The following is a 57,671-nucleotide window of genomic DNA, read 5'->3' as shown; positions in this document are numbered from 1 at the left end:
GCGCAGGAAGCGCTCCATGTAGCCCATCGTCTTGTTGAAATCCTCTTCGCTCGGCAGTTTCGATTCGAGGCGGGCGGAGAGCGAATTCTCGAGCTTGGTGACGCGCTCGTCCATCGCCTTCATCGAGGTCTGCAAGCGGTCGACCTCGTCCTGGAAAGCGGCGCGTTCGTCGGCCGCCATCTTGCAGACGAGCTGGCCGGAGCGTTCGTCGCAGATCGACATGGCGCCGGTCTGGGTGTCCATGCGGATATAGCCGGTGGCCGACTTTTCCAGCCGGTAGCGGTCGGTTTCTTCCGAATAAGCTGAAGCCGCGACCAGCGAAACGAGCGCGGCGGGGATCAAGATGTGCTGCAGACGCATGTTGTCCTCCATGGGAAAGGCCTCAGATATCGCATGTTTGCGCCGGAAATGGGGAAGACCCTTGGCGTGGCCTTTCCCGAATGGCTGGTTCGGAACCTTTTGAAGCAATTCCCAAGGGAAAGCGCTATGCGCTTTTCCCGGGAAAACCGTTTCACACTTTTCCTGGAACTGCTCTATAGCGCAACCATGTCTCAGATTATCTACAAGATAACCCCGCAGGCGCTTTGGCGCGAGGCCGAAACGCATGGCCGCTTCACCGGCGCGCCGATTGATGTCGCAGACGGCTTCATCCACTTCTCCACGGCGGCGCAGGTCAAGGAAACGGCGGCAAAGCACTTTGCCGGCCAGACCGACCTTCTGCTGGTCGCCATCGACGGCGCCAGCCTGGGTGCTGCGCTGAGATACGAGGTCTCGCGCGGTGGTGCGCTGTTTCCGCATCTTTATGGTCCGCTCGGCCTCAAGGCTGTGCTGTGGGTCCAGCCACTGCCGCTTGGCTCCGATGGTGTGCACCAGTTCCCGGCACTGGAGGGGCAATGAGCGTGCTCGACCGGCTCGGCCAGAAGCTGCTGTTCGCCTTCGATCCGGAAACCGCGCATGGCCTGTCGATCGCGGCCTTGCGATGCGGCGTTCCGGTTGGTGCGCCAGCGATCCGCGACCACAGGCTGACGGTCAGCATCTGCGGCCTCGATTTCCCTAATCCGCTCGGCATGGCGGCCGGCTATGACAAGAACGCCGAAGTGCCCGACGCGCTGCTTGGCCTGGGCTTCGGCTTTGCCGAGGTCGGCACGATCACGCCGCTGGCGCAGGCCGGCAATCCGAAGCCGCGCATTTTCCGGCTGACGGCCGACGATGCGGTGATCAACCGATTGGGCTTCAACAATGAAGGCCATGCAGCGGCCGAAAAGCGCCTTGCCGCGCGCAAGGGGCGTGGCGGCATCGTCGGCGTCAACATCGGCGCCAACAAGGACAGCAGCGACCGCATCGGCGACTATGAGCGCGGCGTCGCCCGGTTTGCGCAATACGCCAGCTATCTGACCGTCAACATCTCCTCGCCCAACACGCCGGGCCTGCGCAACATGCAGGCGCGTGAGCAGCTTGGCGAGCTCTTGTCGCGGGTCATGGCCGCGCGCGCCGCGGCAAGCGCCCAGCCGCCGGTGTTCCTGAAGATCGCGCCGGATCTGGTCGAGGCAGAGCTGGAGGACATCGCCGCCGAAGTCACGGAAAAGCGGGTGGACGGCGTCATCGTCTCCAACACCACCATCTCCCGACCGCCACTGCGCAGCGGCGACACCGCACGCGAGAGCGGGGGGCTCTCCGGCAAGCCGCTGTTCGAGCGTTCGACCATCGTGCTGGCGAAGATGCGCAAACTGCTCGGGCCGGAGCTTGCCATCGTCGGCGTCGGCGGCGTCGATTCCGCCGATACGGCGCTGGACAAGATCCGTGCGGGTGCCGATCTGGTGCAGCTCTACACCGGCATGATCTATGCCGGGCCTTCGCTGCCAGGCCGTATTCTTTCCGGAATGGCCCGTTTCGTCGAAAAAGAACGGCTGAAGTCGATTTGCGAGTTGCGCGACAGCCGCCTCGACTTCTGGGCGTCCAGGCAACTCTGAACTGCTCTCAGGAGCGCAGGTCGCGGCTGACGGCCCGCTCGCAGATGGTGCAACGAACTCGGGTCGACGGGCTCCTTCGGAGGTTTCGCCGAGCGTTGGCCAACGGCGCATCAAAAAAAAACCCGCCAGCGCGGCGGGTCATTGGCGCAAATCAGCACCATGGGCAAAAATCTACCATAGCTGAGGTCACCGAGTCAAGAAAAAATTCCTATCGCGAAGCTGCGCTCAGTGTCCTGGACGGCGCAGGGCCTTCCGGGGGACACCGTCTAAAACGCCGTCCGCACCTTGAGCCGCAGGATCGTCAGCAGGCTGAAGCCTCGCACCAGCAGGAAGACGTGCAGCGCCGCCCACAGTCCATTGTTGCCGAAGGCGGGCGCAAGGGTCAGCAGCGCGGCCGCGAAAACCAGGAACGACAGCAGCATCATGTTGCGCATGTCGCGGGACCAGGTCGCACCGATGAAGACGCCATCCATCTGGAACGCCAGCACACCGCTCAGCGCCGTGAATGCCGCCCATGGCAGGTAGATGTCGGCCACCGAACGGACGTCCTCCGATGTCGTCACGAGAGCGACCAGATTGGCGCCACCACACAGCATTACCAGCGTCGCGGCTCCCGCCAGCCCGAAACCCCAGAACAGCGTCAGCCGCACGGCCTGACGGAACGGTGCGGCGGCACGTGCGCCGACGGCACGGCCCGCCAGCTGTTCGGTGGCAAAGCCATCGAGGAAATAGCCGGCGACGAGGAAGAAATTCATCAGCACGGCGTTGGCGGCCAGCGTCACCGTGCCGAACTGCGCGCCCTGGCGGGTGAACAATGCAAAGGCGGCGAGCAGCGAGAACGAACGGATCATGATGTCGCGGTTGAGCGACAGCATGCGCAGGAAGGCGGTCATGTCGAGCAGGCGATGGCGCGGCAAGGGCGGGGCCGCGCGAAACCGGCGGATCACGACGGCCAGGCCGAGCAGCATGGCCAGGAACTCGCCGCTGACGGTCGCCCAGGCAACGCCGGCAACGCCCCAGCCAAGTTTCAGCCCAAGCAGGAAGCACAGCGCGATGTTGATGCCGTTCAGCACCAATTGCAGCACCAGTCCAAGCCCGCCCTCGCCGCGCCCCAGCACGTAGCCGAGGATGGCGTAGTTGATCAGCGAAAAAGGGGCTGCAAGCAGCCTGATCCTGATGTAGACGCCCATCGCCTCGCTGACGCGCGGTTCGGCGCCCATGAATTTTTGCCCGGCGATGGCGACCAGCGGCGCAAGGGCAGCGAGCACGATGCCGGCGATAACCGCGATCAGCACGGCGCGCCAGAACACCGCCTGTTCCTCCAGGGCATCGCCACGCCCGAACGCCTGTGCGACAAGGCCGGTGGTGCCCGAGCGCAGGAAATTGAAAGAGGTGAAGACGACGTCGAAGATCAGTGCGCCGGCAGCCAGGCCGCCGAGCAAGGCGGCATCGCCGAACTGGCCGACGACAGCCGTGTCGACCAGGCCGAGCATCGGCGTCGTCAGATAGGCTAGCGTCATCGGCACCGCGATGGCGAGCACGGAGCGGTTGGTGACGACAAATGATCCGGAGTGAAGCGGCGATCCCGAGAGGATCGGGGATCCGGCGTCGGCTGGGGTTGCACCTTTGTCCAAGGATTGCTGCCTTGCTGATTGCGGCTTGATGGAACCGTCGATGTGCCCCATTTTCCGGCCACCGCGCAATCACCTATCCCTTGACGGCCAACCGAAATCCCGGTCTGGCGTGAGCCAGCCGGATACGAGTTCATGCCTCTGCAGATCGTCCATCATCCCGACTACGACGCCGGCTTCGCCGTCAACCATCGCTTTCCGATGAGCAAATATCCCCTGCTGATGGAGGCGCTGCGGACACGCGGCCTCGCCGGCCCCGAGGCGCTCAGCACCGCCGAACCGGCGCCGGCTTCATGGCTGGAGCTTGCCCATGCGGCGGACTATGTCGACCAGGTCATCAACTGCCGCGTGCCCGAAAAGATCGAACGCGAGATCGGTTTTCCGATCGGACCCCGCGTCTCGCTGCGCGCGCAGCTTGCCACCGGCGGCACGGTGCTGGCGGCGCGGCTGGCCTTGCGCCACGGTATCGCCTGCAACACCGCCGGCGGCAGCCACCATGCGCGGCGCGCGCAAGGCGCGGGCTTCTGCACCTTCAACGATGTCGCCGTCGCCGCATTGGTGCTGCTCGCCGAAGGCGCGGCACGAAACATCCTGGTCGTCGATCTCGACGTGCACCAGGGCGACGGCACGGCGGATATTCTCGCCGATGACCCGCGCGTGTTCACCTTTTCCATGCATGGCGACCGCAACTACCCAGTGCGCAAGATCGCCTCCGACCTCGATGTCGCGCTGCCCGACGGCACGGGTGACGCTGCCTATCTCGAGAGGCTCGCCGCCATCCTGCCGGAGCTGTCCGCACAGGCGCATTGGGACATCGTGTTCTACAATGCCGGCGTCGACGTCCATGCAGATGACCGGCTTGGCAGGCTGTCGCTGTCGGATGACGGCCTGCGCGCCCGTGACGACATGGTCATCAGCCATTTTCGCGCGCAGGGCGTTCCGGTCTGCGGCGTCATCGGCGGTGGCTATTCCACCGATGTGCCCGCCCTTGCCGCGCGCCATGCCATCCTGTTCGAGGTCGCCGCAGGCTGCGCCCGATAGTACGATCTTGTCCAAAAACCGGTGCCAGGGTTCGCTGACGCGGACCTGCGGTTCGGGATCATGCTCTACTTCCGGTAGTTGGCGAGCCTCAACAGGATGAACGCCGGCACGACGATAGCCGCGCCCAGCAGGATATAACCGAGGAAACGGTCGATGGCATGAAAGCCGAGATTCCACAGGTCCATGAAGAACTTCCGGATGCCGTAGAGCACATCCATCGGCGACCAGCCGAAGGCATTCATGACCAGGCCGACGAGGAAAGACACCACCAGCAGTTTCAGGATCACCTTGAGCGGCGAGTCGCCAAGAAAGCGCGTCAGTGCGGACAAGGCTCGTCTCCCGATTGAGGCACCCAGGCTCGAGGGCGTCGGCCAGACATACGCACTTGGCTTGTCCGCTTCAAGCCGGGAGTTTTGCGGGATGCCAACGGCCTGCACCGCGCGATTGCATGGCAGGCTTGTGCTGCCAAACGGACTAAACCCGCGCCAGACTGTTAAATTTGCGTAAACAACATCGCTTTACTTTATTGAAAACAAAGCGAAAAACCTTCATTTTTCGATTTCCCGCAATGTGCGTGCAATTTTCGCCTGCGAGACGGTCGGCGTCTTTCAGGCGATTGGCCGCGCGGGCGATCTGACCCCCTACCACAACTGGCGAAAGCCAGTCCCAGGACCGCGCAACCATCCCTGAAAGACACCAAATCGGAGCCCGACCGCCTCAACGGTCGAGTTCTTCGGGAAACCTGCGCATCGATTGCCGGATGCGCGCGCGTGTTGGAGTGATGCAGTGTTCTCTCAAGCAAAGATCATCCTGACGGCAAGTGCCCTTGCCATGTGCCTCCTGGGGCCGGCGATGGCCGCCGACCTTTCGCCCGCCTACAATGATCCCCCCGCGTTCCAGTGGAGCGGCGCCTATGTCGGCGTGCATGGCGGCACGGCGTTCACCGGGATGCCGAACCCGTTTGCCGGCAGGAATGGTCTCAGCGGCGGCTTTCAGGCCGGCTACAACCAGCAGATGGGTCCAGCGGTTCTCGGTGCCGAGATCGAGGGCTCCTATCTGGGTGGCGCCGAGCACGACGTCCGGGGCGGCAAGATCAAGGAAAAATGGCGCGGTGCCGCCAAGGCCAAGGCCGGCTTGAGCTTCGACCAGACGCTGCTGTTTGGAACCGGCGGCGTCGCCATGACCAAATTCGACAAGGGCGACAAGGTGAACGATATCGACGGATGGAAACTCGGCTATCTGGTCGGCGGCGGCATCGAGCAGGGTTTTGCCGGCGGCCTCTCGGCCAAGGTCGAATATGACTATGTGCGCACCCCAGGCGTCGAAACGACGTCCGCCCTGGGCAAATCCAAGGCGACGATCGGCAGCCATGAACTGAAGGCCGGCATCAACTACCGGTTCTAAGCAGGCCATGGGTTCCGCCGAACCTGTTCTGTATTTTGCTTGAACGACCTTGCGCGGCGCCCGGATGCAACGGGACCGCGCAATTGCTTTGCCTCCATCCGCACCGTCATCGACGCGTGTCGGCAGACCGCATTTGTGTGCCAGGTCCTGCGTAATGCCGATGCAATCTTCACGTCCTAAAGCGCGTCGCATCGAAACGGATCATGCGGCCCGCTTCAGGTTTTGTTTTGTGCATGTCGTTGTCCCAAACCGGGACCGCTTTTGGGCGACATGCATTCGGTGCCGCGGATGACCTTGATGACGGGAATCGGATATGTCCAAACGCAGCGCAAACCATCTGGTGTGGATCACAAAGGCGTTCTTCATCGCGATCGTGCTGGCGCTGACGGGATGCGCCTCCGACATCATGAAGAACTACATCGGGCAACCGGTCGAATCGGTCATTCTGGACTACGGGCCGCCGACCGCCGTCGTTGATCTCGGCCGGGGCGAGCGGGCGTATCAGTGGCGGAAAATATCCACCAATGCGGTTTCCGGAAGCTCCAGCGGCGAAGTTCGCCACACAAAACACGGAACCGTCTACGAAGAAACCGAAACGCCTGGCTATATCGAGCGCCAGGAATGCTTCTATACGTTCTATGCCCGCGCCTCGGGCGGCAGATGGTTCATCACCAATTTTCGTCAACCGAAGCTGGAATGCGAATGATTTGCCACAGCGTGCCGGCTGCCTGTGACGGAGAGTGCGCATGCGCATCCTGCTGATCGAGGACGAGCCGGAAATGGCCTCGGTGCTGAAGACCGCGCTCGAGCGCCAGGACATCATCGTCGACCATGCCGCGACACTGGCGGATGCCGAAGCCGTGGCGCGGCTCGGCCACCATGACGCGGTGGTGCTGGACCGCCGGCTGCCGGATGGCGATGGCCTCAGCCTGATCCCGCGCCTGCGGGCCTTGCATCTGGACGTGCCGGTGATCGCGTTGACGGCGCTCAGCGGGCTCGACGATCGCGTGGCGGGGCTCGACGCCGGCGCCGACGACTACATGGTCAAACCGTTCGCCACGGTGGAACTGGTCGCCAGGCTCAATGCCTTGCACCGGCGTTCGTTCACCACGCGTGCCAATCAGGTGATGGTCGGCCGCCTCACCTATGATTTCCGCCATCGCGAGGCGCTTGTCGAGGACCAGGCGCTGGAACTGCCGCGGCGCGAACGGCTGGTGCTCGAAACGCTCATCCGCAGGCCGGGGCGGACGATCATGCGCGGGGCGCTGGAAGAAGCCGTCTATGCTCTCGACGACGAGATCGGCTCCAACGCATTGGATGCGCACATTTCGCGGCTGCGTCGCAAGCTCGACGACGTCGCTGCCGGCATCGAGATCAGGGCGATCCGCAACCTCGGTTATCTCTTGCGGGCCGCCTCGTGAAGAAGCCGCGCACGCGATCGCTGCAATGGGTGCTGGTGCGGCGGATGATCCTGTTGCAGGCGGCGACGCTTCTTGTCTTCATCGTGCTGTGCGCGGCCGCGCTGTGGATCGCCGATCCACGGCTTCTTGTCGACAACGAGGCTGCCGTCGCCACCCTCAAGGATGCCGTCGATCGTGACGGCAACGGCAGATTGATCGTCCATGAGACCGATGGGTTGCGTTCGTTTCGTGAGGGTTTCCCAAATGTCTGGTACATCATCCGCGACAACAACGGCCAGAGCATCCGCTTCGGCAACATACCCGACGTCTACACCAGGAATTTTGGCGATCTGCTGGGCCAGGTCGATCACGCCACCGTCGGTTTTTCCGAAGATGATTTGAGGCCGGAGGCCTATCTCGAAAGGGTTTCGACCAAGGCTGGCACGGTTCAGATCATTGCCGCGACGCGATCGTCACGGGAAGAGACCGACGGCCTCGAAGTCACCATTTCGGCCACCATCGACGTCGCCAAGAACCCGGACGGCAGCAGGAACTGGGAGAAGGCGCTTCCCGCTCTCGCGGCCATCATCGTCATCCTGCTGCTGCCGATCGTCCTCGTCATGGGAGCCACGACCCTGGTGACGACGCCAGCCGTCGTGCGCCGGTCGTTTGCCGGCCTCGTCGACACCGTCCAGCAGGCCGCGCGCATCGACATCGGCACCCGTGCGATGCAGCTGCCGGTCAAGAATGTGCCGCAGGAGATCGCCCCGCTGGTGCATGCCTTCAACCAGACGCTGGCGCGCCTCGCCCAGGGCTATGACCGGCACAACCGCTTCCTCACCGACGCCGCGCACGAACTGCGCACGCCGATCGCCATCCTGCGCACGCGCGCCGAATTGCTGAAGCAGGAACCGCAAAGCGCGCGCCTGCTGCATGACATCGAGCGCCTGTCGCATCTTGCGCAACAGCTGCTCGACCACCAGCTGCTCGACCGCCCGGCGGACCAGCGCCAGATCATAGACCTCTGCGATCTTGTCGGCCGGGTCGCCGCCGACTTCGCCCCGCTCGCCATCGAAGCAGGCTACGATCTTGCCTTCGAGCCGCCAGCCAACAAGGTCCATGTCGAGATCAACGTGCTGCAGATCGAGCGGGCGCTGGCAAATCTCGTGCGCAATGCCATCGATCATGGCGGCGGTTCCGGCACGATCACCATAGCGATCGATGAAACCGGCGGCGTCGAAATCCGCGACGAAGGCCCAGGCATTCCAGCCGATGAGCACGAGAACGTTTTCGAGCCCTTCTACCGACTGCGGCCGCAATCGCGCGGCGCGGGCCTGGGATTGAACCTTGCCCGGCAGATCGCACTGCTGCACGATGGCTCCATCCGGATATTGGCCGGCTCCTGGCAAGGCGCCCGCATCCGCATGGAGTTGCCGGTTCGGGCGGTGGCCGCGTGCGGCAGAAATGATGGCCGGCCCACGGTTGCGGCCGATCCCGCTGGCTTATCTGTTTTCTAACCAATTGCCGCTATTCCCAATCGGATAGCGGGAGCAAGGCTTTGGTGGAGACGGAGAGAAACACCGCGCGACGCGGCGTCATGCTGTCGGTGGTCATCCCATGCTACAATGAGCTGGATGGCGTGGCCGAACTGCATCGGCGGGTAACGGCCGCATGCCTTGGGCAAGGCCCTTCCTACGAGATCGTCCTTGTCGTCGATGGCGCGACCGACGGTACGCGCGAGGCCATTCTGCAGCTGGCCGAAAAGGACGACCATATCGTCGCCATCGACCTTGCCCGCAATTACGGCCACCAGATCGCGTTGAGCGCCGGGCTCGAATTCTGTCGCGGCCAGCGCATTCTCATTCTCGATGCCGACCTGCAGGATCCGCCTGAACTGCTCGGCGCGATGATGACGAAGATGAACGAAGGCTTCGATGTGGTCTACGGCCAGAGGCTGACGCGCGATGGCGAAAGCTGGTTCAAGCTCGCCTCCGCATCCATGTTCTATCGCTTGCTGCGCCGGATGGTCGACGTCGACATAGCCCCGAATACCGGTGATTTCCGACTGATGAACCGGCGCGCGCTCGACCATCTGAACGCGATGCCAGAACGTTACAGGTTCATTCGCGGCATGGTGAGCTGGATCGGGCTGAGACAGGTGGCTTTCCCCTATGAGCGGCACCGCCGCTTTGCCGGCACCACCCACTATCCGCTGAAGAAAATGCTTCTTCTGGCGGTCGACGCCATGACCAGCTTCTCCATCGTGCCCTTGCGGTTCGCCTCGCTGCTCGGAATGATGTTCGGGCTTCTGGGGCTGGTCGTGCTCGGCTACACGCTGCTCGAATGGTCGGTCGGAAACGTGTTGCCCGGCTGGACCAGCCTCGCCGCGATCGTGCTGATCCTCGGCAGCGTCCAGCTTATGGTGCTTGGAATCTTCGGCGAGTATCTCGGGCGCATGTACATGGAGACAAAGCGGCGGCCGCTCTACTTCGTCAACGAGATCGTTTCGCGCAGCCAGGCGGTGGAGGACGGCGAATTGCCGGTCCATCGCCTGCAGGAGATGGCAAAGAGGGCCGCACGTGCTTGAGGCGGAATTCGACCAGTTTGCGCGGGAATATCAGGAGCAGCATGCCGCAAGCATAAGGCTGAGCGGCGAAAACCCGGATTTCTTCGCCAGGTACAAGATCGACGACGTCGCCGCGACGCTGCGGCGGGCCGGTGTCAAACCGCGACGAATACTGGATTTCGGCGCCGGCGTCGGCAATTCGCTCGGCCATATGCGCGACGCGTTTCCCGACGCGGAGATCACCTTGCTCGATCCTTCGCGGGAATCGCTCGACATCGCCAGCAAGCGCTTTCCCGGCCAGGCCGCCTTCACGCATTTCGACGGCAAGACAATTCCCTTTGCCGACGGCAGCTTCGACCTGGCCTTCGCGGCCTGCGTCTTCCACCATATCCCCGAGAACCTGCAGATCGGACTGTTCGCCGAGATCGGCAGGGTGCTGGCCTATGGCGGCAGCTTCTTCGTCTTCGAACACAATCCTTGGAACCCGCTGACCACGCACGCGGTGAGGAACTGTGCCTTCGACGAAAACGCGGTTTTGATAAATTCGCGCGAGATGCGCGGGCGCATGGCCGAGGCGGGCCTTGCCAATACGAGGATCGTCTACCGGATTTTCTTTCCTCGGATGCTTGCGAGACTGAGGCCGTTCGAGCGCTTCCTCACCAAGGTACCTGTCGGAGCCCAATATTTTGCGCATGTGGTCAAGCCTGCCGTTTGACTTCCCGAGGATGCTGCGATTTGGCGCCGTCGGTCTGTTGAACACGGCGCTGGGATACGCGGTCATTCTGGCCGGGCTTGCGCTGGGTCTGGGCGACATCCTTGCCAACGCCACGGGCTATGCCGCCGGCCTTGTCCTCGGCTTCTTCCTCAACCGCCAATGGACCTTCAGCAGAGCCGATGGCTTCAAGCCCGGGACCGCGCTGCGCTATGGGGGTGTCTTTCTGGTCGCCTACAGCATCAATCTGGCCGTCGTAATCGCCGCCCGTTCAGCAGGCATCGTCGAAAACCCGCTGGTCCACCTCGCGGGAATCTGCGTCTATTCGGTTGTTTTCTATCTTGGCTCGGCTCGCTTCGTGTTTGTGGGGCGTGGGGACGACAGCACCGACCGCACAGTTCGGGTGGCCGACAAGCCTCGGCGGCAGCCCGCCAATCCAACACCTTGAACACCCAACTGTCACCGGAACCGATTAGAGGCGGCGCAGCATGAACGACGCTCAGGCCAGTGCGGCGGCCGCGACATACAACGAGCGGAGCAGGCTGATCTTCTGCCTGCTCGCGGCCTTGGCGATGGCGGGTGCGTTGGGTGCCCAGGCAGGCGCCACCCTGCAGGATCCCGACAGCTGGTGGCAAGTGAAGGTCGGTCTGGATTTCCTGACTAACCGGACATTTCCGGCCGTCGATCCCTATTCCTACACGTTTGCAGGCCAGCCCTGGATTGCCAAGGAATGGCTGGGGCAGGTCCTGCTGGCTCTTGCCTACCGGGCGGGCGGCTGGAACGGGGTCGTCACCGCGATCATCGCCTCGATCTCCCTGACGGTTTTCCTGATGGGGTGGTTTCTCAGCGCATGGCTGAAACCGATCCTGGCGATTACACTGGCGTTCGCGGCGGTGTTCCTGATCAACCCGATCTTCACGGCGCGTCCGCATGTCTTCACCTTCCCGATCATCGTCATCTGGACAGCGGTCCTCTTCGGTGCGGCAAGGGAAGAACGGGCGCCGCCCTGGTGGCTGCTTGTGCTGGTCGTATTATGGGCGAACCTGCACGCCACCTTCACCTTGAGCTTCGTCATCGCGGCTTTCGCCGGTCTCGATCTGCTGGCGCGCACGGGCCTGTCGAAACCGTCCCTGCTGGCGAAGTGGATCGCGTTCGGCCTGCTTTGCCCGCTGGTAAGCCTGATCCACCCCTACGGCGTCCAGGCCATCCTCGCGACGCTCGCCGTGGCCTACGGCAATGAGGCGGTGTCGCTGATCATGGAATGGAAACCGTTCAGTCAGCCGGACAGTCCTGTCCAGGAAGCGGCGATGCTGCTCGGACTTTTCGGGCTTCTGGTGTCCCGGTTGCGAATTGGCTGGGCCAAGGCGTTGTTCGTCGTCTTCACCTTGCATGTCTATCTCGCCCATGTGCGCTTCATGTATCTGTTCTTCCTGCTGATTCCGCTGGTGATGGCGGCCGAGGTCGCACAGCAATATCCCTCGCTTTCAGCCACCGCATGGCTGGCCGAAAAGCGCGACGGGCTGGAGAGATTCTTCGCCAGGCGGTTCTACGCCATCTGCGGCACGGCAGCCGTTCTGCTGATCGGCGGGGTCGCCGTGCTCGGCAGCGCCTATCAGGTCGCGCCGAGCCCGAAGACATCGGCCAGCGGGGCGCTGGCCTTCGCGCAAAGCCATCATCTGTCCGGCAATGTGTTGAATTCCTACAATTTCGGCGGCACGCTGATTTTCCATGGGTTCAAGACCTATATCGACGGACGGACGGACCAGCTGTTCCTGGGCGGCTTCACAAAGAGCGACAACGACACCGGACGCGGAGACGGCAAGCCGCTCCTCGAAGCCCGCCTGAAGAAATACGCAATAGATTGGGCGCTGCTGTCGGCCGACGACAGCCGGATTCCCTTCTTCGACCAGTTGGGCTGGAAACGGGCCTACTCGGACGATTACGCGGTAATCTATCTGCCCAGCGCCTGATCCTGTGCGTTCCTGGCGGATTTCGCGACAGCCAATATATGCCTTGACACCCATGTTGCAGCGCAGCAAAATTGCTGCCTGAGGGTAAGCCTGTGAGACCGACGAGCCGGGATTTTCAGCACGACCGAAGGCATCGCCGCATGAGCGTGTCGGGTGCGGCCGCACGGATCATGGTGGTCGCGCGCGAGCCGGCCGGATGAACTACCGGCGCGACATCGACGGCCTGCGGGCCGTTGCGGTGCTGCCCGTCGTGCTCTTCCATTTCGGCGTGTCCGCCATTCCTGGCGGCTTCACCGGTGTCGACATCTTCTTCGTCATATCGGGCTATCTGATCAGCGGCAGCCTGCTCGATGATCTTGAGCGGGGCCAGTTCTCGATCGGCCGCTTCTACTGGCGCCGCGCCCGGCGCATCCTGCCGGCGCTGACCTTCGTCATCCTGCTCGCGAGCATTGCCGCCTGGTTCATCCTTCTGCCTTCGGATCTCCACGAATTCAGCCTTAGCGTGATCGCCGCCGCGACCTTCTGGTCGAATATCTATTTCTGGAGAACGATGAACTATTTCTCCATCGACGCAGAACTGCGGCCGCTCCTGCACACATGGTCGCTTTCGGTGGAAGAGCAGTATTATATCTTCGCGCCGATCCTGCTTTATCTGATCCACCGATACGTCTCGAAGCGCTGGCTGACGGTACTTCTGCCGATGGCCGTCGGCAGCTTTGCCCTGGCAGTCATAGCAACCTCGCTGGCACCGACGGCAGGCTTCTATCTCTTGCCGACGCGCATATGGGAGCTGGCGCTGGGCGCCATGCTGATGTTGCGGAAGCCTCCGGTCCCAGCCGGTCGGCTGGCGGTGGAACTGATCGGCCTCGCCGGCTTTGCCCTGATTGCGTTTGGCTTTGTGATGATTTCGGACAGCGATCCGTTTCCCGGCTACAATGCCCTATTCCCCTGCATCGGAACAGCACTGCTGATCTATGCTGGCCAGGATAACGCCGACAGGCCGGCACCTGTCGCCACTCGCGTGCTTCGGTTGGCGCCGCTGGTCTGGGTCGGCCTCATTTCCTATTCGCTTTACCTCGTCCACTGGCCGATCAACTCGTTCGTCCATTATCTCTCGCTGAAGACCGTCGGTGTGCCAACGATTGTCGCGATGACGGTGGCCAGTTTCGCCTTGGCGGCATTCTCCTGGAAATATGTCGAGCAGCCCTTCCGCCAGAAACGAGCCTATACCGCACCGCTGCCTATCTTCGCTTTTTCGGCGACGGCCATCGCGCTGCTGTGCGCCGGTGGTTTGGCCGGTGCACTGGGCAACGGTTTCCCGCAACGGTTCCCGGACTTCTCGACCGAACGTATCCGGGTCGGCGACTGGCGCAACGGCATCTGCTTCAACGAAAACGGGACCCGCATCGAAGACTGGAATCTCGCCGACTGCACCCGTACAACGGGCTTTGCCACCGATGTGCTGCTGTGGGGCGATTCTTTCGCTGCCCATTATGTATCGGGACTTGAGCCCAACGCCCAGAAAATCCAGGCCAATGTCATCCAATACACCTATGCCGGCTGTCCGCCCGACCTGACCTATTTTTCCTATGCTCGGCCCGCCTGCACCCGCTTCAACGAACGGGCCTTGTCGATCATTCGCGACGCAAACATCCAGGCGGTGATCCTGAGCGGCCGATGGACCGACTACCAGGCCAGGGGCTTCGACGGCCTGCAGAAGACGATCGACCGGCTTCGCGAGATGGGGGTCAAGGTCTATACCGTCGGCCAGTCTCCGGAATTCATCGCCGACGTCCAGAAGATCGCTTTCTTGGTGAAGCGGGAGCATGCCGGAACCACATCCTGGCCTATGGCTATGGATCCGGGCATCAACGCACGGGTTCTGCCGTTCACCAAAGGGGCCGATTTCATAGATCCGCTGACGTATCTGTGCGACTCGGCCGGTTGTTCATACGCCGACGCCAAGACCAATGAATTTCTCTACTTCGACTATGGCCACTTCTCTTCCGCCGGCGCGACGCTGGCCATCTCGAAATACTGGCCAAGTTTCGCCACCAGCGACAAGGCCGCGAAGGCAAACCGGCAATTCACGGCCGCAGGCGCGCCGTGATCCGCAGCACGACGGCGTCGTGCCGAAACGGACCGCTTTGCGATTGCCCGAAGGCCAACCCTCATGCTAACGAGGGCGCACGCGGGTATGATGTAATGGTAGCTTGTCAGCTTCCCAAGCTGAACGCGCGGGTTCGATTCCCGCTACCCGCTCCAGCCTAAGGCGTCAGAACCATTTCAGCGCCTGCCTGTTCGTCGAACACAACCGAGCAGCCTCTCGCCAGCGCCACCGTTGCGAGGGCGTTTGCCGCCGCGTCATCCGATGAAACGAAATCGCCGGTTAACACCCGCAATTCTTCCACGCCTTCAGCCATGGACACGAAATTGCCGACCGATCGATCGTGCTTGCAGGCCTCGATCACGCAAAGCAGGTCGATGATTTCGAAGCTGCGCATGTTCAGCCTCCAGAAGAAATCGTCCCTTGCAAGATCATGAACGCATCGGCGGGAAATAATGTTCCCAGTTCGCTTTCGCTGGCCTCGGCCTGGCGGCGCTTTCGCCGGAGAAGCTTACCTGATCCAGCCATCATCCCACTTCCCTCAGAATGAAGTCGTGCAGCATCTTGGCGGCCGGCGACAGCGCGCGATTCCTCACCGTGATCAGGCTGTAGGGCCTGACCTCGATGTCGAATTCGGTCTGGACGACGTCGATGGCGCCGGCCAGCCCGTCAGGGTTCTGGATGAATTTCGCCACCTGGACAGAGACCGGTGCGATGGCATCGGATTGCGCGACCATGACCAGGGTCAGGAGCAGCGAACTGGTGTTCAGGATACGGTCCGGCAAAGCGATGTTGCGGTTGAGGAAGTTGCTCTCCATCGCCTGGCGCAAGGGCGAGCCGCCAGACTGGAAGACCCAGTCATAGGCGGCGGTGTCTTCCAGCCGCACCACGCTGCCCCTGGTGAGCGGGTGGCCACGGCGCACGATCAGGCAGGCCTTCTCGACGCCGATGACGCGCGACTCGAACAGCCGCGGATTAAGGTCGTCGGGGATGCGCGCGATGATGAAGTCATGGCGCGTGGCGATCAGCTCGCGTGCCAGCACATTGGAGGTCTCGACCTGCATGGTGATCTCGATGCGCGGATAGATGCGGCGGATTTCACGAATTGCCGGCACCGCCAGCTCGATTGCCGGCGCGGTCACGGCACCCAGGAAAACCGAACCACCCTTGCCCGCCTTGAGCTCGGAAATCTCGCGGTCGACCTCGCGCATCTCCAGCAGGATCGAGCGCGCCCGCCTGGCCAAAGCCTTGCCGTATGGCGTCAAGGTGATGCCGCGCGGCAGCCTCTCGCACAGCTTGACCTCCAGCACCGCCTCCATCTCTGCGATCATGCGCGAGGCCGCCGGCTGCGAAATGTTCAGAACCTGGGCTGCCGCGCTGACCCGGCCATGGTCGTCGAGCGCGACGATCATGCGCATGTGACGCAGACTGAGACCGCTGCGCAGCAGGGTTTCGCCATCGCCCGGTGCTTCTCTGTAATCATCTGAAGCTGTTGTCGGATTCGCTGGCCGCGCCATCGCTTTCCCTGCCTTCTGCTCGTGTACGACCGACATCAGGGTCAGCCCGTCACGCCGCAATACATATACCAACCATGATATAGCAACCATCAAAGATCGCATTTGACAGTTATGGCAAAGACCCACACCCTCCGCGCGTTCCAAGACGTGACGGTCGCCGACGAGAAAAATCGTATCGATTGAATCAGTGTCTCGGGGCCATGGGAGGATACCGGAGATCGATATGACGGCAGCGGTGCCTTGGCGCTTCTGCACGATTGCGCGGCCCGCGACCCCCGGGGTGCCGCGTCCATCAAACAGGGAGAGTTAAAGTGAAAATCATCAAGACACTGGCCGCCGTCGCGGCCCTTGGCATCGCTGCCATGACCTACTCGGCGCACGCAGCCGACAAGGGTCTCGTCGGCGTGCTGATGCCGACCAAGACCTCGCAGCGCTGGATCAATGACGGCGATGCCGTCAAGTCCCAGCTCGAGGCTCTCGGCTACACCGTCGACCTGCAATACGCGCAGGACGACATCCCCAACCAGCTCAGCCAGCTGGAAAACGAAATCACCAAAGGCCCGAAGGCGCTGATCATTGCCTCGATCGACGGCACCACCCTGTCGGATGCTCTGCAGAAGGCCGCTGATGCGGGCGTCGTCGTCGTCGCCTATGACCGCCTGATCAAGAAGACCGCCAATGTCGACTACTACACCACCTTCGACAATTTCGGCGTCGGCGTGATCCAGGCGAATTCGCTGGTCAAGGGCCTCAAGGAACGCTTCCCGAACACCAAGCCGTGGAACGTCGAACTGTTCGGCGGCTCGCCCGACGACAACAACGCCTTCTTCTTCTACAATGGCGCCATCTCCGTCCTGCAGCCGCTGATCGACGACGGCTCGATCAAGATCAAGTCCGGCCAGACCGGCATGGACAAGGTCGGCACGCTGCGTTGGCTCGCCGCCACCGCCCAGGCGCGCATGGACAATCTGCTGTCGGCCAACTATTCGGACGGCAGCCGCGTCGATGGCGTTCTTTCGCCCTATGACGGCCTGTCGCGCGGCATCACCGCCTCGCTGCGCGCCGTCGGCTACGGCACCGAGGCTCAGCCTTGGCCAATCGTGACCGGTCAGGACGCCGAGACCGCTTCGGTCAAGCTGATCATCTCGGGCGAGCAGTACTCGACCGTGTTCAAGGACACCCGCGAACTGGCCAAGGCCACCGTCGAGCTCGTCGACAAGGTGCTCTCGGGCGGCAAGCCGGACGGACTCGATGAAAAGACCTACAACAACGACGTCAAGGTCGTTCCCTCGATCCTGTTGACGCCGCATGAAGTCGACAAGTCGAACTACCAGGCGCTGGTCGTCGACTCCGGCTACATCAAGGCCGACGAACTGAAGTAATCCCGGTTACAAAGTCAGGGGGTCCTGCGCAACGCAGGGCCCCTTTTCGTTCACCAGCGAGCCCGGTATTGTCACCGACCTCGCCGGCAATATTTGCCGAGCTCTCAAGGAGCGGTAGTCCCCATGGCCCCGACGATTTTGGAGATGCGCGACATCACCAAGACGTTTCCCGGCGTGAAGGCGCTGTCGAACGTCAATCTCAGCGTCGAGGAAGGCGAGATCCACGCCGTGGTCGGCGAAAACGGCGCCGGCAAGTCGACGCTGATGAAGGTGCTGTCGGGCGTCTATCCCTCCGGCACCTATGACGGCCAGATCATCTTCCAAGGCCAGGAATGCCAGTTCAAGGGCATCCAGGACAGCGAACACAAGGGTATCGTCATCATCCACCAGGAGCTAGCGCTGGTGCCGATGCTGTCGATCGCCGAAAACATCTTCCTCGGCAACGAGCACGCGAAATTCGGCGTCATCGACTGGGACGCCAACGAGGAGCGCACCAGTGCGCTGTTGAAGAAGGTGGGCCTCAAGGAGGACCCCAAGACGCTGATCACCAATATCGGCGTCGGCAAGCAGCAGCTGGTCGAGATCGCCAAGGCGCTGAGCAAGGAGGTCAAGCTCCTGATCCTCGACGAGCCTACGGCATCGCTCAGCGAAAAGGACAGCCAGGCGCTGCTTGACCTGCTGCTCGAATTCAAGCGGCAAGGCATGACCTCGATCCTGATCTCGCACAAGCTCAACGAGATCAACCGGGTCGCCGACAAGGTGACGGTGATCCGTGACGGGCGCACCATCGAGACGCTGGCCAAGAAGGACATCTCCGAAGACCGCATCATCACCTCGATGGTCGGCCGTTCCCTCGACGACCGCTATCCGCCGCGCGAGCCTGATATCGGCGAGATCGTGTTCGAGGTGAAGAACTGGTCGGTCTATCACCCGCTCCATGCCGAGCGGCAGGTGATCAAGGGTATCGACATCAATGTGCGCAAGGGCGAAGTGGTGGGCATTGCCGGGCTGATGGGCGCCGGCCGCACCGAATTCGCCATGAGCCTGTTCGGCCGCTCCTACGGCCGCCGCATCACAGGCGAGGTGCTGCTCAAGGGCAAGCCGATCGATGTGTCCTCGGTAAGCAAGGCGGTCCAACACGGCATCGCCTACGTCACCGAGGATCGCAAGACCTACGGGCTCAACCTCATCGACCATATCAAGCACAACATCACGCTGGCCAATCTCGGCGGCGTGGCCCGCCACAGCGTGATCGACGACATGCGCGAGCTCGCCGTTGCCAACGACTATCGCAAGAAGACCAATATCCGCGCTTCCAGCGTCTATCAGTTGACCGGCAATCTTTCCGGCGGCAACCAGCAGAAGGTGGTGCTGTCGAAATGGCTGTTCGCCGACCCGGACGTGCTGATCCTCGACGAGCCGACACGCGGCATCGATGTCGGCGCCAAGTACGAAATCTACACGATCATCGCGCGACTCGCCTCGGAGGGTAAGGCGATCGTGGTCATCTCGTCGGAAATGCCGGAATTGCTCGGCATCACCGACCGCATCTACGTCATGAACGAAGGGCGCATCGTGGGCGAAATGCCCGCCGCGGAAGCAAGCCAGGAAAAAATAATGCGCGCCATCGTTCGTGGAGAAGGAAAAGCAGCATGAGCACCGAAAGCGCCCCCGCCCCGCACGGCAATGTCGCCGAAGAGCAGCGTCCACGCATCGCCGTCTCGGCGCTGGCGACGAACCTGCGCGAATACGGCCTGATCATCGCGCTGATCGTCATCATGCTGTTCTTCCAGTTCACCACGTCGGGAACGCTGTTCAAGCCGGTGAACCTGAGCAACCTGGTGCAGCAGAACTCGTTCATCATCGTGATGGCGCTGGGCATGCTGCTGGTGATCGTTTCCGGCTATATCGACCTCAGCGTCGGATCGGTCGCCGGTTTCATCGGCGCGCTGGCGGCAAACATGATGGTCATCTGGCAACTTGGACCGCTCAGCAATCCGCTGGTGGTTTCGATCATCTGCCTAATCGTGGGCGGCCTGATCGGGGCGGCGCAAGGCTACTGGATCGCCTATCACAGAATACCGAGCTTCATCGTGACACTGGCCGGCATGCTGATCTTCCGCGGCATCTGCCAGGCGCTGCTGGGCGGCGGATCCTCGGTCGGTCCGCTTCCCGACGACTTCAAAATGCTCAGCTCGGGCTTCATCCCGGATGTCATCGGCCCGCTGACGCTGATCCCGCCGACGGTGAACGCGGCCGGCAAGACCATCATGGGCAGCGGCCTGACGCTGCACATGACGACGATCGTGCTGGGCCTGATCGCCGTGCTGGCCTATGCCTATTTCGGGGTGAGGACGCGTCGCAAGCGCGAACGCCATGGCTATGAGGCCGAGCCCTTTGCCCTGTTCGTCGTCAAGACGCTGGTCGCCAGCGCCCTGGCGCTGTTCCTGGTCTATGAGTTCGCCAGCTACAGAGGCCTGCCGGTCGTGCTGCTCGTCATGGGCGTGCTGATCTCGCTGTTCGTCTTCGTCACCAAGCGCATGACCATCGGCCGCCGTATCTACGCCATGGGCGGCAATGCCAAGGCCGCGCAGCTGTCAGGCATCAACACCGAGCGGCTGACGCTGATGGTGTTCATCAATATGGGCGTTCTGTCGGCGCTCGGCGGCCTGATCATCGCGGCGCGACTGGGACAGGCGGTGCCGGCCGCGGGCCTCGGCAGCGAGCTCGACGTCATCGCCGCCGTCTTCATCGGCGGCGCCTCGGCGATGGGCGGCGTCGGTCAGGTCATCGGCGCGGTGGTCGGCGGCTTCATCATGGGCGTGATGAACAACGGCATGTCGATCATGGGCGTCAATGTCGACTGGCAGCAGGTGGTCAAAGGCCTGGTGCTGCTCGGCGCCGTGATCTTCGACGTCTACAACAAGAACAAGGCTTGAACGGACTTAAGAGCAATTCCAGGAAAAGTGTGAAACGGTTTTCCGCCCGGAATTGCGCCAAGACAATGAGTTAGAGCGGTTCGCCGTTTCCGTGAAACGGTGAACTGCTCTGGTCGAGGAAAGCAGGAGGCATACGATCGCGACGCTGCCGGCAACCCGCCGGTAACAGAAGTCCCTGAGGGACCAGGCCCGCGAGCGCAATCCGAACTGAGAATTTAAACCGTGGCATGGACGAGGTCCCGGCCGCGCTGAGCAAGGTTTGCCGTTTTGGCAGCCCTGCCAAGGCAAATGAGAGAGGATTCATCATGCTGATCTCCCAGATCCTTGACGACGCCGAGACCATCCGCGTCGTCGCCCGCAATGGCGGCAAGACCCGGATCATCAATGGCGCCCGCAGCGTCTATTCGCTGGCGATGGAGGCCGCCCGCACCGGCGTCGGCCTCGTCGCGCTGATCGAACGCAAGGGGCTTGGCGAGACGGTCGATCTCGAGGCCGCTTACAAGAAGGGGCGGCTGCTGTCGCCGATCAATCACCCCGATCCGGCGCATCTGCACCTGACCGGCACCGGACTGACGCATCTCGGCTCCGCCGCGACGCGCGATTCCATGCACAAGAAACTGAGCGCCGACGGCGAGGAGCAGCTCACCGATTCCATGAAGATGTTCCGCATGGGGCTGGAGGGCGGCAAGCCGGCGAAAGGCCAGATCGGCGTGCAGCCGGAATGGTTCTACAAAGGCAACGGCACGATGGCGGTGGCGCCAGGCGCCGCACTCCTGTCACCGGCCTTTGCCAAGGACGCCGGCGAAGAGCCCGAAGTCGCCGGCATCTATGTCATCGGCGATGACGGCGCACCATTCCGCGTCGGCTTCACGCTGTCGAACGAGTTTTCCGACCACGTCACCGAGCGCGTGAACTATCTGTTCCTCGCGCATTCCAAGCTGCGCAACGCCTCGTTCGGGCCGGAGATCCTGATCGGCGACCTGCCGTCCGACATCCGCGGCACCTCGCGCATCGTGCGCGACAGCGAGGTGCTGTGGGAAAAGCCGTTCCTGTCCGGCGAAGCGAACATGTCGCACACCATCGCCAATCTCGAACATCATCATTTCAAATACGCGGCTTTTCGCCAGCCGGGTGACGTGCATGTGCACATGTTCGGCACGGCGACGCTGTCCTTCGCCGACGGCATCACGACCGAGGCCGGCGATGTCTTCGAGATCGAGGCCGGGGATTTCGGCCTGCCGCTGCGCAACCCGCTCGAGATCGAGCAGCCGGTGAAGGTGGCTGTGAAGGCGCTTTGAGAGCGCGCCTTTTCCTTCTCCCCAAGTGGGAGGTGGATCGGCGCGTTAGCGCCGAGACGGATGAGGGGTGTTCCAGCGGAGTGAAACGTTGGCGTTCCCTGGAACACCCCTCATCCGTCGCCTCCGGCGACACCTTCTCCCACAAGGGGAGAAGGAAAAAGGCGCCTCTGCCTCAATAAATATCGAAGTCGAAATACTTGGCCTGGATCTTCTTGTAGGTGCCGTCGGCAACGATCGCGTCGATGGCCGCGTTGAGCTTGTCGCGCAGGGCCGTGTCGTCCAGGCGCACGGCGATGCCGGCCTGGGTCTCGGTGCCCTTGACGTCGCCGACCAGCTTGCAGCAGCCGTCGCTTGCTTTCTTCAGCCAGTCCATCAGCACGAACTTGTCCGAGATCACGGCGTCAAGACGACCGTTGGTCAGGTCGGTGATCGCCTCTTCCTGGGTGGGATAGAGTTTGGCCTCCGCGCCCGCCTTGCCATATTCATTCTGGGCATAGTCGGCCTGCGTGGTCGAAGCCTGGGCACCGACCGTCTTGCCGGCAAGGGCCGCCGGTTCGGTCGAGGTGAGATCGGTGTCCTTCGGCGCCACCAGAGCCAGCGGTGTCGTATAATATTTGTTGGTGAAGGCGACCTGCTTCTTGCGCTCCTCGGTGATGCTCATCGAGGCGATGATGGCGTCGAATTTCTTGGCCTGCAAAGCGGGAATGATGCCGTCCCAGTCCTGGGTAACGATCTCGCATTCGACCTTCATCTGCGCGCACAGCGCATTGGCGATGTCGATGTCGAAGCCTTCGACCTTGCCGTCGGCGGTAATGGTGTTGAACGGCGGATAGGCGCCCTCGGTGCCGATCTTGATTTTCTCCGCCGCCTGCACCGACAGAGAGCCGGCCAGTGTTGCCAGCATGGCAGCGCCCGCCGCCGATATGACCCATTTCGAAAATCGCATTTTCTTGGTTCCCCTTGAACGCCGCCAGCTTGACGGGCGGCAAGGCAGCCAAGCATGGCGAGCCGGTACAGGCAAGTATTTTGCCTTGGGGCAATGAGGGTCAGCGCGCGGCGCGGAAATGCTTGGACAGCTTCAGGCCCTGCGCCTGGTAGTTGGAGCCGAGATCGGTGCCGTAGAGCGCCTGCGGCCGCTTCAGCATATGCTCGTAGACCAGCCGGCCGACGATCTGGCCGTGGTCGAGGATGAACGGCACTTCATGGCTGCGCACTTCCAGCACCGCCCGGCTGCCGGTGCCGCCGGATGCGGAATGGCCGAAGCCCGGATCGAAGAAGCCGGCATAATGGACGCGGAATTCGCCGACCAGCGGATCGAAGGGCGTCATCTCGGCGGCGTAGAGCGGCGGCACATGCACCGCCTCCTGGCTGACGAGGATGTAGAATTCATCGGGGTCGAGCACCAGTTCGCCGGCGCCGCTCTTGTGGATCGGTTCCCAGAAGTCGACGACTTCCTGGGCCGCGCGCTTGTCGACATCGACGAGGCCGGTGTGATGCTTGCCGCGATAGCCGACCAAGCCGCTTTGATCGCCGTTGAGGTCGATCGACAGCGCGATGCCGCCGCCGGAAATGTTCGGCGGCTCGGTGGCGACAAGCATCTGCGTGCGATGCAGGTCGTGCAACTCGGCTTCGGAGAGCAGCGCATTGCCGGTGCGGAAACGGATCTGCGACAGGCGCGACCCGGTGCGGACGACGATCGGGAAGGTGCGCGGGCTGACTTCCAGAAAGAGCGGGCCATGATAGCCGGCCGCGATCTTGTCGAACTCGTGGCCGCGATCGGTCATGACGCGGGTGAAGATGTCGAGCCGTCCGGTCGAACTCTTCGGATTGGCCGAGGCTGAAATGTCCGCCGGCAGCGCCAGGCTTTCAAGCAGGGGCACGATGTAGACGCAGCCGGTCTCCAGCACCGCGCCCTCGGCCAGATTGATCTCGTGCAGCTGCAGCCGGTCGAGCTTTTCCGAGACCTTGTGATTGGGGCCGGGCAGGAAGGAGGCGCGCACCCGCCAGGCCTTGTCGCCGAGCCTGAGATCGAGGCTGGCCGGCTGGATCTGGTCGGTGTCGAGCGCACGCGCCGACTTCAGCGCGCCGGACTGGAGCAGCGCCGATATGTCCTGGTCGGGAAGAATGCCTGTCTGCCGCAAGGCTCCACTCCTGCTTGGTACAAACCTCTTAATGAAGCCGGCAATTGACGCAAGCGCGGTGCGGGTCTAAAGGGTCGTTATCCCGTGGTGATTTGGCCGGTCGGCTTGCAGCCACGTTAAACAAGTCGCTAAAGGACCGTCGGGCCGCAAGGCCGTATGGACCGGTTGCGACTTTCGCGGCCGGTTTTTTTGTGTCTGGAAGAAAAGCGATGAGCACCAAGAAGCGCAACTGGAAGCCTCAGACGGCACTCGTGCACAGCGGAACGCTGCGTTCCGGTTTCGGCGAAACGTCAGAAGCGATCTATCTCACCCAAGGCTATGTCTACGAAACGGCGCAAGCCGCCGAAGCCCGTTTCAAGGGCGAAGAGCCGGGTTTCATCTATTCGCGCTACGCCAATCCGACCGTCGACATGTTCGAGAAGCGCATGTGCGCGCTGGAAGGTGCGGAAGACGCGCGCGCCACCGCGTCGGGCATGGCCGCGGTGACGGCCGCCCTTCTGTGCAGCGCCAAGGCCGGCGACCATATCGTGGCGGCGCGTGCGCTGTTCGGCTCCTGCCGCTGGGTGGTCGAGACGCTGGCGCCGAGATACGGCATCGAGGCGACGCTGGTCGACGGCACCGACATCGCCAACTGGGAAAAGGCGGTCAAGCCGAACACCAAGCTGTTCTTCCTGGAAAGCCCGACCAATCCGACGCTGGAAGTGGTCGATATCGCCGCTGTCGCTTCGCTTGCCAATTCGATCGGCGCCAGGCTGATCGTCGACAATGTCTTCGCCACGCCCCTACAGCAGAAGCCCTTGCAGCTCGGCGCCCATATCATCGTCTATTCGGCGACCAAGCACATAGACGGCCAGGGGCGCTGCCTCGGCGGCGTCATCCTGTCGGACAAGAAGTGGATCGACGAGAACCTGCACGATTATTTCCGCCATACCGGCCCAAGCCTTTCGCCTTTCAACGCCTGGACGCTGCTGAAGGGCCTGGAAACGCTGCCGCTGCGCGTACGCCAGCAGACGGAAAGTGCCGGCCGGATCGCGGATTTTCTGGCCGAACGGCCGGAAATCGCGCGCGTCATCTATCCCGGCCGCGCCGACCATCCGCAGGCCGACATCGTCAAGAAGCAGATGTCGGGCGGCTCGACGCTGATCTGCCTGGACGTCAAGGGCGGCAAGCAGGCGGCCTTCGCCTTGCAGAACGCGCTCGACATCGTCCTGATCTCCAACAATCTCGGTGACGCCAAGAGCCTGATCACCCACCCGGCGACGACGACGCACAAGAATCTCAGCGACGAGGCGCGCGCCGAGCTCGGCATCGGGCCGGGCACGCTCAGGCTGTCGGTTGGCCTGGAGGATGCCGACGATCTGCTCGAGGACATCGCGCAGGCGCTGAAGGCCAGGTAGGAGGCCTTCAGGCGCCGGACGGCGTCTCTTCCAGCTCGGCCGTCTTGGTGCCGATGGTCATTGCATTGCCGCGCCAGTCGACGGCGCCGCCGAGCCAGCCGCGCGCCCACATCGCCGGCAGGATCAGGTCGCGCGCCATGATCGCGGCGACCATGCGTGGCGACAGGTACCAGCCCTTGGACCAGGCCAGGGCGCACTCCGGAAGGTAGAAGGCCGCCAGCACGGCAAGGGCGGTTGCCCAGAGGCTGAAGCCGGCGCTTGCCGCTGCAATCAGCGCAAGCACCAGCGGCACCACGGCGCCGGTCAGGATTTCGGGTGCGAAGAACAGCGGGAAAGTGACGCGGCGCAGGCGCGCCCAACGGGCCTGACGCGACCAGATGTCGTCAAACGAGCGCCGGCCAAGCGGCTGCTCGAAGGGGGCGGCGACGAGATTGACGCGCAGGCCGAGACTGTTCACCAGCTTGGTCGCAGCGGCATCCTCGGCGATCTCGGCGGCCAGCGCGCGGATGCCGCCATTGGCGTCGAGCATCGGCTTGTTCCAGAGCATGCTCTTGCCCTGGGCAAAGCCGAGGCCGAGCGCCTCGCCGGCATACTGCCAGCGCGCCTGCAGCGTGTTGAGGAAAGCGCATTCGACCTCGGCCCAGAAGCCGGCCGGCCGCGAGCCGATCGGCGTCGAGCAGACAAGGCCGGTGCCGGGCCGCCAGGCAGCCATCAGGTGCTGGATGTAGTCCCTCGGCATCAGCACGTTGGAATCGGCCAGGACGACCCAGTCGTGCCGCGCCGCTTCCCAGCCCTTGACGCAATTGTTGAGTTTCGGATTGGCGCTGATGCGGCCGTCGCCGACAAGCAGCCGGGCCGGCACTTTCGGAAACCGGACGATCGTCCTGTTTATCAATTTGACCACCGGATCGTCGGCATGGGCGACGCAGAAAATCAGCTCATAGCGCGGCCAGTCGAGCGAGAAGGCGCGCTCCAGCGTCTCCTGCGTGAACGGCTCGACGCCGCGCGACGGCACGACGATCGACATCGGCCGCGGCTTGCCGGCCGGCGGCGCAATGGTGCGACGCCGTCTCAGACGCGACGCGGCGAGCACGACGCTGGCGAGATTCGAGAGGATGAGGACAGTTGAAAGCGTGGCGGCTATGAGAGTGAGTTGCATCGAGATCCGGTCACTCCAGGAAAACCGGTCCGCAAGATGGCCGGTTTCAACAGTTCAGCAGAGCGCCCGAGTCGCGCGTCACCAGTCCGCGCACACCACCATTGTCATATGTCACTTAAATGACATTCTTTGTCGGCACCTGCCCGCGAGGCCGGCCAGAGGAGGCTTCGATCGGTTGACCTAACCGCACGGAGCGCCGAAAGTTCCGCTGGAACCGTTTTTTGGAGCCGCTTATGTATAGCGCCGTCACGCGCAACATCGAAGTGCAGGTCAGGCCGTTCTATCTGGAGGACCGTTCGGATCCCTCTGAGAACCGCTATGTCTGGGGCTATCAGATAACGATCGACAATCAGTCGGACGATTTCGTGCAGCTTCTGTCGCGCTATTGGCACATCACCGACGGCACCGGCCGGGTCGAGGAAGTGCGCGGCCCCGGCGTGGTCGGCGACCAGCCCGAACTCAATCCCGGCGACAGCTACCAGTACACATCCGGTTGCCCGCTCTCGACACCGTCCGGCATCATGGTCGGGCATTACACGATGCGCAACAAGCGGGGCGAGACGTTCGACATCGCCATTCCGGCGTTTTCGCTGGACTTGCCGGGGACGCGGCGGACGGTGAATTGATTTCGCCTCACCGGCCGCGGAGCGACCGGTGAGGCGTGGTTTCTACTCTACTGGGCCGCGAATTCCGCCGGGTCGAAATCATATTGCTTCGAACAGAATTCGCAGGCGACGTGGATGCCGCCGTCTTCGGTGCTGTCCTTGATCTCCTGGGCGGAAAAACCCTCGAGGATGCCGCGGATCTTGTCCCTGGAGCACGAGCACTGGTCGGCGACCGGAACGCCGCCGAAGACGCGCACGCCATGCTCGTGGAACAGCCTGTAGAGCAGCCGCTCGGCGCCGATCGTCGGGTCGATCAGTTCGGTCGGCTCGATGGTGCCGAGCAGAGCCAGCAACTCCTGCCAGGAATTGTCGACCGGATCGTGGATCTCCTCACGCGGATCGCCATCGCCGCCCGGCAGGTCCGGGACGCGCATGCGCTCGGGCGACTGCGGCAGGAACTGCGCCAGGATACCGCCGGCGCGCCATTGCTCGCGGGCGCCGCCGGGACCGGGCGTCAAAAGCTTGGCCACCGACAGCCTGATATCCGTCGGGATCTGCTCCGACTGACGGAAATAGGTGCGTGCCGCGTCTTCCAGGGTCTCGCCATCGAGCTGGACGATACCCTGATAGCGTTGCGTATGGGCGCCCTGGTCGATGGTCAGCGCCAGCACGCCACTGCCGAGCAGCGTCTGCTGGGAGGTTTCGCCCGCCGCGACCAGCGCTTCCAGCCGGTCGGCATCGAAACGCGCATAGGCGCGCAGCGCCGAGGGCGTGGAAAAATCCGCAACCAGCATGTCGACGGGTCCGTCGGTGCGGGTCTGCAGGATGAACTTGCCCTCGAACTTCAGCGAAGTGCCGAGCAGCACGGTCAGCACACAGGCCTCCGCCAGCAGGCGGGCGACCGGCTCGGGATAATCGTGGCGGCTGAGGATGGCGTCCAGCATCGGCCCGAGTTGGACCGTGCGGCCGCGCACGTCGAGAGGGCCGACCTCGAACGGCACGACGTGATCGTCGCCGGCATAGCCGAATTCGCCGAGTTTGGGGTGATGTTCAGTCACTTGATAGGTTTCCAACATGACAAAGCTCCAGGGCGCGGCGATGCCGCCCTCCGGGGCGCATGCGTCGAAACGCGCTTGATTTGCGTGATGCGGCGCAAATAGGCATCACACGCCCGCAGATCAAGCTCCCAGGGATCAAGCGCCCAGACACTTCAAGCGCCTAGACACCAGGCAAGCACGGCCTTCTGGGCATGGAGCCGGTTCTCGGCTTCGTCGAAGACCACCGAATGCGGTCCGTCGATAACCTCGTCTGTCACTTCCTCGCCGCGATGCGCCGGCAGGCAATGCATGAACAGCGCGTCCGGCTTGGCTCTCGCCATCAGCTTGGCATTGACCTGGTAGGGCGAGAACACATTGTGGCCGCGGGCGCGATGCTCCTGGCCCATCGACACCCAGCAATCGGTGACGATGCAGTCGGCCTGGTCGACGGCTTCCTCGGGCGAGCGGGTGAAGTGCAGCTTGCCGCCATGCGCCTGCGACCAATCGATATGCTTCTGCGCCGGCTCGCTGCCTTCGGGAACGGCGACGTTGAGGTTGAAGCGGAACCGGGCCGAGGCCTCGAGCAGGGAATGCAGCACATTGTTGCCGTCGCCGGTCCAGGCGATGGTCTTGCCGGCTACCGGACCGCGATGTTCCTCGAAGGTCATGATATCGGCCATCAGCTGGCAGGGATGGGTATCGTCGGTCAGTCCGTTGATCACCGGCACGGTGGCGTTCTCGGTCAATTCCAGCAGCCGCTCATGCGAGGTGGTGCGGATCATGATCGCATCGACATAGCGCGACAGCACCTTGGCGGTGTCGGCGATGGTCTCGGAACGGCCGAGCTGCATCTCGGTGCCGGTCAGCATGATGGTCTCGCCGCCGAGCTGCCGCATGCCGACGTCGAAGGAGACGCGCGTGCGCGTCGACGGCTTGTCGAAGATCATCGCCAGCACCTTGCCTTCGAGCGGTTTGGTGCGCTCGCCGGCCTTGAGCCGCGCCTTTCGCACCACCGCGTCGTCCAGCATCAAGCGCAGGTCGCCTTCGGAAACGGTGGAAAGATCGGTGAAATGGCGAACTGACATCAGCAATGATTCCGGGATTACTTCGCCGCGGCGGAAGCGATCGCCTCCGCCAGGCCCTTGGCGCCGGCGCGGATGCGGTTGAGCGCGTCATGGATCTCGGCGTCGGTGACGGTGAGCGGCGGCAACAGGCGAATGACGTTGTCGCCGGCCGGAACCGTCAACAGGTGCTGGTCGCGCAAGGCCATGTTCACCTTGGTGTTGGGCATGGCGCATTTGAGGCCGAGCATCAGCCCGGCACCCCTGATGTCCTCGATGATTTCGGGAAACTCGTCGGCGACCGACGCCAGACCCTGCTTCATCAGCAGCGCCTTGCGCTGGACATCTTCGAGGAAGCCGTCTTCCAGCACGACATCGAGCACGGCGTTGCCGACCGCCATGGCAAGCGGGTTGCCGCCGAACGTGGTGCCATGCACGCCGGCGGTCATGCCGACCGCCGCTTCATCCGTGGCAAGGCAGGCGCCCATCGGGAAGCCGCCGCCGATACCCTTGGCAATCGCCATGATGTCGGGCGTTACACCCGACCATTCATGTGCGAACAGCTTGCCGGTGCGGCCGATGCCGCACTGGACCTCGTCGTAGATCAACAGCAGGCCGTGCTGCTCGCACAATTGCCTGAGCCGCTTCAGCGACTGCGTCGGCACCGGGCGGATACCGCCCTCGCCCTGCACCGGCTCGATCAGGATCGCGGCCGTCTCCGGCGTGATCGCCTTTTCGGCGGCGTCAATGTCGTCGAAGCCGACCTGGTCGAAACCCTCGACCTTGGGGCCGAAGCCCTCGAGATACTTGTACTGGCCGCCAGCCGCGATGGTCGCCAGCGTGCGGCCGTGGAAGGCGCCTTCGAAGGTGATGATGCGGAAGCGCTCGGGATGGCCTTTGACGAAATGGTAGCGCCGCGCCGTCTTGATCGCGCATTCCAGCGCCTCGGCGCCGGAATTGGTGAAGAACACCTTGTCGGCGAAGGTGGCGTCGGCCAGCCGTTCGCCAAGCCGGCTCTGCCCGGGGATCTCGTAGAGGTTGGAGACATGCCACAGCTTGGCTGCCTGCTCGGTGAGTGCGGCGACCAGGTGCGGATGGCTGTGGCCCAGCGAATTGACGGCGATGCCGCCGGCGAAATCGAGATATCGCTCGCCCTTGTCGGTAATCAGCCATGTGCCTTCCCCGTGGTCGAAGGCCAGGGGTGCGCGAGCAAAGGTCTCGTAAAGCGCCGAACCGCTCATTATATGCGTCTCCGGTACCGGAAAATCAAAAAAGCCGCCAAAGCGGCGGCCTGTGCGGCTTATCCTGTTTTTCGGCCATGAAGTCAACGAAAACGTCGCGTAGTGGCGCGCGGCAAGCCCCCCGACGGGACGCCGGCTCATAAGCGACCGGGCAAGTTGGGGAAAACCGAAAAAACCGATTCGTGTTGCACTTGGGACTCTTGTCACCGAGTCAGCGCATAGAGTAGTTGTAGTCGAGAAATAACTAGATTTCGTGCGGCGGACCTAATCACCAGATATATGTGGTGTCTGCCCTGGCAAATGTTGCCGGGTCGGGAGAAGGATTCCGATTGCCGCACGCTTAGAGGAGCGCGGTCTCATGAACTGGACTGACGAGCGGGTAGAACTCTTGAGAAAACTGTGGTCGGAGGGTCTGAGCGCAAGCCAGATTGCTGCGCAGCTTGGAGGGGTCAGCCGCAATGCGGTCATCGGGAAGGTGCATCGGCTGAAACTGTCGGGCCGCGGTCGCTCGACCGCCACGCCGGCACGCCAGAAGAAGGCAGCGCAAGGATCGACCGTCCAGAAATCGGTATCACGCGCCGCAACCACGGCACGCCATGTCACGACATCGGTCGGCGCGACCGCTTTGCAGACGCAGTTCGACGCCGAACCCGTGGCACGCCATTACATCCGCCCGGTCGAAAATGTCGTGCTGCCGATCTCGCGGCATCTGCAGCTGGTCGAGCTGACCGAGCGGACCTGCAAATGGCCGAACGGCGATCCGCTTTCAGAGGACTTCCATTTCTGCGGCAACGATGCCGCCGAAACCGGTCCCTACTGCAAGTACCACGCCCGCGTGGCATTCCAGCCGGCATCGGAGCGGCGGCGGAGCAGGTAGATAGGGGAGTAGGGGAATAGGGGAATAGGGGAATAGGGGAGTAAGGCAGTAGGGCAGTATGTGCGCGGAAAGTCGCGCTCACGAAATGCCACCCTACTGCCCTACTGCCCTACTGCCCTACTGCCCTACTGCCCTACTGCCCTACTTCACAACCAGCCATTCTTCCTGAACCGCCAATACAGAAACGCGCAGATCAGCGCGATCGTGGCCAGAACCACCGGATAGCCGTATTCCATCTTCAGTTCCGGCATGTCGCTGAAGTTCATGCCGTAAATGCCGGCGAGCGCCGTCGGCACCGCCAGGATTGCGGCCCAGGAGGCGAGCTTCTTGGTGTTGGCCGTTTCCTGACTCTGGCCGACCAGCAAGCTCGCCTCGAAAGCAAATGCCAGCACCTCGCGCAGGCTGTCGATCTTCTCCTGAACGGTGCGGATGTGATCGGTGACGTCGCGGAACAGCGGATGCATGGCGGTGTGGATCTGCGGCAGCTCGGCGCTGGTCAGCCTTCGGCAGACTTCGACCAGCGGAAGCGCGGCATTGCGCAGGCGCAGGAGATCGCGGCGCAGCATATAGAGCCGCTCTATGTCGGGAGCGGTCATCGGCTTCAGCAGAACCTTGTCCTCGATCGCCTCGACCTCGTCCTCGATCTGCTCGAGCACCGGCATGTAATTGTCGACGATGAAATCGAGGATGGCATAGAGGACGAAATCCTCGCCCTTGGCCAGCGAGTGCGGGCAGCTTTCCCAGTGCTGACGAACGGCGGCATAGGACGTCGAGGGACCGTGCCTGACGCTGACTATGTAGCCTGAGCCGACGAACAAATGGGTCTCGCCGAAGGTGACCCGGCCCTCGATCAGCTGCGCGGTGCGGGCGACGATGAACAAGGCGTCGCCATATTGCTCGATCTTCGGCCGCTGGTGCGGGTGCTCGGCATCCTCGATCGCCAGCTCATGCAGGTGAAACTGCGCCTGGACGCGCAGCAACAGGTTACGGTCGGGCTCCAACAGGCCGATCCAGACGACGTGACCGGATTTTTTTGCCCATTCGCCGGCTTCCTCGATGGGAATGTCGGCGATGCGGCGCCCCGCGGTGTAAACGCCGCAAGCGATAATGCCGGATATCGGCGCAGGCGCCGGGGTCAGGTTCCGAACATTTTCCATCACGACCTCCCGGAGCAAATCCACGGACGAGGATAGAGGCAAAGCCCGGAAAGCTTATCGTAAATCGGGTGACGGTTCGAGAGGCGGCGTTCACTTCACCGGCTGCGTCTCGGAAAGGCTGATTTTGTCGGTCTTGTCGCCCTTGGGCCGCTCAGCCGGCAACTGATCGCCGGTGACGATGTAGTAGATGGTCTCGGCTATGTTGGTGGCGTGATCACCGATACGCTCGATGTTCTTGGCGCAAAACAGCAGATGCGTGCAGGGCGTGATGTTGCGCGGATCTTCCATCATGTAGGTCAGCAATTCGCGAAACAGCGATGTGTACATGGCGTCGATCTGGTCGTCACGATCGCGCACGAAGCCGATTTTCTCCACCGAACGGGACGCGTAGACGTCGAGCACTTCCTTGAGCTGGGTCAATGCCAGGTTGGACAGAGCCTCGAGGCCGCGGAACAGGCTGGTCGGCTGGCGTCCGTCGGTGACGGCGACCACCCGCTTGGCAACGTTCTTGGCGAGATCGCCAACCCGTTCGAGGTCGGCGGAGATGCGGATGGTCCCGACGATCTCGCGCAAATCCGCCGCCATCGGCTGACGCTTGGCAATGATGATGATCGCCTTGTCGTCGATTTCGCGCTGGCCCTCGTCCAGTACGGTATCGTCGCGGATGACCTTCTGGGCAAGGCCCGGGTCGGCATTGACGAGAGCGGTGACCGCCTGTTCGACCATGCGCTCGGCATGGCCACCCATCGCGGCGATGCGCTTCGACAGATATTTCAACTCCTCGTCATAAGCGCTGACGATGTGCACGGACTGCATGGCAAATGCCTTCCCACGGGGTGTTTTGATTTTGAGTCGTTTCCTCGAATCCCCGCTGATACGCTAGCCGGATGACAGAAAAAAGAAACAGTCCCCTTGAATTAGGGCGATATCAGTGCGCCGGCAAATGAACCGAGAATGCCGCGCCGTTGCCGACTTCGGACTTGATCGAAAGCCGGGCGTTGTGGCGCGTCAGGATATGCTTGACGATCGACAGGCCGAGGCCGGTGCCTTTCTGGGTCCGGCTGGTCTCGACGTCGACGCGATAGAAGCGCTCGGTAATGCGCGGAATGTGCTCCTCGGGAATGCCAGGGCCAAAGTCCCTGATCGTCACGTCGATGCCCGGCTCTGGTCCGGCATCGCTATGCGCTATGGATACAACCACGCGCCCACCCGACTGCCCATATTTGCAGGCGTTTTCCAGGAGGTTCTCGAAAACCTGGAAAAGCTCATCGCGATCGCCAGGCACATGAAGCGGTCCATCGGCGTAGCGCCGCTCGATGGCAACGGCGTTTTCGCTGGCCAGCGGTCCGAGCGAGTCGATGACGCTGTCGACGGTCTGGCGCAGGTCCACCTCGGTTCCCGGCTTCAGATAGGGTTTCATCTCGAGCCGCGACAGCGACAACAAATCGTCGATCAGACGCGCCATGCGGCCGGTCTGGCTCTGCATGATCTGCAGAAACTGGTCGCGCGCCGCCGCGTCGTTGCGGGCTGGCCCGCGCAGCGTTTCGATAAAGCCGGCGATGGAGGCAAGTGGGGTGCGCAGTTCGTGGCTGGCATTGGCGATGAAGTCGGCGCGCATGCGGTCGATCCTGCGTGCTTCGCTCTGGTCCTTGAACACCAGCACATAGAGATCGGTGGCGTGACCGACCGAGGACACGCTCACCCGGTAAGCCCGTTCGACCGGCAGCTTCTCCATGTAGTCGACGACATCCGAGGCGACATCGCCCGATAGCACGCCATCCAGCAGAGCCTGCATTTCCGGCGCCCGGAATTTCAGCGACAGCGACATGCCTGGCGCGATGCCGCCGAAAGCGGCGAAGGCGGCGGCGTTGGCATGGACGATGGTGGCAGCCCGGTCGAAGATGATCAGCGGATCGGCGACGGCGGCGGCCAGATATTCACCCGAGAGCCGCTGCAGGCCGATGGCCTCGATGGCAGCGCCGCTGCCGGTGGATTGGCGCGCGCCGCCGGCCGGCAGTATTGCCGCTGCAAATAGCAACAGCAGCGCCGCAAGGACGACATAGGCTGAAATCCCGGCCAAGGCATAAACGGCGACGATCGCGACGACGCCGGCCGCAAGCAGCCAGCGGCTGTTCCACAGCCGTGCGGCCATGGTTTGCGTGATGCCTCTCTGCTCTGTGTCCAGGTCAGCCATCTGCCCGCGGGCCCGCACCCATGCCTTCGCACCCGGTCCACGGTGGCGGAAAAACTTCCACTAGACCGTTCCGGAGGCTCCCCATAGCATGAGTCCGGAAGCTGGAAAGGGTTCGTCTCGATGAAAAAAGCCAAGGAAAGTCCCGCCGCGCCAACTTCGGGGCCGCTGAAGATCAGGATCGGCGGCAAGGAGCGGGAGTTCGATATCGAAAGCCCCGTGCTTCCCGACTGGGTCGAGGACAACAAGCTGACTGCCGGCGGCTATCCCTACGACAAGAAGATGAAAAGTGATGAGTATGACGAGACGCTCGAGAAGCTGCAGATCGAGTTGGTCAAGGCGCAGGCCTGGCTGCAGTCGACCGGCAAACGGGTGATGGCGCTGTTCGAGGGCCGCGACGCCGCCGGCAAGGGCGGCACGATCTTCGTGGTGCGCCAGTACCTCAATCCGCGCACCGCACGCAACGTGGCGCTGACCAAGCCGACCCCGACCGAACTGGGGCAATGGTACTACCAGCGCTATGTCGACCACTTCCCGACTTCAGGCGAATTCGTCACCTTCGACCGCTCCTGGTACAATCGCGCCGGCGTCGAGCCGGTGATGGGTTTCTGCACGCCGCAGCAGCACGAGCAGTTTCTCGACGAGACGCCGCATTTCGAGCGGATGATCTCCAACGAGGGGATCCACTTCTTCAAATTCTGGCTGAACATCGGCCGGGAAACGCAGCTCGAGCGCTTCCACGACCGCCGCTACAGCCCGCTGAAGAGCTGGAAGTTTTCGCCCATCGACGTTGCGGGCATCACCAAGTGGGACGACTACACCAAGGTGCGCGACACAATGTTCGAGCGCACCCACAAGGAATTCGCGCCGTGGATCATCGTACGGGCCAATGACAAACGGCGCGCGCGGCTGGCGGTCATGCGGCGCATCCTGTTGTCTCTGCCCTATGAGGGGCGCGATCTCGAAATCATCGGCAAGGAAGACAAGAAGATCATCGGCGAAGGACCGTCATTCCTGGGAAAACAGGATTGATGCTTTTTTGCGTCGCGCGGCAGGAACCGCGCGACGCAATCATGATGCTTAAGCCGCCAGCCTGGCGATACGCTGCAATCGCCGCAGCGTCGTATCATCCTGCAGCGCCTGCTGGAAAAGCGAGATCTCCTGATCGATGCGGTCGCAGAGGGCCTCGGTGTTCCCCTTCAGCAGGCCGCGCGTCTGCAGCAGGGCGGCGACCGGCTTCTTGACGAGCTGTCTTGCCCGACCAAGGGCCGCCTCCTCGACGGTGCCTCCCGGCACGATCTCCGCGACCAGGCCGAGCGCCCTGGCATCTTCGGCGCGAAGCGTGTCGCCGAGGCAGAAGAAGCGGAAGGCACCGGCGTAGCCGAGCTTCTGCGGCGCCAGGATGCTGGTCGCCGCATCCGGCACCAGGCCGAAATCGACGAACGGCACCCTGAACGTGCTCTCATCGGACGCGATAACCATGTCGCAATGGAACAGGATGGTGCAGCCGACACCGACGGCATCGCCATCGACGCAGGCAAGGATGGGCTTTGGAAACGTCGCCAGCGTGCGGAACAGGTCGGTGACGGCGGCGATCAGTTTCTGGTGCTTGGTGGCGTCGAGGAATTCGGAGAAGTCGCCGCCCAGACAGAAACAGCCTGCCAGGCCGCGCAAGACGACGACGCGAACCTCCTCATTGTCGGCTGCTTCATGGAAGGTCCTTGCCAGGCTTTCATAGGCCCTCCTGTCCAGCACCGGCCGGCCGTCACTCGACGACACGGTGACCACCAGCGTGTGGTTGCGAAGTTCAGGTTGCGGGTGTGTGCTCATGACTGTCTCCGATCTCATGACGCACGCCTTTGCCCGAGCATGTCGGGATATCCCCTGGCCAGCACGGGAGCAAAATGATTGCGGCGCGACCGCACCACATCGAGTGTGTGCTCGTTGAAGGTCAGCAAGGTGGCGACCACCTGCTGGTTGCCATAGGTGCGCTGATAGCCAAGCGGGGTCGCCAGGAAATGCAGTTGCAAGGCGCGCAGCACCCACATCGGCTCGAACTCGATGATCACCTTGTCGACGCCGCGCTTCAGCCCCCACTCGACGAAACCGGCAATCAGTTCGGTGCCGACGGTCGAAACGCCGCGACGACCATCGCGAAAACCGGGAGCCACCGCATAGCGGGTCAATTCCCAGATGTTTGGACCCGATGGCGGCGTTCCTTCGGAAAGATCGGTCAAGACCTCGGTCAGCAGATGTGGCCGCGTCGTCGGCAACATCCTCTGATAACCCGCCACTTCACCGCCCCTGATGACGATCTGATGGACCGCCTCGTCGTGATCGAACTGGTCGAGTTCGAGCCCGTCGGGGCGCCTGAGGTCATCCCACCCCATCTCCTCGACGAATATCTTGTAGCGCAAACGATGGACGGCCTCCCAAAGGTCGGGACGTTCCATCAATTCCTGGGTTGTAAGGGAAAAAAGCATTCCGCCGTCTCCTGCGTTCAGAGGAAGATACGGCCGTGCTTTGATGAGAAAATTGCGTGATCGCGTAGGCAAGGATTTCAGGTCGGCACGGCCGACCTAACTAATGTAGCCGCGCCGTATCGCTTCCGCGACGGCCTGCACCCTGTTGACGGCACCTAGTTTGCTTTTGGCGTTAAGAAGATGTTTCTCCGAGGTGTGTTCGGAAATGCCGAGGATTTGCGAGATCTCCCATTCGGACTTGCCGACGGCGGCCCATTGCAGGCATTCGCGCTCGCGCGGCGTCAGCACGATATGATCGATGGTCCTGTTCGCCATGGTGTGGAGTTGCATGGCGCGGCCAACCGCGTAGGTCGAGACCAGCGACACCTGGCCGAATTCGGCGGCGGACAATTCCACGGCCTCGCCGCCCAGCGACACCATGACGATCTGGCCGTCGAGCGTGATCAGCGGAAAGGCCAACCCATCGCGCAGTTTGAAGGCGCCGGCATCGCCCATCACCTCTCCGCTGCTCTTGTCTATGCGGATGCCTTGGGACGCCTCGTGCCACTGGAAGGGCGCCTGCAACTGTTTCATATGGCTGACGACCGGGTCATGATCGACATAGTTGCGCGCGACATAGCGCTCCAGCCACTCGCCAGGCCAATCGCAGAGAAGCACATGCTGCTTTTGCTGGCCGGCCGGCGTGCCTGGCTGCGGGACGGTTCCCGCCATCAGTGCGGTGAGACCGAAATCCGATGTTATGCCCAGCAGCCTTTCGCAGACCGCCGCCGCCGTTGCGGCGTGCTGCAGTTGGTCTATGTATTCCAGCGTGCGATCGAACTGACCCATCGCAACATCAACCCCATGTTGCCTTGTGCATTGCGGCCAATGATGCGTGCCTGATTTACACTTCGCCACCGACCACGGATTGCAAATCGCATACTTATTTTGTGGCTCCCTCTCACCGAGGCGACCGAAGCTGATTTGCAAACCGGCTAAATCATATCCTGAAATCGGCGGGTTGAAATCAAAAACCATTGTGCCTGTACCATTTTCGTACCAAAACCGGTGCGAGCACGACTGTGGCGGAGTTTTATCTTGGCGTTCCGGTGGAGGTCCTTCGCCTTTGCGATGCTGATCGGGTTGCTGTCGTTCGCCGACGGTGCGCGCGCCGCGGCGCCTCAGGTTCCGGTGCTGTGGGATGCCAAGGAGCGGCTGCCCAAGCCGGACCTTTCGACGTTGCCCCGGCTGAGGTTCCTCACCACCACGGACTTCCCGCCTTTCAACTTCCTCGACGGTGCGGGAAAGCTGTCCGGCTTCCACATCGATCTGGCACGCGCCATCTGCGCCGAGCTTGGCATTGTCGAAAAATGCCAGATCCAGGCCCTGCCCTGGGCCGAGCTGGAAGGCGCACTGCAGAAAGGCGAAGGCGAGGCGATCATCGCCGGCATCGCCGCCACACCGGAATCGCGCGCGACCTACGCCTTCTCACGCTCCTATCTGCAGTTTCCGGCGCGCTTCATCATGCCGAAGGGCAAGGCGCTGACCGAGCCCGTCTTTGACAAATTGCACGGCAAGCGTGTCGGCGTGATATCAGGCTCGGCGCATGAGCGCATGCTGCGCGACTATTTCAACACGGTCCAGGTCGTCCCTTTCGACAGGCCGGAAGAACTGTATGCCGATCTCAAGGCCGGCAAGGTCGACGCCGCCTTCGGCGACGGCATGCGCCTGGCTTTCTGGCTGGGTGGCTCGGACGCGGCGGGCTGCTGCCGCTTTGCCGGCGGGCCCTATCTGGCGCCCGAATATCTGGGCACGGGCATGGCCATCGCCACCAAGGCTGACAATCCGGCGCTGGCCGCAGCGATCGACTACGCGCTGCAGGAAATTTCGATGAAAGGCACGTTCGCCGAATTTTATCTGCGCTATTTCCCCGTCAGTTTTTTCTAAAGCCAAGGACTTTCAGGTCAGGGTACGCAGCCGCGCCTTGGCCGCGCGGCCGATGGCAGCAACCGTCAGCGTGTCGAGATCGAGCTGACGCCGGATCAGCTGCAGCACCCGCACCTCTTCCATGCGCATTTCGAGGTCGACGGCGGCAACCTCGAAGGCGGCGGCATAGGCGGTGTCGCGCAGCCGCTCGGGCAAGACCTCGGCGACTTCAGCCAGCACGCCCTCCAGCCCATCCTTTTCGTGCAGGCGCTTCTGGCAGTCCTGGGCGACGCCGACCAGCCTGTCGTGGTTGAAGTCCTCGAACACCGGCCAGGAGCGGACGACCTCGCCGATCCGCGCCAGTTCAACATCGGTCATGTCGCGGTCGGATGCCGAGGTGATGACCATCAGATAGATCAGGGCTTCATGAGGTGTCGGCAATTTTTTCTCCTTGAACCGGGCCTCGAAGTTAGGAACGCCCGTTCTGCACCGCAAGGAAAAAGCGCCGCACGCGTTGACGCTCCGGCGCTGCACGCCTAGAGACCGGTTGAAAAACCCTTGCTGCGGCCCGCCTTCGGGCCGGCAGATGATTTGGAAAACTGTGACATGGCGGGATCAAACATCATCGATCTCAACCCCGAGCTGCTGGCGGCCGCGACCGAAAGCAAGGCGTGGCCGTTCGAGGAAGCCAAAAAGATCATCGAGCGCTACAAAGGCGCCGACTTTCCGCAAACAGTCCTGTTCGAGACCGGCTACGGGCCGTCCGGCCTGCCGCATATCGGCACATTCGGCGAGGTGGCGCGCACCTCGATGGTGCGCCATGCCTTCCGTGTCCTGACGCAGGACAAGGTCGCGACCAAGCTGCTGTGCTTTTCCGACGATATGGACGGCATGCGCAAGATACCCGACAGCGTGCCGGACCGCGCCGCACTCGAGCCGCATCTGCACAAGCCGCTATCGTCGGTCCCCAACCCCTTCGGCGGCGACTATGCGAGCTTCGCCGACCACAACAATGCGATGCTCTGCCGCTTCCTCGACACGTTCGGCTTCGACTACGAGTTCGCCAGCGCGACGCAATACTACAAGGCCGGCCGTTTCGACGCGATGCTCAAGCGCGCTGCCGAGCGCTATGAGCAGATCATGGCGGTGATGCTGCCGACGCTCGGGCCCGAGCGGCAGGCGACCTACAGCCCGTTCCTGCCGATCTCGCCGAAGAGCGGCCGCGTGCTTTACGTGCCGATGAAGCATGTCGACGCCAAAGCCGGCACCATCACCTTCGACGACGAGGGCACCGAGACCACGCTTTCGATCACCGGCGGCCGCGTGAAGCTGCAGTGGAAGCCGGATTTCGGCATGCGCTGGGCAGCGCTTGGCGTCGATTTCGAAATGTTCGGCAAGGACCACCAGACCAATGCGGTGGTCTACGACCGTATCTGCAACATTCTGGGCGGACGGGCGCCGGAGCATTTCGTCTACGAACTGTTCCTCGACGAGAACGGCCAGAAGATCTCGAAGTCGAAGGGCAACGGGCTGACCATCGACGAGTGGCTGACCTATGCGCCGACCGAAAGCCTCGGGCTCTACATGTACCAACGGCCGCGGCAGGCCAAGAAGCTGTATTTCGACGTCATCCCGCGGGCCGTGGATGAATACTACACGTTCCTCGCCGCCTATCCCCGCCAGGACTGGAAGGAGCGGCTGGGCAACCCGGTCTGGCATATGCATGACGGCAACCCGCCCGCGATCGACATGCCGGTGCCGTTTTCTCTGCTGCTCAATCTGGTCAGCGCTTCCAACGCGCAGAACAAGGATGTGCTGTGGGGGTTCATTTCACGTCATACGCAAGGCGTGACGCCGGCGACGCATCCAGAGCTCGACCGGCTGGTCGGCCATGCGATCCGCTATTTCGACGATTTCGTGAAGCCGACGAAAACCTTCCGGCCCGCCGACGAGGTCGAGCGCGAAGCGCTGGCAGCCCTCGACGAAGCACTTGGCGCGCTGCCGGCGGACGCCAGCGGCGAAGCGATCCAGAACGCCTCGCTCAACGTCGCACGCAGGATCGAGCGCTATCAGGATCATTCCAAGCAGAGCCCGGAAGGCGGCCCCGGCGTATCGGGCGCCTTCTTCCAGATGATCTACCAGGTGCTGATCGGCCAGGAGCGCGGCCCGCGCTTCGGCTCGTTCGCAGCACTCTATGGCGTTGCCGAGACGCGTGCGCTCATTGAGCGGGCGCTGGCTGGTCAGCTGGCTTGAGCACGCCGTCGACCTCTTCCAGAATCGAACCCGGCGCCTGAGGTGCCGGGCTTGGCGCGGCCGGCATCGCCGGCATGCCCGACAGATCGGGCGCCGATCCGAAAATGCCCTTCTTGCCCGTGCGCGCCTTGTCGCCGGCCTCGACATAGGGGCCGCCCTTGGCGGCGCGCGCCCAGCCATTTTCGACCAGCCACTGACCGACATCCTGCTTGCCGATCCGGCACTCGGCTGCGATCAGGTCGCGGCCGCCCTGCGGCGGCACCGTGCAGACCACCGCGCGGCCGCGCAGGAAGGCGCGGAACGCTGTCCTCGCCCGGACACCGCACGGCCAGGACTTGCCGTCCTCGCTGCAAATCTCGTCCTGCCTGACGATGTCGATGCCGGAAACCGCGACCGAGTAGCCCTTCGCCTCGATCAAGCCGGCGGCCGGCGCAACCGGCTGGAACAGCTTTGTGCCGTTCCAGTCGTCAGGCATTTTCGGCTTGGGCGGCACGGCCAGCGCGAGTTTGCTCAGCGGCTCGCGCGGCTCGATCCGTTCAAGCCCGTCGGCGGGCAGTTCCGGCGGCGCGACGATTTCGGGATCGATCGCCCTCGAATGCGTCGCCGGCTTCGGCGGCTGCGGAACTGCGATGGCCGATGTGGCCGGCTCCTCGGGCAGCGTCCCGGCAGCCTGCTGCGCCATCGCATCGGCGCCCGGATCAAGCTGGTCCACCGTAATGACGCTTTCGCTACCTTTCAGAGTGTGACCGCCAGTGACGATGATGGCTGCCATCACAGGAACCAACAGAACCGCCAGCGCATGATGGAGAAGCCGCACCAGCTTGACCTATTGGCTTGCCCAGACAATCCGCGCCACCCATTCGACATCGCGCATGGGAATATCGCGGTCGGGATGATCGGGATTGAGCGAGACCAGCGCAATCGACCTGACGGTCTGGCGCTCGAGCACCTTGGCCATCACTTCGCCTGATGTGGTCTTGACGACGACGCGATCGCCCTTGCGGGTAACGGCGCCCGGTTCGACGATGAGGACGTCGCCATTGCGGTAGAGCGGCAGCATGGAATCGCCCTGCACCTGCAAAGCATAGGAACTCTCGGTCGATTGCGTCGGCAGTTCGATCAGATCCCAGCCCTGCCCGGCTGGAAAGCCGGCATCGTCGAAGAAGCCGCCGGCGCCGGCCTGGGCAAAGCCGAGCAGCGGCACGGAGCTTCGGCGGGCGACCGAAGCCGCATGGCTGGCCCCGGCCCGACCTTCAATCAAACCGGTGAATTCGTCGAGGGAAGCGCCCGTTGCCTCCATGATCTTTGCCAGTGATTCGGTCGAGGGCCAGCGCGGCCGGCCATCCGACGACAGGCGCTTCGACTTGTTGAAGGCGGTGGAATCGAGCCCAGCACGCTTGGCCAGCCCCGAGGCCGAAAGCGAATAGCGCTCGGCAAGAGCATCAATGGCAGCCCAGACACGGTCATGCGAGAGCATGTGTCGCTCTCCTTTGAACAGGAAAAAATACCTTCCCTGTTCTAACCCCGGACCGCCATCTTGTCCACAGTGCAAGGCTTACTCACGCCGCTTTCCTGGTCTCGCCTTTCGCATAGGGATCGAAGCGCTGATAGAAGCTCTCACCCTTCTCGGCCATGTCGAGCAGCAGCTTGGGCGCCTTGAACTCGGCGCCGTATTTCTTCTGCAGGTTTCTGGCGATCTTGACGAACGCCTTGGCGCCGATGCCGTCGATGTAGGACAGCGCACCGCCGGTATAGGGAGCGAAGCCGAAAGCGAGGATCGAGCCGACATCGGCCTCGCGCGGGTCGGTGACGATGCCTTCTTCCATCACCCGTGCCGCTTCCAGCGCGATGGTGACCAGAAGCCGCTGCTGCAGCTCCTCATAATCGACCTTCTCGGGCGCAAGCTGCGGATAGAGCTCCTTGAGGCCCGGCCACAGCTTCTTCTTGGCGGGCTTGGCCGGATAATCGTAAAACCCCTTGCCGTTCTTGCGGCCGAAGCGGCCGTGATCGTCGACCATGGTGTTGATCAGCGCCATCTGCTTGGGATCGACCGCCTTGTCGCCCAAATCCCTGATGGTCTGCTTCATGATCTTCTGGGCAAGGTCGATGGCCGTTTCGTCGGTCAGCGCCAGGGGGCCGACCGGCATGCCGGCTGCCTTCGCCGCGTTCTCGATCATCGGCGCGGGCACACCTTCGATCAGCATCTTGTAGGCTTCCGACATGTAGCGCAGCACGCAGCGGTTGACGTAGAAGCCGCGCGTGTCGTTGACGACGATCGGCGTCTTCTTGATGGCGCGAACGAAGTCGATCGCGGTGGCCAGCGCCTTGTCGCCGGTCTTCTTGCCCAAAATGATCTCGACCAGCATCATCTTGTCGACCGGCGAGAAGAAATGGATGCCGATGAAATTCTTCGGCCGCGCCGAATTCTTGGCCAGCGACGAGATCGGGATGGTGGAGGTGTTCGACGCGAAGATCGCCGATGGCTTCAACACGGCTTCCGCCTGTTCGGTGGCGCTCTTCTTGACGCCCGAATCCTCGAACACCGCCTCGACCACCAGATCGCAGCCGGCAAGGTCGGCGTAGTCCGCCGTCGGCGTGATCAGCGACAGCAGTTTGTCCTTGTCCTCCGGCTTGGCACGGCCCTTCTTGACCTGATCCGAGACCAGGCTGTCGGAATGCGCCTTGCCCTTGGCGGCCGACTCCAGATCACGGTCGAGCAGCACCACCGGGATGCCGGCCTTGGCGGTGACATAGGCGATGCCGGCGCCCATGAAGCCAGCGCCGAGAATGCCGATCTTCTTGAACTTGGTTTCGGGCACGCCGGCCGGGCGGCGGGCGCCCTTGTTCAGTTCCTGTAGCGACACAAACAACGAGCGGATCATCGCCGCCGCTTCCCTGGTCTGCATGATCTCGGTGAAATAGCGCTGCTCGATGCGCAAGGCGGTGTCGAACGGCACCAGCAGGCCTTCATAGACGCATTTGAGGATCGCGGCGGCGGCCGGATAGTTGCCATAGGTCTCGCGGCGCAGGATGGCGATCGCCGGCGGCCACAGATTGAACCCGGCCGGCGAATAGATCTGGCCGCCGGGCAGCTTGAAACCTTTCTCGTCCCATGGCGCCACCGGCTTCAGGCCATTCCTGATCATCGCCTTGGCGGTCTCGACCAACCTGGCCGGCTCGGCGATCTCATGGATCAGGCCCATCGACTTGGCCTTCTGCGGCGACAGCGTCTGGCCGGAGGTCAGCATCTGCAACGCCTGCTGCTGATCGGTCAGCCGCGGCACGCGCTGGGTGCCGCCGGCGCCGGGGAAGATGCCGATCTTCACCTCGGGAAGCGCCATCTTCACCTTGTCGCTATCGGCGGCGACACGGCCGTGGCAGGCGAGCGACAATTCGAAAGCGCCGCCCATGCAGGTGCCGTTGATCGCCGACACCCAAGGCTTTCCGCAAGTTTCCAGCTTGCGGAACAGGCCGGTCATCATGCCGGCATTGTCGAACAGCGCCTTGGTGGCCTTTTCGGCGTCCTTGCCCTTTTCCGCGGCGAAGGTCGTCAGCATCTTCTGCAGCAAAGAGATATCGGCACCGCCGGAGAAGGTATCCTTGCCGGAGGTGATCACGGCGCCCTTGATGGCGGCGTCACCAGCCACCTTGTCGACAATGGCGTTCAATTCCCGCATCGCCTCTTCGGTGAAGACGTTCATCGAACGGCCGGGCATGTCCCAGGTGACCAGCGCAATGCCGTCGGCGTCGGTGTCGAGGGCGAAATTGGTGTAGCTCATCGTTTCTCTCCCCGTCAGACGCGTTCGATGATGGTTGCGGTGCCCATGCCGGCGCCGATGCACAGTGTCACCAGAGCGGTGTTGAGATCGCGCCGCTCGAGTTCGTCCAGCACCGTGCCGAAGATCATCGCGCCGGTGGCGCCGAGCGGATGACCCATGGCGATGGCACCGCCATTGACGTTGATCTTGTCATGCGGAATGTCGAAAGCCTGCATGTAGCGCAGCACCACCGAAGCGAAGGCTTCGTTGAGCTCGAACAGGTCGATGTCCGAGAGCTTCATCTTGGCGCGCTTCAACAGCTTCTCGGTGACATCGACCGGACCGGTCAGCATCAGCACAGGCTCGGAGCCGATGTTGGCGAAGGTGCGGATACGCGCGCGGGGCTTCAGCCCCATCGCCTTGCCGGCCTTCTTCGAACCGAGCAGCACGGCCGCCGCACCATCGACGATGCCGGACGAATTGCCGGCATGATGGACATGGTTGACCTCTTCCACTTCGGGATGCTTCTGCACCGCGACCGCATCGAAGCCGCCCATTTCGCCGGGCATGACGAAGGACGGGTTGAGCGAGGCCAGCGACTGCATGTCGGTCGACGGGCGCATATGCTCGTCATGGTCGAGGATGGTCAGGCCGTTCTGGTCCTTGATCGGGATGACGGATTTCTTGAAGCGGCCATCCGCCCAGGATTTGGCGGCGCGCTTCTGGCTCTCGACCGCATAGGCGTCGACGTCGTCTCTGCTGAAGCCGTATTTGGTGGCGATCAGGTCGGCCGAGATGCCTTGCGGCACGAACCAGCCGGGCAGGCCGACCGAAGGATCCATGAACCAGGCACCGCCCGAGGCGCCCATGCCGACGCGCGACATCGATTCGACACCGCCGGCAATGACGATCTCGTCCGCTCCCTGCGCGATCTTGGCGGCACCGAAATTGATGGCGTCAAGCCCGGAAGCGCAGAAGCGTGAGATCTGCATGCCGGGCGCCTTGGTGTCGTAGCCGGCCTCGAAGGCGGCGGCGCGCGGAATGACCGAACCCGCCTCGCCGACCGGATCGACGCAGCCGAAGATGATGTCGTCGACGTTTGCAGTGTCCAGCCCATTGCGGTCGCGCAGCGCCTCGAGCGTCTTGGCGGCAAGCCGCACCGCCGGCACCTCGTGCAGCGATCCGTCTTTCTTGCCCTTGCCGCGCGGTGTGCGCACGGCGTCATAGACATAAGCTTCAGCCATTTGCTTGCTCCTTGGGTTTGCCTGATGTCGCCTTCAGAGAGAGCGTCCGATCAGCAATTTCATGATCTCGTTGGTGCCGCCGTAGATGCGCTGGACGCGGGCGTCGCGGAACATGCGGGCGATCGGGTATTCATTCATGTAGCCATAGCCGCCGTGCAGTTGAAGGCATTCGTCGACGACTTTTCCCTGCAGGTCGCTGAGCCAGTACTTGGCCATCGACGCTGTCACGGGATCGAGGCCACCCGCGATGTGGCGGGTGACGCAATCATTGTAGAAGACGCGGCCGATGGTGGCCTCGGTCTTGAGTTCGGCCAGCTTGAACTGGGTGTTCTGGAAATCGATGATCGCCTTGCCGAACGCCTTGCGCTCCTTGACGTAGTCGATGGTCAGCGCCAGCGCCCGCTCGATCATGGCGATGGCGCCCGTGCCGATCTGCAGCCGCTCCTGCGGCAGTTGCTGCATCAACTGGACGAAGCCCTGCCCTTCCTCGTGGCCGAGCAAATTGGAGGTCGGCACGCGCATGTCGTTGAAGAACAGCTCCGACGTGTCGTTGGCCTTGAGCCCGATCTTGTCGAGGTTACGGCCGCGCTGGAAACCTTCGACCTCGTCGGTCTCGACGACGATCAGCGAGGTGCCCTTGGCGCCCTTCTCCGGATCGGTCTTGGTGACGACGATGATGAAGTTCGCAAGCTGGCCGTTGGTGATGAAGGTCTTGGAGCCATTGATCTTGTAGTGGTTGCCATCCTTCTGCGCTCGCGTCTTGACGCCCTGCAGATCGGAGCCGGCGCCGGGCTCGGTCATGGCGATGGCGCCGATCAGCTCGCCGGTCGCCAGCTTCGGCAGCCATTTCTTTTTCTGCTCCTCGGAGCCGTAGTGGAGGATATAAGGCGCGACGATCGAATTGTGCAGGCCGATGCCGAACCCGTCGACACCGACATGGCCAATGGCCTCGATGATGGCGCTCTCATGCGCGAAGGTGCCGCCGGAGCCGCCATATTCCTCCGGCATAGAAGCGCAGAGCAGGCCGGCGGAACCTGCCTTCAGCCAGCTTTCGCGATCGACCATCTCGTTCTTCTCGAACTCGTCGTAGCGCGGCGCGATCTCCTCCGACATGAAGCGATGCGCCATGTCGTAGAGCATGCCGACTTCGTCCGCCGCCCAGGCGGGCTTCGGCAAAGAGAGCACTTCGGCGGGATTTGTCGCCACGATTTCCTCCGCGTATCGACAGACAGAAAGGCCAGTGAGGTCGAGCTTAGAACGCTTCCGCCGGCAGTGCCATCAATGTGTCGGCGCCGCTCGAAATGCGGGCGAGATGAGCCGATGTCTCCGGCATGATCCGCTCCATGAAGAAGCGCCCCGTCACGATCTTGTTGTCGTAGAAAGATTGCGCGCCATTGGCGTCCGTCTTGCCAAGTGCCACGTTGGCCATCTGCGCCCACATATAGCCCAGAGCGACCAGGCCGAAGAGATGCATGTAGTCGGTCGAGGCGGCACCCGCATTGTCGGGCTTGGCCATGCCGTTCTGCACCAGCCACATGGTCGCCGCCTGCAAATCGTTGAGACCTTTCTTCAACGCCTTGGTGAACGGCGCCATCTTCTCGTTAGCGCGGTTCTCCTCGCAGAATTCGCCGACCTCCTTGAAGAAGGCCTGCACGGCGCGGCCGCCATGCAAACCAAGCTTGCGGCCGACGAGGTCGAGCGCCTGGATGCCATTGGCGCCTTCATAGATCATGGCGATGCGGGCATCGCGCACGAACTGGCTCATGCCGTGCTCTTCGATATAACCGTGACCGCCGAACACCTGCTGCGCCATGACGGCGTGGTCGAACCCTTTGTCGGTGAGCACGCCCTTGACCACCGGCGTCATCAGGCCGGTGTAGTCGTCGGCGGCCTGGCGATCCTTGTCGTCGCCGGAGCGGTGGGCGATGTCGGACTTGATCGCCGTCCACAGCGCCAGCGCGCGGCCGGCCTCGTTGAAGGCTTTCATGGTCATCAGGCTGCGGCGGATGTCGGGATGGACGATGATCGGATCGGCCTTCTTGTCCGGCGCCTTCGGCCCAGACAATGAGCGGCCCTGCAAACGGTCCTTGGCGTAGCCGACAGCGTTCTGATAGGCGATCTCCGACAGCGACAACCCCTGCAGGCCGACACCGAGGCGCGCCTCGTTCATCATCGTGAACATCGCCTTCAGGCCGCCATTGGGCTCGCCGAGCAGCGTGCCCTCAGCCTCGTCATAGTTCATGACGCAGGTCGAATTGCCGTGGATGCCCATCTTCTCCTCGATCGAGCCGCAGGAGACGGTGTTCCTGTTGCCCGGATTGCCCGACGGGTCGAGCTTGAGCTTCGGCACGATGAACAGCGAGATGCCCTTGACGCCTTCCGGCGCACCCTCGATGCGGGCCAGCACCAGATGGACGATGTTGTCCGACATGTCGTGTTCGCCGGCCGAGATGAAGATCTTCTGGCCTGAAATCTTATAGGTGCCATCGCCGTTCGGCACCGCTTTGGTCCGCAACAGGCCGAGATCCGTGCCGCAATGCGGCTCGGTCAGGTTCATGGTGCCGGTCCAGGCACCCTCGATCATCCTCGGCAACCATGTCGCCTTCTGCTCGTCGGTGCCGTGGGTGATGATTGCCGCGATCGCGCCCTGCGTCAGGCCCGGATACATCATCAAGGACATATTGGCCGAGACCATGTATTCGGCGACGGCGGTGTGCACGGCATAGGGCAGGCCCTGGCCGCCGAACTCGACGGGTGCGGCCAATCCCATCCAGCCGCCCTCGCGGTACTGGTCGAAGGCCTCCCTGAAGCCTTTCGGCGTGGTCACCGAGCCATCGTCGTGACGCACACAGCCTTCCATGTCGCCGACACGGTTCAGCGGATGCATGACGTTTTCGGCGAGCTTGGCGCCTTCGGCGAGGATCGCCTCGAGCACATCGGGCGTGGCGTCGGCAAATCCGGGAAGGTTCGAATAACGCTGATAACCCAGAACCTCGTTGAGCACGAACAGCGTATCCTGGACCGGAGCCCTGTATGTCGGCATGCTTTTTCTCCACCCTGCAAACCCGGTCCGAATGCCCCGAAGACAAGCCAGGGCGGCATGCGGACCCATATTGGGAGCGGGATAGCAAAAATTGACGTTTGCGTAAACGTCAATTTTCTCGATGCGACAAGATTCCCCGCCCCCTGGAGCAATGAGCGTAGCGGCGCGACGTTGCGCAAGCCAGCGCCGAAAGGCCATAAGAGTGGGCCAGGACAACGAAAAGCCGCGTGGCAGGCCATGCGGCTAGACAGAACTCGGACAATCAGCAGACGACTTGGTGTCTGGCGCAATTCCTGACGGAATTGCTTCAGCTGGCGGCGCTCGCCTGCGGCGCCGAACGCTCGCTCAGCATCTGGCGCACCGCCGACATCGAGCCGCTGAGTTCGTTGATGGCGTCGTCGATCAGCGCCCGTTGCTTCTGCAGGCGGGCAAGCTGCTTTTCCGACTTATCCAGCGCAAGCTTGAGTTGCTTGGTGTTTGAACCGGTCGGATCGTAGAGATCCATCATCTGCTTGACGTCGCGCAGCGAGAATCCGACCTTGCGGCCAAGCAGGATCAGCTTGAGGCGGGCCTTGTCGCGGCGCGTGTAGAGACGGGTCGAACCGTCGCGCTGCGGGTTGAGCAGGCCCTTGTCTTCGTAGAAACGCAGCGTGCGCAGCGTCACTCCATATTTCTTCGCCATCTCGCCGATGCGGACGAGGTCCTCGCCGGCTTCGGCAGACATATTGGTATTGGCCGCGGTCTCGCCGGCCGAGATAAGCTTCATGGTCACTGGCTTTCCCCGTCTGGTGGCGTCGCGGTCCTGGACCATGCGTCGCCTGACTGGAAGCGGGGGCCTGCTTCCAGTCGTGGTTTCAACAAACAAATCGCAAACATGCGCTCAATGCGCCTTTTACGTTTACGTCAATTCTATACCGATTGCCGCAGGATGACGCAAGGGCGTTCTGCGCCCCGCCCTTTATGCCGCACCGTCAGGCCGGCAGCCAACATCCTTTCGATTTCTTAAGTTTGGTTAACGCGTTGTTTACCACGTTGGGGGAAATGTGGGCGCGTCGGCTACCCGTGTTTATCCTGTATCGAATTTTTCACGGTTTTTCGGAGCGCGGGCGAGAGCCCGGGAAGCTCGTCTTCCGCCGCGGCATCGCCGCCGGTCGCCTTCGTTCCGATAGGGACCTGGGGGAACTGGCCGCGAGCCAGCCATTCTGAAAGACGGACGCACCGATGAACAGCAAGCGGTCCTATCTCGATACACTCAATGCCGGCAGGCAGCGCAGGCCGCAGACCACGCTCGATCAGTTGAACCAGTCGCTGGAGACACTGGAGCAGCGGCTGGAGCGGACGCGCGAGGATCCGATGGCACGTCCCGAACTCCGCCAACCCGATCCCCGCCAATATGGTGCCGATGCGCGCTACCCCGCCGCCCGGCCCTCTGGCCAGCAGCGCTGGTATGAGGACCCGCAGCCCGCGTCGCGTCCGAAGAGCCCGATGCAGGGAGCCGCCGCTTTCGAGCAGAATTACCAGGCCATTGCCCGCGATATCGATCGCGTGCGCGGCCAGGAGGATGGCGTTGCCATGGTCGGCAAGATCGCCGGCGAATTGCGCGGCATGCGCGAGGAATTGCGCCACCAGATGACCGCAGGCCTGCAGCGGGAATTCGAAGCGCTGCGCAAGGACATCGAGCGGGCCTTCCAGTCAGGCGCAAGGCCCGGTGCTTCGGCCAAGGGCAGTGCTGAACTCGGCCTTGAGTTCGAGCGTCTTTCGGGCGCCATCCAGACCCTGGCCGAGAAGAGCGACGACAGAAGCGTCAACATGCTGCGCCTCGAGCTCGAACAGGTCAAAGCCGCACTCGAAACGCTGGCACGCGAAGAGAGCGTGCAGAAGGTCGACCGCCGCTGGGACGATTTCGATCGCCGCTGGACGGCGTTCGAAGACCGCGTCGACGCCGACCAGCGCAAGCGCTCGGACGACCCGGGCCTGTCTGCTCTCACCGCCCGGCTCGAGCAGATCAGCAATGCCGTCAACAATTTGCCGGAATCGTTGTCGCTGCGCTCGCTGGAGGAGAAGGTGCGCACGCTTGCCGGCGCTGTCGACCATTTCGCCAGCCAGCAAGACAATCGCGGCAGCGACACGCTTGGCATGATCGACGAGCGGCTGGACGAGATTTCCCGCGCCATCGTGGCATCGACGGTCGCCGCGCAAGCCAATTCATTCGACCACGAGGCTTTCGAGCGCATAGAGAGACGGATCGACTCGCTTGCCGGCCAGATCGAGGAAGTGGCGCAGGATCGTCCCGGCAACGCGGTCATGGACCGGTTGAGCACGCTGTCGGGCCGGGTCGACGAACTCGCCGGCCGCGCCAATCTGCCGGAGCAGGCGATGGAGCGCCTGGCCAAGCAGATCGCATTCATCGCCGACAAGATCGACCAGGCACCCGCCATGCCTGACGCCGACTACATCTTCCATGGGCTGGAGCAACGCTTCGACGTGCTGTCGAGCATGATGGAACGCCGCCAGGGTGACGCCATCGAGCAGGGCAACATGCTGTTCCGCGATCTCGAGCGCAGGCTGGACGAGGTTGCTGACAGGCTCGACCAGCGCATGCCGCAGGTCGACAGCGTCGGCATCATGGAAGCCATCGATGCCCGCTTTACGGCGCTCGCCAAGCGCCTTGAAACGCGTGTGCCCGATCCCGCGGGCGAAGCGGCGATCCGCGGACTGGAGAGCCGGCTCGAAGACATTTCAAGCCGGCTGGACGCGTCGGCCGCACAGGTCGCCGGCATCGATCCGGCGCTGATCCGCAGCCTGGAAGCACAGGTTGCCGGCCTGTCGGCTCATCTTTCCAAGCCCAGCACCCCGCTGCCGGAATTCGAGGACATCAGCCCGCGTCTCAACGAAATTGAAAAGTCGCTCGCAGGAACCCGCGATTCCATCCTTGGCGCGGCGCGCGAAGCGGCCGAGAACGCAGTGCAATCGCTGGCCGGTTCGAGCGCCAATGCGACCGCGGTTTCCGGCCTCGCCCAGGATTTGAAGACGCTTGAAACACTGACGCGGCGCTCCGACGAACGCAATTCGAGAACGTTCGAGGCCATCCACGATACGTTGCTCAAGATCGTCGACCGGCTGGGTTCGCTCGAACCCGGCGAGCCGGTCGAGGCGATGAGCGAATTGCTGGATGCGGCACCGGCCGAGCCGAGCAACTGGCGCGGCGTGCGCCGACCCAAAATGGCCGTCGACGCGCCGTCGATGGATATCGATCAGCCCCTGCCATTGACTGGGGACATGGCAGATCTCGATGGCCGTGCCGCCGCCATCCTGCGCAATGAGCCGGGTGCACGCGGCGACCTGGGTATGCGTAGCGACCTGGGTATTGGCATTGGCACGCGCACGCCGGCCGAGGCTGCCGCGGCGGCGGCCATGGCCGCGCTCGGTTCGGACACGATCGCCGAGAAAGGCGGACAGGCCGGCGGCCGCAAATCGTTGTTCGGCGGGCTGGCCCGCGCCTTCAAGGGCAAGAAGGAGGCGGATATCCCGCCACTGGCCGGCTCAGCGCCGAGTGCCCCAATACCGAGCGTCGATCTCGACGAGCCGCTCGATCCGAAAATGGCCAACCGGCCGCTGGAGCCCGGCTCCGGCGCACCTGACCTCAATGCCATCATGAAGCGCGTGCGTGACGAGCGCGGCCAGCCGGCCAAGCCCAGCGACACCGATGCCGCGAAATCGGATTTCATCGCCGCTGCCCGGCGCGCGGCGCAGGCCGCGGCCGCCGAGGCCGATGCGCTGAAGCGCCAGTCGACGGTGACCGGACCGGTGAAGGCACTGCGGATCGGCGACCTGCTCAAGGCACGGCGCAAGCCGATCCTGATGGGGACAACCGCGATCCTGCTGGCGCTGGGCGCCCTGCAACTGGGCAAGGCCTTCTTCGCCGATCCGGCCCAGGTGGCGAGCAACGATGTCGTGCCGATCGTCGCCTCGCAGCCGATGCAAACCGCCTCGCTCGATGCCGCGAGCCGGCCAAAGACGGACGCGCAGCCCGCGGCAGTGGAAAGCGCGCCGGACCATGCCGTCAGACAGGCCGAGCCATCCGCACCGGCAACCAAGGACGACATGGTCGCGCAAAGCATGATTGCCACGCCGCCAGGCGCCGAGCCGTCGATGGGTGCCGCGCCGATCGCAGAACCGGTTCCCGCCCCCGTCGCCTTGGCTACATCGGCCGATGCGAACCCAGCGGTGTCCGAGACGACGACAGCCTCGCCTGCGCCGGCCTCGACCGTTCCGGTCGCCGCCGAACCTGCCGATACCGATACCGACACCGGCATCCACCCTGTGGCGACAGAGCCGACCACCGCCAAGGACACCACGGGCGCGGTTCCGCCGGTGGACGCTTCGCCGGCGACGACGGCAAAATTCGACATTCCCGCTGACGCCGGCCCGGCCGCCTTGCGTGACGCCGCTGCCAGCGGCGACGCCAAGGCGCTGTTCGAAATCGGTTCGCGCTATGCCGAGTCGCGCGGCGTCAAGGAAGACATGGCGGCAGCGGCCAAATGGTACGAGAAATCGGCGGAACTCGGCTTCGCGCCGGCCGAATACCGTATCGGAAATTTCTACGAAAAGGGCATCGGCGTCGCGCGCGACATCAAGAAGGCGAAGACCTGGTACCAGCTTTCCGCGGCACAGGGCAACGCCAGCGGCATGCACAATCTGGCCGTGCTGTTTGCCATGGCGGCTGACGGCGTGACCGACAATGAATCGGCCGCGCACTGGTTCCAGGCGGCGGCCGACGTCGGCGTCAAGGACAGCCAGTTCAATCTCGGCATCCTCGCCGCCAAGGGCGTCGGCATGAAGCAGAACCTCGAGGAGTCCTACAAATGGTTCGCGCTCGTCGCCAAGACCGGCGACAAGGATGCGGCGGCCAAGCGTGACGAGATCGCCAATGCGCTGCGGCCCGAGCAGCTCGAGCGCGCCCGCGCCGCGACCGAGCTGTGGAAGGCCAAGCCGCTGGATGCGGCAGCCAACTCGGCCGACATTCCCGAGTCCTGGCAGGACGGCGCGCCGCAGACGACCGCCAGCATCGACATGAAGAAGGCCGTCCAGAACATCCAGCGCATTCTCAACAAGAACGGCTACGACGCCGGCGGCGCCGACGGCAAGATGGGCCAGAAAACGAAGACCGCGATCATGGCTTTCCAGACCGACAACAAGATGGCGGCGACCGGCGAAGTCGACGAAAACCTGGTGAAGGCACTGCTGGCGCGCAAATAACGGCAGAGGCGTCGCTTCCACGACGCCCTTGCCACACATTCGCCTGTTAACAGATTGAGATGTTTTTTGTTTCGGCGGCGTAGCGCGGTTTGACTTCGCAGCACCTCCGGCGCAAGAACGAATTGGCTTGTCGGTCCAAGATGCCCGCAACGGTTGCATTCGCCGACAGGCAGAACTGATCGAGACTGACGGGTGGGCATCTATCTCCCGATCGCGGAAATTTCCGTCAATATCTTCGTCCTGCTGGCGATGGGCGCGGCGGTGGGTTTCCTGTCGGGCATGTTCGGCGTCGGCGGCGGCTTCCTCATCACGCCGCTGTTGATCTTCTACAACATCCCTCCGGCGATCGCTGTCGCCACTGGCGCCAACCAGGTCATCGCCTCCTCCGTCTCCGGCGTCCTTTCGCACATGAAGCGCGGTACGCTCGACCTCAAGCTCGGCGGGGTGTTGCTGGCCGGCGGCATTGTCGGTTCCACCGGCGGCATCTACGTCTTCGCCTTCCTGCGCAGGCTCGGCCAGCTCGACCTGTTCATCTCGCTGCTCTACGTCGTGCTGCTCGGCACCGTCGGCGGGCTGATGCTGGTCGAAAGCGTCAATGCGCTGCGCGCGACGCGCAGCGGTGCGGCGCCGGTGCTGAAGAAATCCGGCCAGCACAACTGGATCCACCGCTTGCCGCTGAAGATGCGCTTCAGGGCGTCAAAACTGTTCGTCAGCGTCATCCCCGTCCTTGGGCTTGGCGCCGGCATCGGCTTCCTGTCGTCGATCATGGGCGTCGGCGGCGGCTTCATCATGGTGCCGGCACTGATCTATCTGCTGAAAGTGCCGACCAATGTCGTCATCGGCACCTCGCTGTTCCAGATCATCTTCACCTCCGCCTATACGACGCTGGTCCACGCCACCACCAACCAGACAGTCGATGTCGTGCTGGCCTTCCTGCTGATGGCGGGCGGCGTCGCCGGCGCGCAGTACGGCGCCAAGGCCGGCCAGAGGCTGCGCGGCGAGCAGCTCAGGGCCTTGCTGGCACTGCTGGTGCTGGCGGTGGCGATACGATTGGCGATCGATCTTTTCGTCACCCCGCCCAACCTCTATTCGCTGTCTGCCGCGGGCCTCAACTGATGAAGGCTCGCAGCACATTCGCAACCGCCATTGTCCTGTCGCTGGTTGCGGCCGCCGTGCCGGCGAAGGCACAGGTCCCGCTGACCGAAGGCATCCAGATCGGTCTCTCCACCGACAACGTCTCGATCACCGCCGGTTTTTCCGGGGCCGATCTGACCATCTTCGGTTCGCTGGAGAACCCGGATCCACTCGTCGCGCGCCAGGGCCGCTACGACGTCATCGTCGTGCTCGAAGGTCCGCCCAAACCGGTGGTGGTGCGCCGCAAGGACAGGGTGCTCGGCGTCTGGGTCAATCTGGACTCTGAGACCTTCGAAAACGTGCCGGTCTCCTATTCGGTGGCGACGACGCGGCCGCTGCAGGACATCACCGAACCCAACAGCTACAAGCAGCTGTCGCTCGGCGCCTCCAACCTCTACATGCAGCCCGCCGATGCCGGCGACAGCCCGGCGACGATCGAGGAGTTTACGGCGGCACTGCGGGAGCGCAAGTCGGCGACCGGGCTCTACAGCGAGAATGTCGGCGGCGTGCAATTCCTGTCGCAGAACCTTTTCCGCGCCACAGTGAGGCTGGCGCCAAATGTGCCGGTTGGAACCCACAAAGCCCGCGCGTTCCTGTTCAAGAGCGGTCTGTTCATCAAGGAAAGCTCGGCCCAGCTCGAAATCCGCAAATCCGGTTTCGAGCAGTCGATCTTCCGTGTCGCGCACAATTATTCCTTCCTCTACGGCGTCTTCGCGATATCGCTGGCCATGCTGACCGGCTGGCTCGGAAGGCTGATCTTCCGGCGAGATTAGCATTTTCCCCGAAAAGTGGTTTCCCTTTGCCGAGGCATGCGGTAGACCGCGCTCCCCAGCCAAATGGCAGACACAAACAATTCGGTTCGGCAGAGCAGCCCGTCCCCGGACAGCGCGCGATTTCTCATGGCGCCTGTCGGCTCGCCGACGACAAATGCAGGAACTTGTCATGCGACCAGCCTTCGGCGGCATCGACTTCGGCACTTCGAACTCCACCGTGGGCGTGGTCCGCAATGGGCAGCCGCGCCTCGTCGCGCTGGAGAACGGCCAGGTCACGCTGCCCAGTGCCGTGTTCTTCAACTTCGAGGACAACCGCACCTGCTTTGGCCGCCAGGCCATCGCCAATTACACCGACAGCATCGAAGGCCGGCTGATGCGTTCGCTGAAGAGCGTGCTCGGCAGTTCGCTGGCTCAGGAAAAGACCCGCATCAAATCGCGGTCGATCGGCTTCATGGAGATCGTCGGCATGTTCCTTGGCCATCTCAAGAAGAGGCTGGAAGCCGATGCCGGCGATACGGTCGAGACCGTCGTTCTTGGCCGGCCGGTGCAATTCGTCGATGACGATGCCGAGGCCGACGCGAAGGCGCAAAGCGAACTCGAGAACGCCGCGCGTGCCCAGGGCTTCAAGCACATCGCTTTCCAGTTCGAGCCGATCGCGGCGGCGCTCGACTACGAGCAGAAGGTGACACGCGAGGAACTGGCGCTGATCATCGATATGGGCGGCGGCACGTCGGACTTCTCGATCGTGCGGGTCTCGCCGCAGCGCTCCCGTTCGCCGGACCGCAAGGACGACATCCTGGCCAGCCGGGGCGTCCATATCGGCGGCACGGATTTCGATCGGCTGCTGAGCATCGCCCATGTCATGCCGCGGCTCGGCTATTTGACGCCGACCAAAGACGGCAAGCGCAACCTGCCGGCAAGCTATTTCATCGACCTCGCCACATGGCAGCGCATCAACCTGGTCTACACCGCCAAGGCGATGACGCATCTGCGCCAGATCCGCTACGAGGCCGAGC

The 57,671-nt window shown here is 63.0% G+C and carries 51 protein-coding genes, 1 tRNA gene and 1 riboswitch (2 of these 53 running past the window's edge); of the genes, 27 read left to right on the top strand and 25 right to left on the bottom strand.

The annotated features are described in order from the left end of the window. Positions 1-360 carry the 5' portion of a hypothetical protein gene (locus P3C39_RS19780; RefSeq protein ID WP_013533615.1) on the bottom strand. The gene continues 69 nt to the left of window position 1, outside the view, so 360 of the gene's 429 nt are visible here — the first part of the coding sequence; it begins with the start codon at positions 358-360; its stop codon lies beyond the left edge, outside the window. Between the two features lie 186 nt (positions 361-546). Between P3C39_RS19780 and P3C39_RS19775 the strand changes: the two genes are divergently transcribed. Together P3C39_RS19775 and P3C39_RS19770 are read left to right on the top strand one after the other, a co-directional pair. Then, positions 547-897 carry a DUF952 domain-containing protein gene (locus P3C39_RS19775; RefSeq protein ID WP_224618725.1) on the top strand — a complete coding sequence of 117 codons (351 nt, stop codon included), beginning with the start codon at positions 547-549 and terminating at the stop codon, positions 895-897. Then, positions 894-1,970, top strand: coding sequence for a quinone-dependent dihydroorotate dehydrogenase (locus tag P3C39_RS19770; protein ID WP_063170027.1), 1,077 nt, complete (start codon positions 894-896; stop codon positions 1,968-1,970). The genes P3C39_RS19775 and P3C39_RS19770 overlap by 4 nt, the downstream gene beginning before the upstream one ends. A gap of 266 nt (positions 1,971-2,236) precedes the next feature. On the opposite strand, the gene P3C39_RS19765 is transcribed toward P3C39_RS19770, so the two are convergent. Continuing rightward, a complete protein-coding gene (locus P3C39_RS19765) occupies positions 2,237-3,604 on the bottom strand; it encodes an MATE family efflux transporter (protein WP_275955449.1) in 1,368 nt (455 codons plus the stop codon). A gap of 132 nt (positions 3,605-3,736) precedes the next feature. Between P3C39_RS19765 and P3C39_RS19760 the strand changes: the two genes are divergently transcribed. Continuing rightward, complete coding sequence (locus P3C39_RS19760) at positions 3,737-4,642, top strand: histone deacetylase (protein WP_275954041.1); 906 nt, start codon at positions 3,737-3,739, stop codon at positions 4,640-4,642. Between the two features lie 65 nt (positions 4,643-4,707). On the opposite strand, the gene P3C39_RS19755 is transcribed toward P3C39_RS19760, so the two are convergent. After that, positions 4,708-4,971, bottom strand: coding sequence for a DUF6460 domain-containing protein (locus P3C39_RS19755; RefSeq protein ID WP_013533620.1), 264 nt, complete (start codon positions 4,969-4,971; stop codon positions 4,708-4,710). A 457-nt stretch (positions 4,972-5,428) separates the two neighbouring features. Here P3C39_RS19755 and P3C39_RS19750 point away from each other — a divergent pair, with 457 nt between their 5' ends. The 10 genes from P3C39_RS19750 (at position 5,429) to P3C39_RS19705 (ending at position 14,959) form a co-directional block, all read left to right on the top strand. Then, entirely contained in the window at positions 5,429-6,046 is a 618-nt protein-coding gene (locus tag P3C39_RS19750; RefSeq protein WP_127368325.1) for an outer membrane protein, read from the top strand. A 313-nt stretch (positions 6,047-6,359) separates the two neighbouring features. Then, entirely contained in the window at positions 6,360-6,752 is a 393-nt protein-coding gene (locus P3C39_RS19745; RefSeq protein WP_275954042.1) for a hypothetical protein, read from the top strand. Between the two features lie 40 nt (positions 6,753-6,792). Beyond that, complete coding sequence (locus P3C39_RS19740) at positions 6,793-7,467, top strand: response regulator transcription factor (RefSeq protein ID WP_013533623.1); 675 nt, start codon at positions 6,793-6,795, stop codon at positions 7,465-7,467. Further along, a complete protein-coding gene (locus P3C39_RS19735; RefSeq protein WP_127368326.1) occupies positions 7,464-8,963 on the top strand; it encodes a HAMP domain-containing sensor histidine kinase in 1,500 nt (499 codons plus the stop codon). The genes P3C39_RS19740 and P3C39_RS19735 overlap by 4 nt, the downstream gene beginning before the upstream one ends. Before the next feature lie 80 nt (positions 8,964-9,043). Then, positions 9,044-10,033, top strand: a complete 990-nt coding sequence (locus P3C39_RS19730; protein WP_181172679.1) for a glycosyltransferase family 2 protein — start codon at positions 9,044-9,046, stop codon at positions 10,031-10,033. After that, entirely contained in the window at positions 10,026-10,727 is a 702-nt protein-coding gene (locus P3C39_RS19725) for a class I SAM-dependent methyltransferase (RefSeq protein WP_275954043.1), read from the top strand. Before P3C39_RS19730 ends, P3C39_RS19725 begins: the two co-directional genes overlap by 8 nt. Further along, positions 10,705-11,172 carry a GtrA family protein gene (locus P3C39_RS19720; RefSeq protein WP_063170021.1) on the top strand — a complete coding sequence of 156 codons (468 nt, stop codon included), beginning with the start codon at positions 10,705-10,707 and terminating at the stop codon, positions 11,170-11,172. Before P3C39_RS19725 ends, P3C39_RS19720 begins: the two co-directional genes overlap by 23 nt. Before the next feature lie 40 nt (positions 11,173-11,212). Beyond that, entirely contained in the window at positions 11,213-12,694 is a 1,482-nt protein-coding gene (locus P3C39_RS19715) for a hypothetical protein (protein WP_064995694.1), read from the top strand. Positions 12,695-12,890: 196 nt separating this feature from the next. After that, positions 12,891-14,804 carry an acyltransferase family protein gene (locus P3C39_RS19710; RefSeq protein WP_275954044.1) on the top strand — a complete coding sequence of 638 codons (1,914 nt, stop codon included), beginning with the start codon at positions 12,891-12,893 and terminating at the stop codon, positions 14,802-14,804. Between the two features lie 81 nt (positions 14,805-14,885). Then, a tRNA-Gly gene (locus P3C39_RS19705) sits at positions 14,886-14,959 on the top strand. A gap of 2 nt (positions 14,960-14,961) precedes the next feature. Here the strand turns inward: P3C39_RS19705 and P3C39_RS19700 are convergent. Together P3C39_RS19700 and P3C39_RS19695 are read right to left on the bottom strand one after the other, a co-directional pair. Then, positions 14,962-15,198 carry a hypothetical protein gene (locus P3C39_RS19700; RefSeq protein WP_024503153.1) on the bottom strand — a complete coding sequence of 79 codons (237 nt, stop codon included), beginning with the start codon at positions 15,196-15,198 and terminating at the stop codon, positions 14,962-14,964. A 130-nt stretch (positions 15,199-15,328) separates the two neighbouring features. Then, on the bottom strand, positions 15,329-16,318 hold the full coding sequence (locus P3C39_RS19695) for a LysR family transcriptional regulator (RefSeq protein WP_275954045.1): 990 nt from the start codon (positions 16,316-16,318) through the stop codon (positions 15,329-15,331). Between the two features lie 311 nt (positions 16,319-16,629). On the opposite strand from P3C39_RS19695, the gene chvE reads away from it, so the two are divergent. The 4 genes from chvE (at position 16,630) to araD1 (ending at position 21,937) form a co-directional block, all read left to right on the top strand. Next, positions 16,630-17,700: a multiple monosaccharide ABC transporter substrate-binding protein gene (chvE, locus tag P3C39_RS19690; RefSeq protein ID WP_027161715.1), complete on the top strand. Its 1,071-nt coding sequence runs from the start codon at positions 16,630-16,632 to the stop codon at positions 17,698-17,700. A 123-nt stretch (positions 17,701-17,823) separates the two neighbouring features. Continuing rightward, complete coding sequence (gene mmsA / locus P3C39_RS19685; RefSeq protein WP_013533633.1) at positions 17,824-19,356, top strand: multiple monosaccharide ABC transporter ATP-binding protein; 1,533 nt, start codon at positions 17,824-17,826, stop codon at positions 19,354-19,356. Further along, positions 19,353-20,639: a multiple monosaccharide ABC transporter permease gene (mmsB, locus tag P3C39_RS19680; protein ID WP_275954046.1), complete on the top strand. Its 1,287-nt coding sequence runs from the start codon at positions 19,353-19,355 to the stop codon at positions 20,637-20,639. Before mmsA ends, mmsB begins: the two co-directional genes overlap by 4 nt. A 305-nt stretch (positions 20,640-20,944) precedes the next feature. Further along, positions 20,945-21,937: an AraD1 family protein gene (araD1, locus tag P3C39_RS19675; RefSeq protein ID WP_013533635.1), complete on the top strand. Its 993-nt coding sequence runs from the start codon at positions 20,945-20,947 to the stop codon at positions 21,935-21,937. A gap of 172 nt (positions 21,938-22,109) precedes the next feature. Here the strand turns inward: araD1 and P3C39_RS19670 are convergent, their stop codons facing one another. Together P3C39_RS19670 and P3C39_RS19665 are read right to left on the bottom strand one after the other, a co-directional pair. Beyond that, on the bottom strand, positions 22,110-22,883 hold the full coding sequence (locus P3C39_RS19670; protein WP_024503157.1) for an ABC transporter substrate-binding protein: 774 nt from the start codon (positions 22,881-22,883) through the stop codon (positions 22,110-22,112). A 100-nt stretch (positions 22,884-22,983) separates the two neighbouring features. Beyond that, complete coding sequence (locus tag P3C39_RS19665) at positions 22,984-24,078, bottom strand: 2'-deoxycytidine 5'-triphosphate deaminase (protein ID WP_063170016.1); 1,095 nt, start codon at positions 24,076-24,078, stop codon at positions 22,984-22,986. Between the two features lie 74 nt (positions 24,079-24,152). Continuing rightward, positions 24,153-24,230, top strand: a riboswitch (SAM riboswitch). A 57-nt stretch (positions 24,231-24,287) separates the two neighbouring features. On the opposite strand from P3C39_RS19665, the gene P3C39_RS19660 reads away from it, so the two are divergent. Next, positions 24,288-25,475: an O-succinylhomoserine sulfhydrylase gene (locus P3C39_RS19660; RefSeq protein ID WP_275954047.1), complete on the top strand. Its 1,188-nt coding sequence runs from the start codon at positions 24,288-24,290 to the stop codon at positions 25,473-25,475. A 7-nt stretch (positions 25,476-25,482) separates the two neighbouring features. Here the strand turns inward: P3C39_RS19660 and P3C39_RS19655 are convergent, their stop codons facing one another. Further along, positions 25,483-26,634, bottom strand: coding sequence for a ceramide glucosyltransferase (locus tag P3C39_RS19655; RefSeq protein WP_275954048.1), 1,152 nt, complete (start codon positions 26,632-26,634; stop codon positions 25,483-25,485). 233 nt (positions 26,635-26,867) lie between these two features. Between P3C39_RS19655 and apaG the strand changes: the two genes are divergently transcribed. Beyond that, positions 26,868-27,260, top strand: coding sequence for a Co2+/Mg2+ efflux protein ApaG (gene apaG, locus P3C39_RS19650; RefSeq protein ID WP_013533640.1), 393 nt, complete (start codon positions 26,868-26,870; stop codon positions 27,258-27,260). Between the two features lie 47 nt (positions 27,261-27,307). On the opposite strand, the gene P3C39_RS19645 is transcribed toward apaG, so the two are convergent. The 3 genes from P3C39_RS19645 to P3C39_RS19635 form a co-directional block, all read right to left on the bottom strand. Continuing rightward, positions 27,308-28,315: an Hsp33 family molecular chaperone gene (locus P3C39_RS19645; RefSeq protein WP_032808387.1), complete on the bottom strand. Its 1,008-nt coding sequence runs from the start codon at positions 28,313-28,315 to the stop codon at positions 27,308-27,310. Positions 28,316-28,449: 134 nt separating this feature from the next. Next, positions 28,450-29,361, bottom strand: a complete 912-nt coding sequence (gene argF / locus P3C39_RS19640) for an ornithine carbamoyltransferase (protein WP_013533642.1) — start codon at positions 29,359-29,361, stop codon at positions 28,450-28,452. A 17-nt stretch (positions 29,362-29,378) separates the two neighbouring features. Continuing rightward, positions 29,379-30,578 (bottom strand): aspartate aminotransferase family protein, encoded by a 1,200-nt coding sequence (locus P3C39_RS19635; RefSeq protein ID WP_063170013.1) that lies wholly within the window; start codon positions 30,576-30,578, stop codon positions 29,379-29,381. A 358-nt stretch (positions 30,579-30,936) separates the two neighbouring features. On the opposite strand from P3C39_RS19635, the gene P3C39_RS19630 reads away from it, so the two are divergent. Further along, the gene (locus tag P3C39_RS19630; RefSeq protein WP_013533644.1) at positions 30,937-31,455 is read left to right on the top strand and encodes a GcrA family cell cycle regulator; all 519 of its coding nucleotides are present in this window, start codon (positions 30,937-30,939) and stop codon (positions 31,453-31,455) included. A 146-nt stretch (positions 31,456-31,601) separates the two neighbouring features. On the opposite strand, the gene P3C39_RS19625 is transcribed toward P3C39_RS19630, so the two are convergent. The 3 genes from P3C39_RS19625 to P3C39_RS19615 all read right to left on the bottom strand — a co-directional run bounded on the left by P3C39_RS19625 (position 31,602) and on the right by P3C39_RS19615 (position 34,806). Continuing rightward, complete coding sequence (locus P3C39_RS19625; protein WP_013533645.1) at positions 31,602-32,612, bottom strand: magnesium and cobalt transport protein CorA; 1,011 nt, start codon at positions 32,610-32,612, stop codon at positions 31,602-31,604. A 90-nt stretch (positions 32,613-32,702) separates the two neighbouring features. Beyond that, on the bottom strand, positions 32,703-33,428 hold the full coding sequence (phoU, locus tag P3C39_RS19620; protein WP_013533646.1) for a phosphate signaling complex protein PhoU: 726 nt from the start codon (positions 33,426-33,428) through the stop codon (positions 32,703-32,705). Between the two features lie 112 nt (positions 33,429-33,540). Beyond that, entirely contained in the window at positions 33,541-34,806 is a 1,266-nt protein-coding gene (locus tag P3C39_RS19615) for an ATP-binding protein (protein ID WP_275954049.1), read from the bottom strand. A 120-nt stretch (positions 34,807-34,926) separates the two neighbouring features. Between P3C39_RS19615 and ppk2 the strand changes: the two genes are divergently transcribed. Then, a complete protein-coding gene (ppk2, locus tag P3C39_RS19610; protein ID WP_275954050.1) occupies positions 34,927-35,835 on the top strand; it encodes a polyphosphate kinase 2 in 909 nt (302 codons plus the stop codon). Between the two features lie 48 nt (positions 35,836-35,883). Here ppk2 and P3C39_RS19605 read toward each other — a convergent pair whose 3' ends face one another. The 3 genes from P3C39_RS19605 to P3C39_RS19595 all read right to left on the bottom strand — a co-directional run bounded on the left by P3C39_RS19605 (position 35,884) and on the right by P3C39_RS19595 (position 38,114). Beyond that, the gene (locus P3C39_RS19605) at positions 35,884-36,633 is read right to left on the bottom strand and encodes an enoyl-CoA hydratase-related protein (RefSeq protein WP_013533649.1); all 750 of its coding nucleotides are present in this window, start codon (positions 36,631-36,633) and stop codon (positions 35,884-35,886) included. Between the two features lie 14 nt (positions 36,634-36,647). After that, entirely contained in the window at positions 36,648-37,286 is a 639-nt protein-coding gene (locus tag P3C39_RS19600; RefSeq protein ID WP_013533650.1) for an acyl-homoserine-lactone synthase, read from the bottom strand. Between the two features lie 96 nt (positions 37,287-37,382). Beyond that, positions 37,383-38,114, bottom strand: coding sequence for a LuxR family transcriptional regulator (locus P3C39_RS19595; RefSeq protein WP_013533651.1), 732 nt, complete (start codon positions 38,112-38,114; stop codon positions 37,383-37,385). 249 nt (positions 38,115-38,363) lie between these two features. Here P3C39_RS19595 and P3C39_RS19590 point away from each other — a divergent pair, with 249 nt between their 5' ends. Then, positions 38,364-39,212 (top strand): transporter substrate-binding domain-containing protein, encoded by an 849-nt coding sequence (locus P3C39_RS19590; protein ID WP_064995699.1) that lies wholly within the window; start codon positions 38,364-38,366, stop codon positions 39,210-39,212. Between the two features lie 12 nt (positions 39,213-39,224). Here the strand turns inward: P3C39_RS19590 and P3C39_RS19585 are convergent, their stop codons facing one another. Beyond that, on the bottom strand, positions 39,225-39,632 hold the full coding sequence (locus tag P3C39_RS19585; protein WP_013533653.1) for a tellurite resistance TerB family protein: 408 nt from the start codon (positions 39,630-39,632) through the stop codon (positions 39,225-39,227). 165 nt (positions 39,633-39,797) lie between these two features. Between P3C39_RS19585 and P3C39_RS19580 the strand changes: the two genes are divergently transcribed. After that, positions 39,798-41,444 carry a lysine--tRNA ligase gene (locus tag P3C39_RS19580; RefSeq protein ID WP_063170009.1) on the top strand — a complete coding sequence of 549 codons (1,647 nt, stop codon included), beginning with the start codon at positions 39,798-39,800 and terminating at the stop codon, positions 41,442-41,444. Here P3C39_RS19580 and P3C39_RS19575 read toward each other — a convergent pair. The 7 genes from P3C39_RS19575 to P3C39_RS19545 form a co-directional block, all read right to left on the bottom strand. Beyond that, the gene (locus tag P3C39_RS19575) at positions 41,410-42,228 is read right to left on the bottom strand and encodes a thermonuclease family protein (RefSeq protein WP_275954205.1); all 819 of its coding nucleotides are present in this window, start codon (positions 42,226-42,228) and stop codon (positions 41,410-41,412) included. The genes P3C39_RS19580 and P3C39_RS19575 overlap by 35 nt on opposite strands. Before the next feature lie 42 nt (positions 42,229-42,270). Next, positions 42,271-42,921, bottom strand: a complete 651-nt coding sequence (locus tag P3C39_RS19570; protein WP_013533656.1) for a helix-turn-helix transcriptional regulator — start codon at positions 42,919-42,921, stop codon at positions 42,271-42,273. A gap of 82 nt (positions 42,922-43,003) precedes the next feature. Then, positions 43,004-45,223 carry a 3-hydroxyacyl-CoA dehydrogenase NAD-binding domain-containing protein gene (locus tag P3C39_RS19565; RefSeq protein ID WP_275954051.1) on the bottom strand — a complete coding sequence of 740 codons (2,220 nt, stop codon included), beginning with the start codon at positions 45,221-45,223 and terminating at the stop codon, positions 43,004-43,006. Between the two features lie 14 nt (positions 45,224-45,237). Next, a complete protein-coding gene (locus P3C39_RS19560) occupies positions 45,238-46,446 on the bottom strand; it encodes an acetyl-CoA C-acetyltransferase (protein ID WP_027161729.1) in 1,209 nt (402 codons plus the stop codon). Between the two features lie 33 nt (positions 46,447-46,479). Then, complete coding sequence (locus tag P3C39_RS19555) at positions 46,480-47,652, bottom strand: acyl-CoA dehydrogenase family protein (protein WP_024503171.1); 1,173 nt, start codon at positions 47,650-47,652, stop codon at positions 46,480-46,482. A gap of 46 nt (positions 47,653-47,698) precedes the next feature. Further along, complete coding sequence (locus tag P3C39_RS19550; protein WP_275954052.1) at positions 47,699-49,489, bottom strand: acyl-CoA dehydrogenase; 1,791 nt, start codon at positions 49,487-49,489, stop codon at positions 47,699-47,701. A 307-nt stretch (positions 49,490-49,796) separates the two neighbouring features. Further along, entirely contained in the window at positions 49,797-50,255 is a 459-nt protein-coding gene (locus tag P3C39_RS19545) for a MerR family DNA-binding transcriptional regulator (protein WP_013533661.1), read from the bottom strand. 455 nt (positions 50,256-50,710) lie between these two features. On the opposite strand from P3C39_RS19545, the gene P3C39_RS19540 reads away from it, so the two are divergent. The 4 genes from P3C39_RS19540 to P3C39_RS19525 form a co-directional block, all read left to right on the top strand. Continuing rightward, the gene (locus P3C39_RS19540) at positions 50,711-54,748 is read left to right on the top strand and encodes a peptidoglycan-binding protein (RefSeq protein WP_127365979.1); all 4,038 of its coding nucleotides are present in this window, start codon (positions 50,711-50,713) and stop codon (positions 54,746-54,748) included. A 192-nt stretch (positions 54,749-54,940) separates the two neighbouring features. Next, a complete protein-coding gene (locus P3C39_RS19535) occupies positions 54,941-55,864 on the top strand; it encodes a sulfite exporter TauE/SafE family protein (RefSeq protein WP_013533663.1) in 924 nt (307 codons plus the stop codon). Continuing rightward, positions 55,864-56,655 (top strand): TIGR02186 family protein, encoded by a 792-nt coding sequence (locus P3C39_RS19530; protein ID WP_127370731.1) that lies wholly within the window; start codon positions 55,864-55,866, stop codon positions 56,653-56,655. The genes P3C39_RS19535 and P3C39_RS19530 overlap by 1 nt, the downstream gene beginning before the upstream one ends. A 169-nt stretch (positions 56,656-56,824) precedes the next feature. Then, a protein-coding gene (locus P3C39_RS19525) for an Hsp70 family protein (protein ID WP_275954053.1) crosses the window boundary here: on the top strand, positions 56,825-57,671 show its 5' portion. It continues 410 nt past the right edge of the window; 847 of the gene's 1,257 nt are visible here — the first part of the coding sequence; the start codon lies at positions 56,825-56,827; its stop codon lies beyond the right edge, outside the window.

It is taken from the genome of Mesorhizobium sp. XAP4 (genome assembly GCF_029269325.1).
Taxonomy (GTDB): Bacteria; Pseudomonadota; Alphaproteobacteria; order Rhizobiales; family Rhizobiaceae; genus Mesorhizobium; species Mesorhizobium ciceri.
Note: the sequence above shows the minus strand (reverse complement) of the source record. Positions and strands in the feature narration are given on the sequence as shown.

Bases quoted from the DNA above. Each gene is read 5' to 3' on its own strand.
- P3C39_RS19670 (WP_024503157.1), bottom strand. From the start codon at position 22,883: ATGCGATTTTCGAAATGGGTCATATCGGCGGCGGGCGCTGCCATGCTG.
- P3C39_RS19740 (WP_013533623.1), top strand. From the start codon at position 6,793: ATGCGCATCCTGCTGATCGAGGACGAGCCGGAAATGGCCTCGGTGCTG.
- P3C39_RS19730 (WP_181172679.1), top strand. From the start codon at position 9,044: ATGCTGTCGGTGGTCATCCCATGCTACAATGAGCTGGATGGCGTGGCC.
- araD1 (WP_013533635.1), top strand. From the start codon at position 20,945: ATGCTGATCTCCCAGATCCTTGACGACGCCGAGACCATCCGCGTCGTC.
- mmsA (WP_013533633.1), top strand. From the start codon at position 17,824: ATGGCCCCGACGATTTTGGAGATGCGCGACATCACCAAGACGTTTCCC.
- P3C39_RS19645 (WP_032808387.1), bottom strand. From the start codon at position 28,315: ATGTTGGAAACCTATCAAGTGACTGAACATCACCCCAAACTCGGCGAA.
- P3C39_RS19545 (WP_013533661.1), bottom strand. From the start codon at position 50,255: ATGAAGCTTATCTCGGCCGGCGAGACCGCGGCCAATACCAATATGTCT.
- P3C39_RS19775 (WP_224618725.1), top strand. From the start codon at position 547: ATGTCTCAGATTATCTACAAGATAACCCCGCAGGCGCTTTGGCGCGAG.
- P3C39_RS19630 (WP_013533644.1), top strand. From the start codon at position 30,937: ATGAACTGGACTGACGAGCGGGTAGAACTCTTGAGAAAACTGTGGTCG.
- P3C39_RS19595 (WP_013533651.1), bottom strand. From the start codon at position 38,114: ATGGGTCAGTTCGATCGCACGCTGGAATACATAGACCAACTGCAGCAC.
- P3C39_RS19570 (WP_013533656.1), bottom strand. From the start codon at position 42,921: ATGCTCTCGCATGACCGTGTCTGGGCTGCCATTGATGCTCTTGCCGAG.
- P3C39_RS19760 (WP_275954041.1), top strand. From the start codon at position 3,737: ATGCCTCTGCAGATCGTCCATCATCCCGACTACGACGCCGGCTTCGCC.
- P3C39_RS19540 (WP_127365979.1), top strand. From the start codon at position 50,711: ATGAACAGCAAGCGGTCCTATCTCGATACACTCAATGCCGGCAGGCAG.
- P3C39_RS19565 (WP_275954051.1), bottom strand. From the start codon at position 45,223: ATGAGCTACACCAATTTCGCCCTCGACACCGACGCCGACGGCATTGCG.
- apaG (WP_013533640.1), top strand. From the start codon at position 26,868: ATGTATAGCGCCGTCACGCGCAACATCGAAGTGCAGGTCAGGCCGTTC.
- ppk2 (WP_275954050.1), top strand. From the start codon at position 34,927: ATGAAAAAAGCCAAGGAAAGTCCCGCCGCGCCAACTTCGGGGCCGCTG.
- P3C39_RS19710 (WP_275954044.1), top strand. From the start codon at position 12,891: ATGAACTACCGGCGCGACATCGACGGCCTGCGGGCCGTTGCGGTGCTG.
- P3C39_RS19550 (WP_275954052.1), bottom strand. From the start codon at position 49,489: ATGCCGACATACAGGGCTCCGGTCCAGGATACGCTGTTCGTGCTCAAC.
- P3C39_RS19530 (WP_127370731.1), top strand. From the start codon at position 55,864: ATGAAGGCTCGCAGCACATTCGCAACCGCCATTGTCCTGTCGCTGGTT.
- P3C39_RS19625 (WP_013533645.1), bottom strand. From the start codon at position 32,612: ATGGAAAATGTTCGGAACCTGACCCCGGCGCCTGCGCCGATATCCGGC.
- P3C39_RS19700 (WP_024503153.1), bottom strand. From the start codon at position 15,198: ATGCGCAGCTTCGAAATCATCGACCTGCTTTGCGTGATCGAGGCCTGC.
- P3C39_RS19720 (WP_063170021.1), top strand. From the start codon at position 10,705: ATGTGGTCAAGCCTGCCGTTTGACTTCCCGAGGATGCTGCGATTTGGC.
- mmsB (WP_275954046.1), top strand. From the start codon at position 19,353: ATGAGCACCGAAAGCGCCCCCGCCCCGCACGGCAATGTCGCCGAAGAG.
- P3C39_RS19695 (WP_275954045.1), bottom strand. From the start codon at position 16,318: ATGGCGCGGCCAGCGAATCCGACAACAGCTTCAGATGATTACAGAGAA.
- P3C39_RS19605 (WP_013533649.1), bottom strand. From the start codon at position 36,633: ATGAGCACACACCCGCAACCTGAACTTCGCAACCACACGCTGGTGGTC.
- P3C39_RS19635 (WP_063170013.1), bottom strand. From the start codon at position 30,578: ATGAGCGGTTCGGCGCTTTACGAGACCTTTGCTCGCGCACCCCTGGCC.
- P3C39_RS19580 (WP_063170009.1), top strand. From the start codon at position 39,798: ATGGCGGGATCAAACATCATCGATCTCAACCCCGAGCTGCTGGCGGCC.
- P3C39_RS19715 (WP_064995694.1), top strand. From the start codon at position 11,213: ATGAACGACGCTCAGGCCAGTGCGGCGGCCGCGACATACAACGAGCGG.
- P3C39_RS19560 (WP_027161729.1), bottom strand. From the start codon at position 46,446: ATGGCTGAAGCTTATGTCTATGACGCCGTGCGCACACCGCGCGGCAAG.
- P3C39_RS19770 (WP_063170027.1), top strand. From the start codon at position 894: ATGAGCGTGCTCGACCGGCTCGGCCAGAAGCTGCTGTTCGCCTTCGAT.
- argF (WP_013533642.1), bottom strand. From the start codon at position 29,361: ATGTCAGTTCGCCATTTCACCGATCTTTCCACCGTTTCCGAAGGCGAC.
- phoU (WP_013533646.1), bottom strand. From the start codon at position 33,428: ATGCAGTCCGTGCACATCGTCAGCGCTTATGACGAGGAGTTGAAATAT.
- P3C39_RS19600 (WP_013533650.1), bottom strand. From the start codon at position 37,286: ATGCTTTTTTCCCTTACAACCCAGGAATTGATGGAACGTCCCGACCTT.
- P3C39_RS19655 (WP_275954048.1), bottom strand. From the start codon at position 26,634: ATGCAACTCACTCTCATAGCCGCCACGCTTTCAACTGTCCTCATCCTC.
- P3C39_RS19745 (WP_275954042.1), top strand. From the start codon at position 6,360: ATGTCCAAACGCAGCGCAAACCATCTGGTGTGGATCACAAAGGCGTTC.
- P3C39_RS19615 (WP_275954049.1), bottom strand. From the start codon at position 34,806: ATGGCTGACCTGGACACAGAGCAGAGAGGCATCACGCAAACCATGGCC.
- P3C39_RS19660 (WP_275954047.1), top strand. From the start codon at position 24,288: ATGAGCACCAAGAAGCGCAACTGGAAGCCTCAGACGGCACTCGTGCAC.